The sequence below is a fragment of the Micromonospora sp. R77 genome (assembly GCF_022747945.1).
Taxonomy (GTDB): Bacteria; Actinomycetota; Actinomycetes; order Mycobacteriales; family Micromonosporaceae; genus Micromonospora.
Map to the genome: position 1 here is coordinate 4560842 of NZ_JALDST010000001.1, position 57225 is coordinate 4618066.

Below are 57225 nucleotides of genomic sequence, written 5' to 3' on the forward strand. Positions count from 1 at the left end.
CGAGTGGGCCTGGGGTTACACCAAGCGGTTCGGGATGGTCTATGTCGATTACGACAGCCAGGTCCGGATCCCCAAGTCCAGCGCGCGGTGGTACGCCGAGGTGATCCGACGCAACGGTCTGGCCGCACAATAGGCTCTGGGCCAGCCAGTAACGGACGGCCCGGCACCGACGCCTCACCAGGTGCCGGGTCCGTCCGACGTCGGAGGAGCAGCAGACGATGACAACGCAGCGCACGCGGTCGCTCGGGCGCCCGACCCTTGACGCGGTCGCGGCCCGCGCCGGCGTCGGGCGCGGCACGGTCTCCCGCGTGGTCAACGGCTCGCCCCAGGTCAGCCCGGAGGCCCGGGCCGCGGTCCAACAGGCGATCGCCGAGCTGGGGTACGTCCCGAACCGGGCGGCGCGGGCCCTGGTCACCCAGCGGACCGACTCGGTCGCGCTGGTGGTCTCCGAGTCGGGGGAGCGGGTCTTCACCGAGCCGTTCTTCGCCGGCATCGTCCGGGGCGTCAGCTCCGGGCTGCTGGAGACCCCGATGCAGCTCTGGCTGGCCATGGTGCAGTCGCCGATCGAGCGGGAACGGGTCGAGCACCACCTGACCAACCAGCACGTCGACGGGGTCCTGCTGCTCTCGCTGCACGACTCCGACCCGCTGCCCACCCTGCTGGAGGAGCGCGGCCTGCCCACCGTGCTCGGCGGCCGGCCGGCGCGGATGCTGCACCCGGACGCCCAGCCCACCTGGTTCGTCGACATGGACAACGTCGGTGGCGCCCGGCAGGCGGTGGCGCACCTGTTCTCCCGGGGGCGGCGGCGGATCGCCACCATCGCCGGCCCGCAGGACATGGGCGCCGGCCTGGCCCGGTTGTCCGGCTACAAGGAGGCCGTCCGGGCCGCGGGCGGCGAGATCAACCCCGACCTGATCGCGTACGGCGACTTCAGCGAGGGCAGCGGCACCGCCTGCATGCGCCGGCTGCTGGAGGTCTGCCCGGACCTGGACGCGGTCTTCGCCGCCTCCGACCTGATGGCCTTCGGTGCCCTGCGGACCCTGCGCGAGGCCGGCCGCCGGGTGCCCGAGGACGTGGCGGTGATCGGCTTCGACGACGCACCGATCGCCCGGCAGGCCGAGCCGCCGCTGACCACGGTCTTCCAGCCGGTGGAGGAGATGGGCCGGCAGATGGCCCGACTCCTGGTCTCCCGCATCCGCGGCGAGGACGTCCCGTCCCCCCACATCCTGCTCGACACCAAACTCATCCACCGCGCCTCGGCCTGACCTCCGGGCGGGTGCGGCGTCACTTCTCCCGGACGGCGTGCAGGCCGTGGTCGACCAGGGGGGCGACCATGTCGCCGATCCGGTCGAAGCCGCCGCCCAGGGTCTGGCCGAGGGTGTGCCGGTAGTGGATGCCCTCGCAGATCACCGCGAGCTTGAAGCAGCCGAGCGCCACGTGCCAGTGCAGCGGGCCGACGTCGACGTCGCTGCGGCCGGCGTACCGGTTGATCAGCTCGTCGCCGGTGGGGAAGCCGGCCCGGGGCCCGATGCCGTCGGCCACCGGGTTGCCCTCGGCCAGCTCGCTGTCGCCGAGCACGCTCCAGTACGTCAGCAGCAGCCCCAGGTCGGCGAGCGGATCGCCGAGGGTGGCCATCTCCCAGTCCAGCACCGCGCGCACCGCGACCGGGTCGACGGAGGCCATCAGGTTGTCCAGCCGGTAGTCGCCGTGCACGATCCGGCCGGCGTTGGCGCCCTCGGGGACGGTGTCGGCGAGCGCGTCGCGCAGCTCGTCGATGCCGGGCAGGTCGCGGCTGCGGGACCGGTCGAGCTGGCCGGCCCAGCGGCGGACCTGCCGGCCCAGGTAGCCCTCGGGGCGGCCGAAGTCGGCCAGCCCGGCCGTGGTCGGCTCGACCATGTGCAGCGCGGCGAGGGTGTCCATCATCGCCATGGCCAGGTCGTGCCGCTGCCCGTCGGTGAGCGGGTCGGTCTGCTGCCGGGTCCGGTAGACCTCGCCGTCGACCTTCTCCATCAGATAGAACGGCGCGCCGATCACCGCCTCGTCGGCGCAGAACAGCACCGCCGCCGGGACCGGTACGTCGGTCGGTGCCAGCGCGGAGATCACCCGGTGCTCGCGGGCCATGTCGTGCGCGGTGGCCAGCACGTGCCCGAGCGGCGGCCGGCGCAGCACCAGCTCCCGGTCACCGGCGCCGAGCAGATAGGTCAGGTTGGACTTGCCGCCGGCGATCAGCCGGGCGTGCAGCGGACCGGCCAGCTCGGGCCGGTGCTCGGCGAGGTACGCGGCGAGCCGGTCGAGGTCCACGCCCTTCGGCGGTCGGCCGGCGTCCGGTCCGGTCGTGGTCTGGGTGTGGTCGACGGCCGGCTCGGTCATCCGAACAGTTGATGGCAGGTCAGCCTCATTGTCAAGGTCGGATTTTCCGCCCGGGACATGCCTCGGCAACAGGGGCGAAACGGTCGGCCCGCAGGCTGGTCCCAGCCTGCCGACCGTGACGGCCGGCCCGCCGAGCGGAGGGACCAGACATGTTGCTGAGAGTTCGGGTGACGCTGCCGGACCGACCCGGCACGCTCGGGCAGGTGGCCCGGACCCTGGGCGTGGCCGGGGCCGACATCGTCCAGGTGGTGGTGCTGGAGCGGCTCGGCGGGCGGGCCGTCGACGACTTCACCGTGGTGTGGCCGGGCGCGGCCCGGGTGGAGCGGCTGCTCGCCGGGCTGGCCGCCATCCCCGGGGTCCGGGTGGACGGGGTGTGGCGGGCGATCGGCACCCCGACCACCACCGGGCAGGACGCCGAACTCCTGGCGCAGATCGCCGCCAACCCGGCCGACGGGGTCGCCACCCTGGTCGACGCGGTGCCGGGGCTGCTCGCGGCGGACTGGGCGGTGGCTGCGGTCGTACCCCTGGACTGGGCCGCGCGCAGCGGCGGGCCGAGCGCGGCGACGGTCGGGCAGGCGAGCTGGCGGGCACCGGTCCCGCCGCGGCTGCCGGAGGTGACCCCGCTGCGCGCCCGGTCGATGACCGCTCCCGACGGCACCCACTACGCGGTCGCGCCGTTCGGTCGGGCCGGCCTGGTGCTGGTGGTGGCCCGGGAGCACACCGGGCCGCTGACCGCCGCCGCGTTCCACGCCACCGAGGTGGACCGGCTGGCGCAGCTCGTCCGCGCCGGCGCGGTGATCCTCGGCGACCGGCTCGACCTGGTCGGCGGGCCGGCGGGCGTCACCGGCAGCTGAGCACGCGGAACGGTTGCCGGGCCGTCACCGCCGGGCAACGGCCCGGCAACAGCCGGCCGGCAGGGTGAGGTTCGGGGGAAGGGAGCCAACCATGGCGCTGTGGCGGATCAGAGCCACCGTGGACGACCGGCCGGGTTACCTGTCGGTGCTCACGGCGAGCCTCGCGTTGCGCGGGGTCAACATCCTCTCCGTGCAGGTGCACACCACCGAGGCGGGGGCGGTCGACGACTTCCTCGTCGACGCGCCGGACGACCTCGACGAGGCCGGCCTGCTGGCCGCCGTCGAGCGGGGCCGGGGGCGGGACTGCTGGGTGGCGCGCAGCGAGGCGCGTGGCCTGGTCGACCAGCCGACCCGGGTCCTCGGCCTGGCCGCCTGGCTGGTCCGGGACCCGAGGCGACCGGACGGAGGCGCTGCGCGCCCTTGCTCGGCGCCGACGTGGTCAGCTGGCGGCCGGCGGCGGGCCGGTCGGGGATCGGCGCGCACACCATGCTGCTGGCCGACCCGGCCGGCGGCCGTACGAGCTGCGCCGGGCCGCGCCCGGTTTCACCCCCGCCGAGTACGCCCGGGCGCAGGCGCTGGTCGAGCTGGCGGCGACCGTGGTCCGCCGGTCGGCCGACCGGGTCACCCTGCTGCTGCCCGACGGGGCGGAGCTGGTGGTCCGGCCGGCGACGGCGGACGACCTGCCGGGCGTGCTGGAGCTGCACGAGGCGTGTTCGGCGCGCAGCCGGCAGCGGCCACCTCAGCGGGGCGGCCGGCCCGTCGCCGTCCCGGCTGCGGCGGCTGCTGGAGCCGGCCCGGGGCTGACCCTGGTCGCGACGGCCACCGGCGCGGACGGACGGCGGAACCGGTGGTGGCGATGGCGAACCTGCTCGGCGAGGGGGACGAGGCGGAGGCGGCGCTGCTGGTACGGGACGACTGGCAGCGGCGGGGTCTGGGCACCGCCCTGCTGCGTCGGCTGGTCGGGCACGCCGAGCGGGCCGGGTACGCCGCCCTGCTGCTGCACGTCCAGGCGCAGAACACGCCGATGCTGCGGACCGTGGCCCGGCTGGGCCGGCCGATGCCGTCCGAGCGGGACGGTTGCCTGCTCACGGTCACCGTGCCGCTGGGCGTCGTGCGACCTCGGCGGCCCGGTGCCGGGGCGCGGCCGGCCACGCTCGCCGGCCCCGCGACCGTCGCCGCCGACCGGCCGCACTGAGCTGACGGTCGCGGGTCGCGACGCCCCCGGTGCCGCACCGGTGCCGTCCGAGCCGTGACCCTGCCGGCGCCGGGATTCCCGGTGCCATTGGGCCGACCTCCGGTGCGGGGGGCGGTACGACGAACAGGGCCTCCGGTGCGGGGGCCCTGTTCGTCGTGGACGGCTCAGGTGGCCGGGTAGCTGCTGTAGTCCGGGAAGTTGCCGTAGAGCCGGCCGTCGCCACCCACGGTGACCGCCTGCACCAGCAGGTCGCCGCCGACGAAGGCACCCTTCCAGGAGGCACCCCGGCCGCCGAACGGCTCGTCCCGGTCACCGCGCGAGCGCGGCTTGTTGATGCCCACCTTGAACGCCTGGAGGTCGACCGCGAGCTTCGCCGCCTCGTCGGTGTCGTCGCAGGCGAGCGAGGCCACCAGGGCCCCGTTGGAGGCGTTCATGGCGGCCAGCAGCTCGTCGGTGGTGTCCACCACGACGATGGTGTCGACCGGTCCGAACGGCTCGGCGTGCATCAGCCGGGACCGGCCGGGCGGGGCGAGCAGCACGGCCGGCGCCACGTACGCGGAGGTGTCCTGGCCGTCGAGGAAGGGCGCGCCGTCGAGCTTGCCCCGGTGCAGCGGGACCGCGCCGCCGCGTACCGCCTCGTCGACCTTGCGGCGCAGCTCGTCGGCCTTGGCGCCGCTGATCAGCGGGCCGAAGTCGAGTTCGGGCAGCGGGTCGCCGGCCTGCCAGCTCTCGTCCACGGCGAGCGGGTGACCGAAGCGCACCGAGCGGACGACCGGCAGGTACATGTCGAGGAACTCGTCGACCAGGTCGCGCTGGACCACGAACCGCGGGTACGCGGTGCAGCGCTGCTTGCCGTACTCGAATCCCTTCTTCAGGTGCGCGGCGAGCAGGTCCCACTGGGAGAAGTTCCAGATGCCCCAGGCGTTGAGCCCTTCCTGCTCGATGAAGTGCCGCTTGTCGGAGTCGAGCAGCGCGGCGGCGACCTTGCCGCCGTTGGAGCGCCCGCCGACGAAGGCGACCGCACCGATCTCGGGGGCGCGGACGAGCACCTCGGAGAGCTCCTCGCCGCTGCCCGAGAGCAGCGTGGCGGGCAGGCCGGCCCGGCGCATCAGCGCGTGCGCGACGGTGAGGCAGACGGCGCCGCCCTGCGAGGGGGTCTTGGCGATCACCGCGTTGCCGGCGAGGAGCTGCACCAGTTCCGCGTGGACCAGCACGCTCATCGGATAGTTCCAGGAGGCGATGTTGCTGACCGGGCCGGGCAGCGGCTCCCGGCCGTCGGCGAGCATCCGGTCGATCTCCTGGACGTACCACCGGACGCCGTCGAGCGCCCGGTCCACATCGGCGCAGGCCAGCCGCCACGGCTTGCCGATCTCCCAGACCAGCAGCATGGCGAGCAGGTCGCGGTGGGCGGTGAGGGCGTCCAGGGCGTCGGTGACCCGGGCCTTGCGGTCGGCGAGCGGGGTCTGCGCCCAGTCGCGGTGCGCGGCGGCGGCGTGCGCGACGGCGGCGCGGGCCGAGTCGGCGTCGAGGCGGGCCAGGTCGACCAGGACGGTGTTGTCGACCGGGGTGCGGACCGGCGTGGGTGCGCCGACCGCCCGCCAGTCGCCTTCGATCAGGTTGTGCAGCCGGGTCCGGCCGTCGGCGGAGGACCCGAAGGCCTCCGGGGTGGCGGCCACCGCCCGGGCGAGGGTGTCGGACCAGGCGGTGCCGTCGGCGAGTCTGAGAGCCATCGCATTCTCCTCAGGGTTGACCGGGGGAGCGGCGGCGTCGATGGCACCGCTGGTGTGGCGTACTGTCCCGCGCCGTCGAGCGCGGCGGCAACCGTACGCTCGTATGCCAGGACACCAGGCTCGCCGCCGGGCACCGACCGCGCGTGCGTGCGGCCACCGCCCACCGGCCTTGAACTGGGGGTACGCCTCAAAGCGATAGACAAACGTCGATCATGTGATCCATCTCCGGCCGCCGTCGACCGGGTTACCCGTCAGTACGCACCAGGTGGTCCACCGGTTCAGCCGTACCTCCGGCGAACCTCCCGGTCCCGGATCGCCGACCGCCTCGCGGCCCTCTCCCCGCCGCGCCATCGCGCCCCGACCGCCCGGCCGCCGCACGCAGGTCGCCGAGCGGCCCACCCGGCGAGGGGCCGACACTCTGCCCGCCGCCTCCACGGTGGTCGCGGAGGCTACGAACTTGATGACAAAGATGAATCACCGCCCCGCCCGGCGGGGCAGAGCGTCGCCGGAGCCGGCCCGGAAACGCGGGACCGGCCGCCGGACGGGGTCCGACGGCCGGTCCGCGAGCGGACGCGAGGGTCAGCTGGTGAAGGTGATCTTGTCGCGCCGACGGCGCAGCGTCATCAGCACCACGCCGCCCACGATCAGGGCGAGGCCGGTCAGCGAGATGCTGGTCGCCGCCACGCCGGTCAGCGGCAGGCCGCCCTCGCTGCCACCGCCACCGCCGCCACCCGCCGAGCCCGACGGGACGGCGGACGGGGTGACGGACGGGTTCTCCGACGGGCTCTCGGAGCCACCCGGCGTCGGGGTCGGCGTCTCCTCGCCCGGCGTGGACGGCGTCGGCGTCGGTGCCGGGGACTCGGTCGTCGCCGAGGGCGTCGGCGTCGGGGAGGCCGTGGTCGGGGTGCCGGCGCACGCGTGGCTCAGGTTGAACTTGTCGGCCGTGCCGCTGATGACGGCGCTGCCGTCGACCAGGGTCCAACCCGCCGGGGTGAAGACGTAGGCGTGGATGGTCCGCGGCGCCTTGCCACCGGTGGAGTAGAAGTGGTCCGGGTAGGCGTCGGACGCGTCCGGCACCGTGACCTCGACCTGGTTGGTGCCGTCGGTGAAGGTCAGCTCCAGGCTCTGGAAGCTGCCGGACGCGTTGCCACCGGGCAGGACGAAGTGCCAACCGTCCTGGTTGTCCGCGAGGCCGGCGAACCGCTCGTCGTCGCACTGCTGCTGAGCCTGGGCCGCCGTGGTGCCCTTGTGGGCGGGGTTGAGACTGGTGGTCGACTCGGCCCAGGCGGGGGTGGCGAGCGCGAGAGTGGCCGTGGCGGCGGCTGCGGTGAGGGCAGCGCGCGCCACGTGCCGACGCTGTGGCATGAGAAATCCTCCGGGATGGGGAGAGGGGACGGCACATGATCCCACCCCGTACCGCTGGTGCGGGCATCGGACGATCAGCCTGAGCTGGGACGACGTGCCGGCGGGAAGTGCAGACCGGGCAACTTCGCACCCGGTTTCCACGCGTGTCGCCGTAACACGGAACGCCGCTCCGGCGCTCCGCACCCGCCATGTGCGGGGCGCTCGCGGGGGCGGTGTCTTCACAAACCCGTGAGATCGGCATTACATTGTCGACTATCCATGGGAGCGCTCCCGAGGCTTCCGCGGCTCACCCCACCACCACCGTTGCGCGGCAGCGCCGACCACCCCGACGTCGGTCGGTGCCGCCGTGCGACGTCACCGACAGGAGTTCGCCATGCGCCACCCGATCCGGCCGCCGGGGCGGAGCCGACCCTGGCTGCGCCGCCTGCTCGCCGCCGGCACCGCCCTCGGCGCCGGCCTGACCATGGCCGTCACCGCACCCCGCCCCGCCCCGGCGGTCGCCGCGCCCGCCTTCAACTACGCCGAGGCGCTGCAGAAGTCGCTCTTCTTCTACGAGGCACAGCAGTCCGGGAAGAAGCCGGCCTGGAACCGGGTCTCCTGGCGCGGCGACTCCGCGCTCACCGACGGCGCCGACGTCGGGCTCGACCTCACCGGCGGCTGGTACGACGCCGGCGACCACGTCAAGTTCGGCTTCCCGATGGCCTTCAGCGCCACCATGCTCGCCTGGGGCGCGGTCGACTACCGGGACGGTTACGTCGCCTCCGGGCAGCTCCCGTACCTGCTGAACAACCTGCGCTGGGTCAACGACTACTTCGTCAAGGCGCACCCCGCCCCGAACGTCCTCTACGGACAGGTCGGCAAGGGCGACGACGACCACAAGTGGTGGGGGCCGGCCGAGGTGCTGCCTATGGCGCGGCCCGCGTACAAGATCGACGCCAGCTGTGGCGGCGCGGACCTGGCGGGGGAGACGGCGGCGGCGATGGCCGCGTCGTCCATGGTGTTCCGGCCCACCGATCCGGCCTACGCCGACAAGCTGCTCGGGCACGCGAAGCAGCTCTACACCTTCGCCGACACGGTGCGGAAGAGCTACCACGAGTGCATCACCGACGCCACCAGCTTCTACCGCTCGTGGAGCGGCTACCAGGACGAGCTGGTCTGGGGCGCGACCTGGCTCTACCGGGCCACCGGCGACGCGAGCTACCTCGCCAAGGCCGAGAGCGAGTACGACAAGCTCGGCAACGAGAACCAGACCACCACGAAGTCCTACAAGTGGACCCTCGCCTGGGACAACAAGCAGTTCGGCGCGTACGTGCTGCTGGCCAACCTGACCGGCAAGCAGAAGTACGTCGACGACGCGAACCGCTGGCTCGACTGGTGGACCGTCGGCGTGAACGGCTCCCGGGTGAACTACTCGCCCGGCGGGGAGGCCGTCCTCGACTCCTGGGGCTCGCTGCGCTACGCCGCCAACACCGCCTTCGCCGCCCTGGTCTACAGCGACAAGACCACCGACGCGACCCGTAAGGCGCGCTACCACGACTTCGCCGTCAGGCAGATCAACTACGCGCTCGGCGACAACCCGCGCAACTCCAGCTACCTGATCGGCTTCGGCACCAACTCCCCGAAGAACCCGCACCACCGCACCGCGCACGGTTCCTGGTGGGACAGCCAGACCGTGCCCACCGAGACCCGGCACGTGCTCTACGGCGCGCTGGTCGGCGGCCCGTCCTCGGCCAACGACGCGTACACCGACAGCCGGTCGGACTACGTGATGAACGAGGTCGCCACCGACTACAACGCCGGCTTCACCTCCGCCCTGGCCCGGCTGTCGAAGGAGTACGGCGGCACCCCGCTCGCCAACTTCCCGGTCGCCGAGCAGCCCGACATGGACGAGCTGACCGTGGAGACCACGGTGATGCAGGCCGAGACCCGGGCCACCGGGCTGAAGGCGGTCATCTACAACAAGTCCGCCTTCCCGGCCCGGGCGCTGACCACGGCGAAGTTCCGCTACTACTTCCGCCCCGACGGCACCGGCCCGGTGCAGGTCACCCCCGGCTACACCCAGGGCTGCCCGTCGCCGTCCACCGCCAAGCAGTACAGCGCCGACATCTGGTACGTCGAGGTCGACTGCACCGGCTGGACCATTGCGCCGGCCGGGCAGTCGCAGCACCGGATGGAGGTCCAGTTCAAGATCGGCGTACCGGAGGGGGGCACCTGGGACCCGACGAACGACCCGTCGTACCAGGCCGCCGCCGGGCCGAACCGGAAGGTGCCGCTCTATTCGAACGGAGCGAAGGTCTGGGGCGACGAGCCCGGACCGGCCACCCCGGACACCACCGCGCCGACCACCCCGGGCACCCCGGTCGCCTCGGCGGTCACCTCGACCGGGCTCACCCTGACCTGGCCCGCCGCCACCGACACCGGCGGCAGCGGACTGGCCGGCTACGACATCACCCAGGCGCAGGTCGGCAGCGACGCCCTCGTGCTGCTGAAGTCGACGACGAACACCCTCGCCGTCACCGGGCTGCTGCCGGAGCGGACGTACCAGTTCAGCGTGGTCGCCCGCGACGGCGCCGGCAACCGGTCGACGGCCTCGCCGACGGTCAGCGTCACCACCCCGGCCGCACCCGCCGCGGACACCACCCCGCCGACCGCCCCCGGCACGCCCACCGCCTCGGCGGTCGGCCCGACCGGGCTCACCCTCGCCTGGGGCCCGGCCACCGACAACGTCGGCGTCACCGGCTACCGGGTGTACCGCGGCGGGACCGTCCTCGTCGGGTCGACCGCGGGGACCAGCCTCGCGGTCACCGGCCTCACCGCCGCCACCGCGTACACCTTCACCGTGGTCGCGGTGGACGCGGCCGGCAACGTCTCCGCGGCCTCCGCGCCGGTCACCGTGACCACCGCGGACCCGCCGGCGTCCGGCGGCTGCACGGTCGGGTACGTCACCAGCAGCTGGGACAGCGGCTTCACCGCGAACATCACCGTCACCAACACCGGTACGGCCACGATCACCGGCTGGACGCTCGGCTTCACCTTTCCGAGCACCGGGCAGAAGGTCGGCCAGGGCTGGTCGGCCAACTTCACCCAGACCGGCACCGCCGTGACCGCGTCGAACGTCTCCTACAACGGCACCCTCGCCCCGGGCGCGTCGACCAGCTTCGGCTTCAACGGCACCCACACCGGCACCAACCCCCGACCCACCTCCTTCACCCTCAACGGCACCCCCTGCACCGTCTCCTGAAATAGTGATCTTGGACGGTTGTCGTTCCTGGTGAACGGCAACCGTCCAAGATTCACGTGGGAGGCGTCCAACCGGCGGCGCGGAGGGCGCGGTGGAGGGTGGCGGCTGTCTCGTCGGGGTGGGCGCGGATCTGCCAGGCGGGGAAGCGGAGGATCCGGTCGCCGGTCGTCCAGATGTCGTTCTGGCGGCGCATGTCGTCGGCCCACTGCCGGGCGTCCATGTGGTGCGCACCGTCGATCTCGACGTGCAGTCGCCACTCCCGCCAGTACGCGTCCAGCCAGCGGGTCCGGCCGGCCTGGTCCGTCCGGCGCTCCTGCAGGTCGGGCGGGGGAAGCCCGTGCCGGCGGCAGAGCGCCAGGAAGTGGAGCTCCGACAGCGCCTCCGCGCCACCGGCGATGTCGGCCACCGTCCGTCGGATCAGGTGTCGTCGTCGGGCCCGGGGCAGTACGTCGACGACCGCGCCGATCTCCTCCGGCGACACCCGGCGCTGTTGGCAGGCCGCCGCCAGCACCAGCTGCGCCTCCCGCACGCCGCTCGCCCAGCCGGCCGCGTCGACCACCGCCCTGGCGGTGGTCGTCCGTGGCGGTCGGGCGAGCTGGAGATGAGCCTCGGGCAGCACCGACGTGCGGTGCACCAGGACCGCCGGCATGTCCGCCGGCAGACCGCGCATGATCCGCCCCGCCCGCCGGTCCGCCGGCACGAGAACGTGCAGCGGTGCGGATCGCAGCCCCCGGACACCGCCCTCCGTGGCGGCCGTCGTGCCGGCCAGCACCGCTGCCCGGCCGGCGGCGAGCACGGCCACCCACAGCTGCTGATCGCGGGTCAGTCGCCCGTTGCCGGTGAGCAGGACGCCGCGACAGATCGAGCGCCAGCGTCCGGAGCGCACCCGGCCCCGCACCAGGCCCGCGGTGAGCATCCGCGTCGCCTGGGCGCTGGTGAGCACCCCGGACTGCTCGAACGCCAACCAGTCCAGCGCGGACGCCTCGTCGTCGGGAAGCAGAGCCATCCGCCGAGACTGACCCGGACGCCCCGCCACCGCCGCCCCGAACCGCCTCACGCGCGTAACGCGCCGCGCCGCCCGCCCGCCGCCGCGCCGCCCCGCGCCGCGCCGCCCGCCGCGCGGCACGCGGCACGCGGCACGCGGCGAATCTTGGACGGTTGTCGTTCGTGGTGAACGGTATGTGTCCAAGATTCGGGGCACTCTGTCGTGGTGGAGCGGGCGTTGGTGACGGTGGGGCACGGGACGGCCGACCGGGAGCGGCTGGGGGAGCTGCTGGTCGGGGCGGGCGTGGCGCTGGTGGTGGACGTGCGACGGTATCCGACCAGCCGGACCAACCCGGACGTGCGGCAGGAGGCCCTCGAACAGTGGCTGCCCGAGGCGGGGGTCGCCTACCGGTGGGCGCCCGCCCTCGGCGGGCGCCGGCACCTGCGGGCCGGGGAGCCCGACCCGGACACCTGGTGGACCGTCGCGGCCTTCCGGGCCTACGCGGCCTACACCCGTACGGCGCAGTTCGACGCGGCGCTGGACGCGGTCCTCGCCGACGCCGCCCGGCGTACCACTGCGGTGCTGTGCAGCGAGAGCGTGTGGTGGCGCTGCCACCGGCGGCTGATCGCCGACGTCACGGTGCTCGGCCGGGGCGTGCCGGTCGAGCACCTGATGCCCGACGGTCGACTCAGCCCGCACCGCCCCGCCGAGGGTGCCCGCCGGCTCCCCGACGGCCACCTGATCTGGGACGGCTGACCCCGCGCGCCGACGGTGGCGCTCAGCGCGGCAGGTCGTCGGCGAGCAGGTCCATCAGCAGGCCGTCGTGCCAGCGGCCGTCCGCGCCGCGCTCGTAGCGGCGCATGATGCCCACCGGACGGAAACCCACCTTCGCGTACGCCCGGATCGCCGCGGTGTTCGCCGCCGCCGGGTCGACCGTGAACCGGTGGTGTCCGTGCTCCTCGACCAGGTGCCGGACCAGGGTCCGGATGGCGTCCCCGCCGAGGCCGGTGCCGCGTACCGCCGGGTCGAGGAAGACGTCCAGGCTGGCGTGGCGGTAGTCGGGGTCGGTCTCGGCGTACCACTGGATGGCGCCGACCACCCGGCCGTCGTGCTCGACGGCGTAGACGGTCAGCTCGTCGTCGGCCAGGTCGGCGCGGACCGCACCGGCCAGGTCGTCGTCGCCGCGCCACCAGCGCCGCACCTCCGGGGTGGCCCGGATCGCCGCGAGGGCGGGCACGTCCGCCCCGGTCACCGGCCGCAGCGTCACCGACTGCCCCCGCAGCACGGCTCAGCCCCGGCTCTCGCCGTGCGCGACACAGACCGCCGACCAGCCGACCGGCAGCACCTGCACCTTCATCCGCCGGCGGCAGTGCACGCAGTAGCGCGGCGGCTCCAGCGCCTGCGCCGCCGCGCACGCCAAGTGGCCGCCGGTGGCGGCGTCCTCGCCGCAGCGGTCGCACCAGCGCGCCGGCACGGGTGCGCCGGACACCGCGGCCTCGCCGCTGCGCTGCGCCGGCACGGGCTCGACAAGCTCGGTCACCTCAGCCTCACCGCATCACAGCGTCGCCGAGAGCGCCTTGACGGGCATCTTCAGGTCGTCCAGCAGCTCCAGGTCGGCGGTCGCCGGCCGGCCCAGCGTGGTCAGGTAGTTGCCGACGATCACCGCGTTGATGCCACCCAGCAGACCGTCCCGAGTGCCGAGGTCACCGAGGGTGATCTCGCGACCGCCCGCGTACCGGAGGATGGTGCGCGGCATGGCCAGCCGGAACGCGGCGATGGCCCGCAGCGCGTCCTTGCCCTCGACCACCGGGCGGTCACCGAGCGGGGTGCCCGGGCGGGGGTTGAGGAAGTTCAGCGGCACCTCGTGCGGGTCCAGCGCGGCGAGCTGCGCGGCGAACTCGGCCCGCTGCTCCACCGTCTCGCCGAGGCCGAGGATGCCGCCGCAGCAGACCTCCATGCCCGACTCGCGGACCATCGTCAGCGTCTCCCAGCGCTCCTCCCAGGAGTGCGTGGTGACCACGTTCGGGAAGTAGGAGCGGCAGGTCTCCAGGTTGTGGTTGTAGCGGTGCACGCCCATCTCGACCAGCTCGTCGACCTGCTCCTGGCTGAGCATGCCCAGCGAGGCGGCGACCTGGATGTCGACCTCCGCCTTGATCGCGGCGACGCCCTCGCGCATCTGCTTCATCAGCCGGGCGTCCGGGCCGCGCACGGCGGCCACGATGCAGAACTCCGTCGCCCCGGTCGCCGCGGTCTGCTTCGCCGCCTCGACCAGCGACGGAATGTCCAGCCAGACCGACCGGACCGGCGAGGTGAACAGGCCGGACTGGGAGCAGAAGTGGCAGTCCTCCGGGCAGCCGCCGGTCTTCAGCGAGACGATGCCCTCGACCTCGACCTCCGGGCCGCACCAGCGCATCCGCACCTCGTGGGCGAGCTGCAGGGCGGCGGGGACGTCTTCGTCGGGCAGGTTGAGCACGGCGAGGACACCGGCCTCGTCGAGGCCGACGCCGTTCTCCAGCACCTGGGTACGGGCCTGGTCGAGGATCTCTGGCATGGCTCGTACCCTACAAGGCCGGTCCGACGCCCCGAAACGACCGAGGCCGGCCGCCGGACCGGCCGCGCCCCGGCCACCGGCGGGGCTACCCGCGCCACGCCGGTGCCGGCCGGGCGGGTGGTAATTTCGCCCGGCGGACGCGCCCGCGGACGGGCAACGACGGCGGGAGGAGTGACGGTGGCGGACTGGCTGGCGGCCCTCGACCGCCGCGCCGACCTGCGCGCCAAGGCGGGACTGACCCGCCGGTTGCGCCCGCGCGCCGCCGACGACGCGGTCGTCGACCTGGCCGGCAACGACTACCTCGGCCTGGCCACCCACCCGGAGGTCACCGCCGCCGCGCGCGGCCCTGTCCCGGTACGGGCTGGGGGCGACCGGGTCGCGGCTGGTGCGCGGCTCCACCGACCTGCACCACGACCTGGAGGACGCGCTCGCCGACTGGCTGGGCACCGACCGGGCGCTGGTGTTCTCCTCCGGCTACCTGGCCAACCTGGCCGCCGTCCGGGGCCTGGTGCAGCCGCGGACGCTGCTCGTCTCCGACGCCCACAACCACGCCTCGCTGATCGACGGCTGCCGGATCTCCGGCGCCGAGACCGTGGTGACCCGCACGCCGACGTCGACGCGGTGGCCGCGGCGCTGGCTGCGGCACCCGGCCGGCCGGCGGTGGTGGTGACCGAGTCGGTCTTCTCCGTTGACGGCGACCTCGCGCCGCTGGCCCGGCTGCACGTGGTCGCCCGCCGGCACGGCGCGCTGCTGCTGGTGGACGACGCGCACGCGCTCGGTGTCGTCGGTCCCGCCGGCGCCGGCGGAGTGGTCGCCGCGGGCCTGGCGGGAGAGCCGGACGTGGTGGTGACCGCGACCCTGTCCAAGGCGCTCGGCGGGGCGGGCGGCGTGGTGGCCGGCCCGGCCGAGTTCGTCCGCCACCTGGTGGAGACCGGGCGGACGTTCATCTTCGACACCGCGCTGCCCCCCGCCGTGGCCGCCGGGGTCGCCGTGGCGCTGCGGCTGGCCCGCGCCGGTGACCCGCTCCGCGCCGAACTGGCCGACCGGGCCGCGCTCGCGGTGCGTCGGTTGGGTGCGGCCGGGCTGACCGTCTCCGCCCCCGACGCGGCGGTGGTCTCGGTGACCGCACCGGGCCCGGAGGCGGCGACGACCTGGGCGGCCGACTGCCGCGACCGGGGGATCGCGGTGGGCTGCTTCCGCCCGCCGTCCACCCCGGACAGCCGCTCCCGCCTCCGCCTCACCATCAGCGCCGGCGTGCCCCGCGCCGATTTCGAGCGGGCGCTCGACGTCATCGTGGAGTGTTCACCCGTGAGCGCGAGGAGTGAGCCGGTTTTGCGAGCCCCGCAGTCGCGAACCGAGGTGGCGCCGTGAGCGCGAGGAGTGAGCCGGTTTTGCGAGCCCCGCAGTCGCGAACCGAGGTGGCGCCGTGAGTGATGGTGCGTGGACCGGGCCGGTGCTGGTGACGGGGACGGACACCGAGGTCGGCAAGACCGTGGTGACCGCGGCGATCGCGGCGGCCGCGCAGGCCGCCGGCATGCGGGTGGCCGTGATCAAGCCCGGCCAGACGGGTACGGCCACCGGCGACCCCGGCGACGTCGACTCGGTGACCCGGCTGGCCGCCCCGCTGACCGGCCGCACCCTGGCCAGCTATCCGGATCCGCTCGCCCCGCTCGCCGCGGCCCGGGTCGCCGAGCTGGAGCCGCTGGAGCTGTACACCGCCGTCGACGCGATCCGCGCGGAGGTCGACAAGCACGACCTGGTGCTGGTCGAGGGGGCCGGCGGGCTGCTCGTACCGATGGGGTTGCGCCCGTCGGGAAAGCCCTGGACGGTGGCCGACCTGGCGGTGTCGCTGGGCGCCCCGGCCGTGGTGGTGGCCCGCGCCGGGCTCGGCACGCTCAACCACACCGCGCTCACCCTGGAGGCGCTGGAGCGGCGGGCCGTCCCGGCCGGAGTCGTGGTCGGCGCGTGGCCGGCGGACCCGGAGCTGGTGCACTGGTCCAACCTGACCGACCTGCTGCCCAACCTGCTGGGCGCGGTGCCGATGGGTGCCGGGGCGATGGATCCCGGGGTGTTCCGCCGGTCCGCCCCGGGCTGGCTCACCCCGGCGCTCTACGGGGTGCTGGACGACTGGCGGGCCTGGGCCGAGGAGAGCGGCTGACGGTCGTCAGCCCCGGCGGACCACGAAGGTGTCCGGCATCCGGAAGGTGAGGTTGTCCGGGCACCACGGCGGCCGGACCACGGTCACCCCGTCGAGCAGCGACGCGGCCTCGGCGACCACCACCGCCGCCTCCATCCGGGCCAGGTGGGCGCCCACGCAGCGGTGCGCGCCCGCCCCGAAGGCCAGGTGCCGGCGGGACCCGGGTTGGCCGGGCCGGAAGCCCGTCGGGTCGGTCACCACCTCCGGGTCCCGTCCGGCCCGGGCCAGCCAGGCGACGATGCTGGTGCCCGCCGGCACCGCCGTCCCGCCCAGCGTGGTGTCCACCGCGGCCACCCGGCGCCAGGTGACGATCGGCGGCTCCAGCCGCAGCCCCTCCTCGACCACGTCGGCCACCGCGACCCGCCCGGCGCGCAGCCCGGCCCGGACCTCGAGTTCACCGGCCAGCCGGTGCAGCAGCAGGGTGAGGAACTGCGAGGTGGTCTCCTGCCCGGCGACGAGCAGGAAGAACAGTGCACCGACCACCACGTCGGGGGAGTGCCCGGCAGCCCGCAGCCGGGCGGCCAGCCCACCGCCGGTGGCGGCGAAGTCCCGCAACACGGTGTGGAACCGGCCCACCTCGGCGGCGAGGGTGAGTTGCCGGGACTCGTCCAGCGGGGCCCAGAAGAGTTCCAGCGCGGCGCGGGCGAAGTCCTTCACCACGCCGACCGGGGCGGCCGGCAGCTCCACCAGGCGGGCCAGCACCAGCAGCGGCAGGTCGGCGGCGAGGTCGGCGTACAGGTCCACCGGCTCGCCCGCGTCGAGGGCGGCGGCCAGCCGGGTCACCCGCTGCCGGACCAGGGTGGTCAGCCAGGGCTGCTGGGCGGCCACCCGGGTCGGGTGCAGCGCGTCGGCGACGATGCCGCGCAGCTCCGGGTGGGTCGGGCCGGCGTTGTTGGCCAGGGTCGGCGGGAGCCGGAACCGGTGCCGGGCCAGCACCCGCAGGGCGGCCACCGGCATCGGGGTCACCGCGTCGAGGGCGTTGTCCGGCCGGAAGGTCACCGGGTCGGTGAGCAGCCGTTTGACCAGCGCGTGCCGGGTGACCACCAGGTGCCGAACACCGACGTGGTCGACCACGGTCGACACGTCGGGCCACCGCGCGTCGACGGCCTCCCCCCAGCCCCGGAACAGCACGGCGACACGCTAGCGGGCGGCTCCCGGCGGCCTCGGGTCCAGCTCCCACACGGTGGTGCGCTTCACCCGTACGCTCTCCAGCGCCTCCGGCACCGGGACGTCGTAGGCGGCCAGTTCGTGGAAGCGTTCGCGGGGCAGGAAGGCACGGCCGGGGTCGCCGACGAGCACCCGCGCGCCGGACCGGGCGGCCCGGAGCAGGAAGCGCAGCATCCGCTTCGCCATCGCCTCGCTGTAGAAGACGTCCCCGGCGACCACCACCTCGGCGCCGCCGGCGTCGGCGTCGAGGATGTCGCCGAGTTCGGCGTCGACGCGTACCCCGTTGGCCTCGGCGTTGAGCGCGACGGCCGCGACGGCCCGCTCGTCGACCTCGACGGCGCGGACGGCGGCGGCGCCGGCCCGCGCGGCGGCGATGGCGACCAGGCCGGAGCCGGCGGCCAGGTCGAGGACCCGGCGGCCGGCGACCAGCTCGGGGTGGTCGGTGACGTAGCGGGCGAGCCCCTGGCCGCCCGCCCAGGCGAAGGCCCAGAACGGTGGCGGCTGGGAGCTGCGGAACTCGCCCTCGGTCAGCTCCCACAGGCCGATCGGTTCGTCGGCCTGGTGCAGCCGCACCTCGGGGACGAACGGGACCGGCGCGAGCCGGGCGTGCAGCCGGACGAAGGCCGCGGAGAGATCGGACACCCCGCTGATTCTGCCCGGGACCCGGTGCCCGGCGTGTCGCGGGGCGACCGTGACCGGTTCACCACTGTCGGTGATTTCGTCCCCCGTCCTTCGCGGTGCGTGCGAACACGCCCGTCTACCGGCTTGCCGGGGCCGCCCATAGCGTTGCCAGGTGGACGCGACCGACGGGAGGGCGAGGCGGTGGTGCGGGTGTGGCGGTACGCGCTGCGGATCGGGGTGGTGCTGGCCTGTCTGTCCGGGGCGGGTCTGGGCGTCGCCGGGCCGGCGCGGGCGGCGGCCTTCTCCACCGAGCTGAGCGGCCTGCCGGACGAGTTCACCGCGGGCGACCGGGTGGAGACCCTGTCCGCCGTGGTGTCCCGGCAGGACGGTGGGGACTGCGTCAAGGTGCGCTGGTCGATGGTGGTCCGGGTGCGCGGGTTGCGGCTGGACCAGGTGAAGATGGACCGGGTGGAGGATTCCGGGGAGTTCCCGTTGGAGATCCGGACCGAGGGGGACGTGGCCCGGTTGACCGACCGGCAGTTGGACCCGGGCACCCTCTGCCCGGGTCGGACCGTGACGGCCCGCTACCGGGTGGCCTTCGCCGAGGAGGTCACGCAGGGGCGGGTGAGTTTCGCCGCCGAGGCGTACGACCAGAACCTGCGGCTGCTCGCCCGGCAGACGGCGACCCGGGGTGTGGTCGGACCGGACGGCGGGGCGACGCCGAGCGAGCCGACGCCGTCACCGTCGTCGAGCAGCGCCGAGCCGTCCGGGACGCCGACCGAGGAGCCCTCCGCCGAGGATCCCGCCGACGCCGTGCCGAGTGACGAGGCGGTGGCGGAGCTGCCGCCGGGGGCGGCCGGTCGACCGGCGGCGCAGTCCGCCGGCTTCGGCGTGGTGCAGGCGGCGTTCCTGCTCGGTGGTCTGCTGCTCTTCCTCGGGGCGGGTCTGCTGCTGCGGTTGCGGCAGCTGATGCGGCCGGCCGACGACGAGGTGTCGGGTCGACCGTTCGAGCGCCGCGCCCGACCGGGGCGGTGGCGACCGGCACGCCGCTGACCGGGGTGTGCGGGGCCGGGAGGGTGGTTCTCCCGGCCCCTCTTCCGCTCTCCGGCGCTTTACAAAAACACGGCTCTTGTAAAATAGAGTGACGGCTGCCACAGTCTGAGGTGTTCCGACCGCATCGGAGGCTGACGATGACCAGCGGCACCGCACCGACCCTCCCGTCCCGCACCTGGCGCGACCCCCGCAAACCGCTCTGGCCGCTCGCGCTGCTCGTCCCGGTGCTGCCCTTCCTCGGCTGGTGGGGGTGGCACGCCACCGGCGGCACCTGGGCCTGGTGGCTCACCCCGCTGGTGGTCTTCGGCGCCATTCCGGTGGTCGACCTGCTCATCGGCGACGACCGGAGCAATCCCCCGGAGGAGGCGGTGCCCCGCCTCGCGGCCGACGGCTACTACCGCTGGCTGACCTACCTCTATCTCCCTGCCCAGTACGCCGCACTCGTGCTCTGCTGCGCCGTCTGGGCCGGTGGCCGCCTCTCCTGGCTCGGCGCCGCCGGCCTGGTCGCCACGGTCGGGGTGGTCAACGGCATCGCCATCAACACCGCCCACGAACTCGGTCACAAGCGCGAGACGGCGGAACGCTGGCTCTCCAAGATCGCCCTCGCGCCCACCGCCTACGGGCACTTCCACGTCGAGCACAACCGGGGCCACCACACCCGGGTCGCCACCCCGGAGGATCCGGCCAGCTCCCGGCTCGGGGAGAGCTTCTGGGCGTTCTGGCCGCGTACCGTCTCGGGCAGCCTGCGCTCGGCCTGGCGGCTGGAGAGCAGCCGGTTCCGGCTGCGCGGCCGCAGCCCGTGGACGTGGCGCAACGACGTCCTCAACGCCTGGGCGATGACCGTGCTGCTCTTCGGGCTGCTGACGGTCGCCTTCGGGCCCGGGGTGCTGCTCTTCCTGGCGCTCCAGGCGGTGGTCGGCTTCTCCCTGCTGGAAGTGGTCAACTACCTGGAGCACTACGGGCTGGCCCGGCAGCGCACCGCCGCCGGCCGCTACGAGAAGGTCGACCCCCGGCACAGCTGGAACAGCGACCGTACGGTCACCAACGTCTTCCTCTTCCAGCTGCAGCGGCACAGCGACCACCACGCCAACCCGCTGCGCCGCTACCAGACCCTGCGCAGCTTCGACTCGTCGCCGCGGCTGCCCGCCGGCTACGCCACCATGGTGGTCGCCGCGCTGGTGCCGCCGCTCTGGCGACGGGTGATGGACGACCGGGTGCTCGCCCACTACGACGGCGACCTCGGCCGGGCCAACGTCCACCCGCCGGCCCTGCGTCGGCTGCGGGAGCGCCGGCGCCGTGGCCCGGCGGCCACCCCGCGACCGTACGCCGGCTGACCGGCCCCGCCCGCGCCTTCCGCGACGGTGCCGTGTCCCTGGAGCCGCGTCGGCCGGCCGCCGCACCCCCCGCGACGCGGCCGGCCGGCGCCGGCGATCAGTCCAGCTGGTGCGGCTCCAGGCCGAGTTCACGGGCGGCGACCAGGCGGATCCACTCGCCGATCTGCCGCCGGGTGAGCACCCGCTCGTGCACCGCGAGCTGGACGGCGAGCCCGTCCATCACGGCGTTGATCCGCCACGCCGCGCCGGCCGGGTCGGCGCAGTCGAAGGTGCCGTCGGCCACCCCCTCGGAGATCACCGTGGCCAGGTCCTGCCGCCAGCGCAGGTCGAGCCGACGGGAGACCTTCTCCAGCTCCGGCGTGCGCAGCGACTCGGACCAGCCGTCGATCCACATGGACCAGGAGGTCGACCGGCCGGCCGGGGCGTACAGCCGGAGCATCCGGCGCAGCTTGGCCAGCGGCGGGGCGGGGGAGCGCATCACCGCGTCGAGGCGGGCCAGGTCCTGCTCGGCGGCGTACGCGAAGGCCTGCGCGAGCAGGCGGTCCTTGGTAGCGAAGTGGTAGAAGACCAGCGCCTGGCTGACCCCGGCCGCCTCCGCCACGTCGGCCGTCCGGGTGTTGGCCAGGCCCCGTTCCACGATCACGTCACAGGCCGTGCGCAGCAGGGCATCCAGGCGGATCTCGGCGGCACGTCTCGTCACTTCGCTACCGTAACCCATCGACGCGAGCACAGATAGTTACCGAGACGGCCCGTCGACGATCAGACAAGTCGGAACACGGACACCAATCTTCGCGCGTGTCCCATCGACCGGGGTCGGTCCACCAGCCCCGCTGACCTGCTCACCAGTCTCCTAGGAAGCTCTGGGCGAGGGTGGCGTCCGGCACCTCCGGCGACGCGCCGACCGGACCCCGAGTTGGCAACCCTTCCCGGGCTCGGCTAAAGTTCTCATCCGTCACCGGGAAACACCGGAGACGTGCGGACGTAGCGCAGCTGGTAGCGCATCACCTTGCCAAGGTGAGGGTCGCGGGTTCGAATCCCGTCGTCCGCTCGGAGATGCCGCCACGCATGTCGGGGGCAACCTCGGTGGAGTGGCCGAGAGGCGAGGCAACGGCCTGCAAAGCCGTGTACACGGGTTCAAATCCCGTCTCCACCTCGCAATGACGAGGGCGATTGGCGCAGTGGGAGCGCGCTTCCTTGACACGGAAGAGGTCACTGGTTCAAACCCAGTATCGCCCACCAGCGGAACGAGCAAAACGGCCCGTCACCTAACCGGTGACGGGCCGTTCTGCTTCTCATCGCACACCCGCACGAAGGGCGCCGGCCCGCGTCGGCCGACGCCCTCTCGGCGTACGGGTGACTCCGCGACCGATCAGCTCCACCGGCCCCGGCTCACTCAGAGCGGCGGGGCGACGTCCCGACGCTCCTCGACCCGGCGGTACTCGACCGGCTCGGTGGTGGTGACGACCTGGCGGCGGCGGCCCCAGACCAGGGTGGTCATGATGAGGCCGAGCACGCCGGCCGCCATCAGGATCCAGCCCACGACGTCGAGGTTGACCCCGCCGACGCTGGCATTGAGCGCGAAGGTGAGGATCGCGCCGACCGCGATCAGGAAGATGCTGGTGCCGATTCCCACGACAGCCTCCTTCAGGGGGATGGGGTGTGCTGTCGCGAGAGTCAGTACCCCGTCGATGACCTGCACAATCACCCCTTCGTGGCGACCGTCGCACCGGTGCCTCGGGGTCGAGGTCGCCACCACACGTCGGCCGCGGGCCACCGGCGCTCCGCTACCCGGGGCCCGGCGTCGCGGCGATCTTGGCATCGGGTACAGTTCTCCCGTCGCCGACGAACAGCCGGCGGCACGCGGACGTAGCGCAGCTGGTAGCGCATCACCTTGCCAAGGTGAGGGTCGCGGGTTCGAATCCCGTCGTCCGCTCGCGATCCGGCCCCCGTCGCGGGGCCGACCACCGCCGGTGTCCGCACCGGACGGCCCACGGGCGATTGGCGCAGTGGGAGCGCGCTTCCTTGACACGGAAGAGGTCACTGGTTCAAACCCAGTATCGCCCACCAACGGAAAAGGCCCGTCACTCGGTGACGGGCCTTTTTCCTGTCCGGGGCCGAGCCGCACGGTCCGGGACCGGCTGCCGGGGCTCAGCGGCCGATGGAGCGGGCGTTGGGTGGGCTGAACAGCGGGGAGTCGAGGATGCGACGTTCGATGAAACGCACGACCTCGTGGTCCAGGACCTCGGACCGTCGCACGACGGAGTGCACGTTGCCGGCGATCTCCGACAGTGCATCGAGGTCGGCGCTCAGGCGGTCGAACTCCTCCGGCGTCACGTAGAAGACCGTCGGGTGCGGCGGTGGGAGGGGTGCGTCCCAGTCGTACGGCCAGTCGAACTGTTCCTCGGTCCCGGCGCGGGTCTCGTCGGGGGTCACCGAGTACGCAGTGCCGAGCAACTCGTAGACCCGCACCTGCTCGCTCGTCGTGAACTCGGAGATGTCCCCCGGAAGGTCGCCCAGCGACCAGGGGCGCGGGATGGTCACCGCCGGCACGAACGACACCCACACCAGCTGATTGAGGTCGAAGGAGTACATGCCCTCGTACAGTGCGGCCTGCTCGGGCTCCTCGTCCCAGCTGCGGGCCCGGACCCGGACGTAGTAGTTCGCGGGGGTCCCGATCTTCACCGGATCGCGCTCTTCATCGGCCGATCGAGTTGGCACTGTCCGGGGTCAGCAGCCCGGAGTCGAGGATGCGACGTTCGATGAACCGCACGACCTCGTGGTCCAGCACTTCCGACCGTTGTACCAAGGAGTGCAACTCACCGGCAAAGTCCGAAAGCTTCTCAAGGTCGGCGCTCAGGCGGTCGAACTCGTCAGAGGTCGCGTAGAAGACGGTGGGCCGCGGCCGGGTCGCGGGATCTGTCCAGTCGAACGGCCAGTCGAACTGCTCGGCCGTCCCCGCCCGCTCGTCGTCGGGCGTGACGGAGTAGTCGGTGAGGAGCAACTCGTGGACCCGCGCCTGCTGCGGGGTGGTGAACTCGGTGATGTCGGCCGGTAGGTGGTCCAGCGACCAGGGCCGAGGTGCGGTCACCACCGGCACGAACGACACCCGGACGAGCTGGTTGAGGTCGAAGGCGTACATGCCCGCGTACAGCGCGGCCTGCTCGGGGTCCTCGTCCCAGCTGCGGGCGCGGACCCGGACGTAGTAGTTCGCCGGATTCCCGATCTTCACCGGAGCACCTACTCGGTCATCGGCCGATCGCTCGGGCGCTGGCCGGAGCCAGCAGCGGCGAGTCCAAGATGCGGCGTTCGATGAAACGGACGACCTCGTGGTCGACGACCTCCTCACGTCGGACGAAGGAGTGCAGCTTTCCGGCGATGTCCGACAGCGCCTCGAGGTCGGCGCTCAGCCGGGCGAACTCCTCCGGCGTCACGTAGAAGACCGTCGGGTGCGGCGGTGGGAGGGGTGCGTCCCAGTCGTACGGCCAGTCGAACTGTTCCTCGGTCCCGGCGCGGGTCTCGTCGGGGGTCACCGAGTACTCCGTGCCGAGCAACTCGTAGACCCGCACCTGCTCGCTCGTCGTGAACTCGGAGATGTCCCCCGGAAGGTCGTCCAGCGACCAGGGACGCGGGGTGGTCACCGCAGGCACGAACGACACCGACACGACCTCGTTGAGATCGAAGGAGTAGATGCCCTCGTACAGCGCAGCTTGCTCGGGCTCCTCGTCCCAACTGCGAGCCCAGACCCGGACATAGTAGTTCGCGGGGTTGCCGATCTTCATGACATCACCACCTCGGTCCGCACGTTACCGGTCGCCGCCGAGGACCCGACGGACCTCCGGCTCGTACACCGGCTCGTCGCGCTTGCTGGTCACCACGCCGCCGCCCGGGGTCTGCACCTCGAACGCCTGCTCGTCGGTGACCACGCCGCGGGCCTCGTCGTCGACCTGCTGCTCGCGTCGCTCGTCGCTGGTGCGCCGCTTGCTGAGCTCGGGGGAGACGGTGCCGGGCCGCGCCGCGCGGGCGGGGCCGGTGGACCGGGTGGCGGCGCGGCTGCGCAGCCCCTGCGGGATCTCCTCCAGCCCGGACACCCGGCTACCGCCGGGCGGCAGGGTGGGCGCGTCCAGCACCGACGAGCCGGCCTCGGCGCGGGCGTCGTCGGCGCCGATCCACTCGGCGCCCGTGGGCGCCTTCCGGTCGCGGTCGCGTTCGGCGGCCCGCCGGTCGGGGCGGCCGCGGGTGGCCGGCGGCAGGGACCCGTCCGGCCGGCCGGGCCGGTTGGTACGGGCGGAGCCGTGCCGTCCCGGCGCAACAGCTCACCGGGGTCCCCGCCGGGGCGCATGCCGGGCGGCAGTTCCCCGGCGCTGCCGAGCCGGATCCGGCCACGGTCACCGGTGGGGTTCTTCAGCACCGGTGGGGTGAGGTTCCCCGACGGGCGGCCGAACGCCTCCTCGGCGTCGACCGGCGCCCCGGGGTCCGTTCGCCGAAGCCGGGGCGGTCCGCCCGCCGGCGGTCGCCGGGGCGACCCTGCTGGGGCGGGGCGGAGCGGGACGGCTCGCCCCCGCCGGGGCGCTGGACGCCGCGACCGCCGTGCTCACCGTCGCCGCCCGGGGTGGGCGGACGCCGCAGGGTCCGGCCGGGTGGCTGGCTCATGCCGGGCGGCTGACCGGCACCGCCGCCCTTGGCGAACGAGTTCTTGGTCAACTGGCCGGGGTTCGAAGGCTGCGACTGGCCGCCCGGCACGCCGGGCGCACCCTTCGGCGTGCCGGGCGGCAGGCCGGGCGCACCCTTCGGCGCGCCGCCGGGCAGGCCGGTCGGGCCCCCTTCGACAGGAACGGCGGCGGTGCGGGCAGCGGCGCGAACAGGGCCGGGTTCGGCGGCAGCACCGGGCTCGGCTGCAGGGCCGGGTTCGGGGGCAGGGCCGGGTTCGGGGGCAGGGCCGGGTTCGGGGGCAGCGCAGGCTTCGGGGGCAGCGCGGTGTTCACCTGGGGCACCGGCACCGGGGCTGCGTTCGGCCCCTTCAGGTTGTTCGGGTTGGCCGGTGGGGGCAGCGCAGGCGGCGGAGCGGGTGCGGGCGCCGGGGGTGCCGGCGGTGGCGGGGCCCCACCCGGACCACCGCCGGGCAGGCCCGGCAGGACCGGCATCGGCGGGTTGCCCGGGGTGTTGAGCACCGCGTCCATCGGCTTGTACGGCGGCCCGACCCCACCGCTGAGCATGCTCACGTACTCGTAGTGCTGGTTGCCGATCTTGTACGCCAGTTCCTGGGCCTTCTTCTGGTAGGCCTGCTGGACCTCCTGGACCTGCTGCTGGATCTGGTACTTCTCGGCGTCGCCCCACGTCGTCATCCAGTAGCGGTCGGTGTCGAACCACTCGCTGAGCTGGCCGGCCAGGTCGACGTCCTGCGCGTCCTTGAGCTTCTGCTCGTACTCCGCCACGAGGGCGTCAATGTCGCGGCGGGCGTCCTGGGCGATGGTGACCAGGTGACGCAGCGCGGTGACGTTCTTCTGCGCCGCGTCCATCCAGACGTCGAGGTAGGCCAGCGCCTCGCCCGGCCCCTTCTGCAGGAAGGCGTCCCGGGCCTTGGGTGAGTCCCAGCTCTTGTCCCGCAGGAGGTTGCTCTCCTTCAGCACGTAGCTGCGGATGTTGTCCAGCACGGTCCAGGCGTTCAGCCACTGGTCGGCGAGCGCGGAGATCAGCTCCGGATGCATGTTGTGGATCCGGGTCTTGATGATCTCGATGGTGGTGGAGTTGCCGTCGCCGGCCTTCGAGGTGAACGGCGCGGACGACAGTTGGTACTGGCCGTAGTGCAGCTGACCGCTGTACGGGCTGTACCCGTAGTTCGGGTCCGCCTTCGCGCCCCAGTAGTCGGACATCGGCTCAGCCGTTCGTCGGGGACATCGGGTCGTATTTGTTGGCGATCGGCTCCTCGTAGCCCGTCTCGCCCTTGGTCGCGCGGCCGATGACCACCCGGTCCGACACGACCTCCTTGCCGTCCCGCACCACGTACGTCGTCTCGACGCGCTCGCCGGTCTGCGGGTCGACGGTGACGACCCGGCGCCCGGTCGGCGTCTCGTGACCGTTGGTGGAGGTGGTGCTCGCGCTCTCGGAGTTGACGATCGAGCCGTCCTTGCCGTACTGCGTGGTGGTCCTGGTCGTGCTGTTTCCACTCTCGACGGTCTGGACCTGCGAGTTCGTCGCGTAGTCGTACGTCGTGGTGGTGCGGCTGGTGGTGGTGTTCACCACCTTGCCCTTGCTGTCGTAGATCGTCGTGGTGACGATGCTGACGCCGCTGCCCGGCACGTTCGTGGTGACCGTCTCCCGCACCAGGCCGTTCGGGCCCTTGGACGTCAGCGTCGTCTGGTACGGCGAGGTCGACGTCTGCTCGGGCTTCTGCCATTCGGCGCTGGTCTCCGGCGGCGGGGCGGTCTTGGCCGCGTTGGCCAGCAACGCCTCCTGGTAGGTCTGCCCGAGGTAGGGGGGCAGGCCGTCGGGGCGGGGAACGCTCTTGTCGCCGAAGGCGAACAGCACGTCGGCGAGGTCGGCGGCGCCCGTCGCGTCGCCGGAGCCGTAGATGTCGGCGATGGTCTGGGCCGCCGAGCCGATGTTGAACAGGGTCTGCCCGAGGTTGTTCAGGTAGGCGCTCAGCTCGGAGGCGTTGGCCTGCAGTTGGGAGCGGAGGTAGGCGGCCTCGCCGAGCACCTCGCCGTTGTAGGCCTCGCCCGGCATCTTGAACAGGTGGGACAGGTGGGTGGTGCGCGACATCAGGTCCCGCTGCTGGTCCGCCATGTGCTTGGCGTAGTCCCGCAGCCCGGCCAGGTCGACGTCGAGCGGCGTGCCGCCCTCGACCCAGGGTGCGTGCGTGTTCGCGGCGGTCTGCGACGAGTACGGGCCGTTGTCACCGTCGACGCCCATGATGCCTCCCCGTAGCTGGCGATGGATCGCAGTGGAGAGCGTAGTGGGCGGATGCCACAATGGTGCGCGCAGCCTGCCCCGACCGTCGATGTTTTCGGTCCAATAGGGACGGCACGGACAGCTCCGTCGGGGCCGGCATGGCACGGCTGGACCGCTGTCGCTACGGTCAGGGCGAGCCGACTCATCGGGTTCGTTCCGGCTGGGGCGGGCCGACTTCGAGAAACGGGGTGAATCACTTGTCAGGGACTCCCGGCATGGGTCAGGTCCATGCCACCCAGGAGCAGCTGAACGCGATGGCGCAGCGCTGCGAGGACACCGGCCAGGGGATCGCGCGCGGCATGGCGCAGCTCCTCGACCGGATCCAGTCGCTCGGCGGCGCCGGCATGGCCGGTGCGGCCAACAACGCCCTCCAGGACGTCTCCGTGCAGCTCAACGATGGTCTCACGAAGATCATCAACGCCCTGGACGAGCTGGCCGGCAAGATGAGCAACGCCTCCAAGCAGTACGGCGTGCACGACGAGGACGCAGCGAACGAGATCCGGGCCGCCGCCGCGTCGACCGGCGACAGCTCCGTCATCAGCATCCTGCGCGGCTGACCGCACGCAGTTCAGATCGGAGAGGCGAGACATGACCATCACGTACAACTTCGGGCAGATCAGCGACGTCGCCACCGCCATCGGCACCTTCGAGGGCCTGATGGACCGGGAGCTGAACGACCTCTACACGGCGTTCACCCAGCTCTTCGCCCAGGACTGGAGCGGCCAGGCGGGCACCGCCTGCGACGAGGCGCGGCAGAAGTGGAACCAGGGCGCCACCGAGATCAAGACGGCGCTGGCCGGCGTCGGCGTCAAGCTCGGTGCCTCGGCGGAGCGGATGCAGCAGATCGACCAGCAGATCGCGTCCGGCATGTAGTTCGGTGGCCGGCAGCCGGTGACCCGTCCGGGTCACCGCTTGCCGGTGCCGGCCGGAGGAACCAACGGGGATTGAGAGCGTGGGGATGGCGGACGTACCGGGACGGCCGGACTGGGGCGTGCTGCGTGGCATGATGGCCGACCTGCAGAAGGCGACCAGGGAGCTGCCGAAGTTGCAGCAGCGCATGCTGTCGGTGACCGGCACCGCCTGGTCGCCGGACGGCATGATCAAGGCCGTGGTCGGTCCCCGGGGTCACCTGCTCGAACTCGACATCGACCCGCGCGTGCTGCGGCAACCCAACTCGAAGGCGCTCTCGGCGAGCATCCTGCGGACCGTCCGGGCCGCGGTCGAGGAGGCGGGCCGGCAGAGCAGCGAGCTGCTCAGCGCGACGCTCCCGGGTGACCTGCGCGGGCTCGCCGCCAACGACATGGAGAACTTCGTCGGCAGCCACGACGCCGACGTCCGGATGCGGAACGAGGACGGCGATGAGTAACTACATCGAGATCACGTCGACGCCGGGCGAGATCATCAGTATCGCCAACGGCATCCGCAGCAAGGGCATGGAACTCACGGCCCAGCTCAAGGGCATCAAGTCGGCGATCGACGAGCACGAGGGCCGGGGCGACACCTTCCCGTCGGACCAGTTCACCGACCCGTTCGTGAACGACAACTACCACATGGCCGTGCCGGCCGCGAACGACACGACCGTGCCGGCCAACCAGGCGGTGAAGGAGAGCGCCCTCTACTGCGGCACCAAGCTCACCGCGATCGGTGACTTCGTCGCCACGGCGATGGTGAACTACGACGCCACCGACCAGCAGGGCGGCGCCGACATCGGCAACGCGGTCACCTGATCACGGTGGCGGGGGCGAGACCGGTGGTCCGACCGGTGACGGGGGCTCGCGGTGAGTGACGACCACGAGTTGATGACGTCCATCCTCGACTGGTTCGCCGAGGTCGAGGAGTGGATCCCGGGCGCGCGCAGCTGGGTCGGTGAACTGCTGCTCGGGCCGATCCCGCTGGCGAGCGCCAACAGCGCGTACGACCTCGCCGACCAGTGGGGCGACCTGGCCCAGGCGTTGAACGACGCGTACTCCGACGTCATGCAGATGGCCAACCCCATCCTGGAGAGCTGGTCGGGCGACGGCGCCGCACAGGTCTTCATGGAGCAGTGGTTCGCCTACCTCGAAGGGTTGCGCCAGACCGCGGAGAGCGCCGCGCAGATGCAGCGCGGCGTGCAGAACTTCGGGCTCGAGGTCGAGCTGATGAAGTTCATGGCGGCGCTGAACCTGATCATGCTCGCCGTCTCGCTCTTCATGCTCATCGCCGCCGCCATCCCGACCGGCGGCGGTTCGCTGGGCGCCGCTCCCGGGCTCTTCGCCGGCACCCGGATCGCGCTCGCCCAGGCCGCCGAGAAGACCGTCGGCAAGATCGCCTCCATCGCGATGCGGATCGTGATGCGCAGCATCACCCGTCTGTTCGGCAAGCTGCCCGCCGCGGTCGCCCGCCGGGTGCTCCCGGCCGCCGTCCGTACCGTGGTGCCGCAGATCGCCCGGATCGTCGCCGGCCGGGTGGTCGCGGCCGGGACCCGGGTGATGACCGAGACCGCGCTGGGCCGCGCGGCCCGCACGGTCGCCGCGCGCGGCATCTCGAAGGCGGTCGCCAACCGGATGGCCGCGCAGGCACTGCGCGGGCTCGCCGCCCGGGAGATCAACGGTACGCTGCGCAACCAGGCCGTCCGCGAGGTGCAGCGGCAGTTGGCCAAGGAGATCCGCCAGCAACTGCTGCGCAAGTGGGCTGGCAAGGAGGCCCGGGACGTCGGCGAGAACGCCCTCGCGAAGATCGCCGCCCGGGAGGTCGCCGAGGCCGGGCTGGGTCGTGAGTTCGCCGGGTACGTCGGCACCCGGGTGGCCTTCGGCGCGGGCTTCATGGGCGGCGGCAACCTGCTCGGCCAGTTCGGTCAGATCCTCTCCGGCAACCGCACCGAGGGCGTCGACTGGGCGCAGGTCAAGGACGGGGTCGTCCAGGGCGCGGCCTTCGGCGCCGGCATGTTCGGCGGCCCGCTGGGCCACGCCATCGGTGGTGCCGCCGCCGGTGGTGGACTCGCCCTCGGTCAGGAGTACGCCGACTACGTCGGCAGCGGCGGCCAGAACAAGATCGACTGGAAGGCCGTCGGGCACAGCGCCGTGCAGGGCGGCGCGGCCGGCGTCATCTTCGGCACCCAGACCGTGCTGGAGCAGGCCAAGTTCAGCCTCCCGCACACCCGGCTCGGCCCGATCCGGATCGGCGCGGACGTGCACGTGCTGCCCGGCCATGACGGCGGCTTCAACGTCCTGGCCACCCGCGCGAACAACCACGAAGGCCTGCTGCTGACCAGCGACGGCTACGTCGCCTTCCAGGGCCGGGACGGCGTGGCCCACGCGCCGGAGGGGCTCGCCGACCGACCCGACATCGCCCAGGCCCGGGACGAGCACTTCAGCAAGCTCGACGTCGACCCGAAGGCTCAGCAGGCCACCGCGGCGTCGATGGGCGGCACCCGGTCCGATCCGCCGGCCGGCAGCCGGGCGGAGTCGGGCAGCGGCACGTCGGCCCGCTCCGGTGACGGTGGCGGCGGGGGTGGGGGCCCTCGGCAGAACGCGTCGGGCGGCGGCACCAGCACGCGTGCCGGCGAGCCGGTCCGGTCGGCCGAGCCGACCCCCGCACCATCGAACGGGTACGCGTTCCCGGCGACGGCGCACCGACCGGCGACCGCACCGGCCCGTCGACCGCACGCACCTCCGACTCCGTGTCGATGGATCGTGCGCCCACCGATCGTGCACCGTCCGATGGCGTGCCGGCGGACCGTGGACCGGCAGATCACGTGCCTACCGATGGCGCGCCGGCCGATCGTGCGCCGACGGACCGTGCGCCCGCCGATGGTGCGCCGACCGATCGGGTGCCGACGGACCGTGCGCCCAGCGATGGTGTGCCGGCGGATCGTGCGCCGGCGGATCGCGTACCCACTGATCGTGCGGCGGCCGATCGCGTGCCGACGGACCGCGCTCCGGCTGGTGAGGCGCGGACCACGGCGGACGGTGCCCGGACCGGCGGTGAGCGGACGTCGGTGGGCGGCGACCGGGTCGGACCGCGCGACAGCCTGGCACCCGGCGGCGACCGTGCCCGGCCGGCGGCAGCCGGGTCGGCGGCGACCGCACGCCGGTGGGCGGGGACCGGGTGCCGGCGGGCAGCGAGACGCCGCGCGGCACGGAACGGTCCGTCCGGGACGGCGCCGACCCGGCACCGACGCACCCCCACGACGGCCGACCGGCCGACGCCGCTCCCCGCGCCGAGGGCGAGGGCGCGAGCCGGCGCGGTGCCGACCCCACCCGCGACGCCGGGACGGCACCGACCGACCGGGCCGCCGGACGCCCCGAACACCAGACCGGTACGCGGGACACGGTGCCGGCGGCGCGTGATGGCGGTGACGGCGGCCCACCGCCCGAGCGTCCGCCGCACGAACCGACCGGGGCGCGCCCGGAGCAGGCGCCCCCGGTGGACGAGCCGGTGATGCGGAGCGCTGGCGCCGAGGTCGGCGAGCCGCCCACGCCGGAGTCGATCCGGCAGGGCACTGTGCGGATGGAGCTGCACCCGGAGTTTCCGGAGGTGGTGCGGTTCCTGGACGAGCACGGGTTCCGGCTGGTGGAGGATCCGACTGGACCAAACGTGGTGCTGCGGCACGTCTACAGCCTTGATGGCAAGGTACTGCTTCGGGAAGAGCGAGAGATCAGATACCGCGACGGTATGCGCTTCCTCGATCTAGAGCACGAGATTGACCATGTGCGGCAGCTGATGGACCGGTTCCATGGCGACCTGGGTACGGAGGCGGTCCGGGAGCGCGCCAACGGCATGCAGGTCGAGATGAAGAACGCGCAGCGGATCTTGTCGAAGAAATACGACACGATCGTCGAGTATCACGTGCGCCTGCAGGAGACGATTCGTCTCATCGAACGGGGTGTGGACCCCTCCGTAATTCGCGAACACCTGGCGGGCACTGACTACCGCAGGACGCGGATGGATGCGAGGGTTAAGCGTGATGACGTAACGGCGCAGGCGTGGCGGCGGGAGCACTTCGGCGACATCGGGTCGCTGGAGCGCCGACTCAGGGAGTTGCGTACCGAGTTCGAGAGCGGAGCCTCGCGATCCGAGGGACCCGCCGGCCGCCCCGACCCCACCGGTGACGGACCCCGGATGGCGAAGCACGCCACGCCCGGCCACGCCGACGACCACCTCCCGGCCCGCGACGAGCCGACCCGCGACGAGTCGACCCGGCACGAGTCGGCGCGGGACGAGTCGGTGCGGGACGAGCCGGCTGCGCAGCGGGACGCGGACGATCCCGCTCCCGACGCGTCGACCGGTGCGGCGATCCGGCCGCGGGACGAGGTGCGGGCGTTCGACTGGGCGGACCGGGCGTACGACCGGTTCCGCGCCGACGACGCGGACGTCGCCGAGATCGCCGCCAACCTCGCCGACACCCCCCGCCCCGACGGCGGCGGTCCCTTCACGCCGGCCGAGATCCACCAGATCAAGCAGCACCTGATGGTCGAGGACCACCCGATCCGGGACTACGACGGCACGATCGAGATGCGGCGGTTCGACGCGTCGCCCGACATCGCCGAGGCGTGGATCCGGCTGCGGGAGGGGCACCCGCTGCCGGAGGACCTGGTCCTGCTCGGACACGAGCTGGCCGAGTCGAACTACATGCGCCAGCATCCCGAGGCGGACTACCGTACCGCTCACGAGGCCGCCAACGAGCAGCACAACTGGCAGGACATCGTGCCGGAGCGGACCGGCGAGGATCTCGACATCAAGTGGGGACGGCACAGCGACGATGGCAATTCTGGTCGACTTCCGGAAGACCCGGGAAACCGAGACACAGGTGGAGTACCGCTTCGGACATCCGGAGATGGACCGCCTCCTGGTGATCGAGAAATCCACTCTGGCGGGCACTCCCTCGGACGGGACGGTGGACCGGACGTACGCGGCGGTGTTCACGAAGATCCTGCGGCTGCGGCGGGAACGGGAGAGCTGGCCGGCGGGCGGGACGTACGCGGCGTAGAACCCGCCCGGCTGGTGCCGGTCGACGGGCCGGTGCCCGAGCGGCCGGTGGCCGCGCCCCGGGACGTGGCGGCCGTGCTCGACCGGGAGGTGACCGAACTCGTACGCGGACGGGACGCCGGCCCGGCCGACCAGCCGCACCGCGCCGACTGGGACCCGCAGGCGCGGACCCTGCGGGTGCGGTACGGCGACGGCCTCGAGGTCGACGTCGTGGTGCAGGTCAACGAGTCGGTGCCGCCGGGCCGCTCGGTGGTGGTACGCCCGCCGATGGAGGCCGTCGAGGGCGGCGGCTGGCGGCAGACCGAGCCGGCCGGTGTGGTGCTCTCGTCGCACCTGCCCGCCGATCCGGTGGCGCGTGGCCCGCACGTGGAGGAGTCGCTGCGCGAGGCGTGGCGGACCCTGCACGACGAGGTGGGCGAGCAGCTCCGGCTGCCCGACGCGTCCGACGGGGCGCCCCCGCCGCACGACGCCGGCCCGCCCGGCGACGGGCCGCCCCCGGTGGCCGAGCGCCCCACCCCGGACGCGCTGCGCGCCCTGGAGGAGCCGGTCCCGGCGAGGTCCCGGTACGCGACGCGGACGTGGTGGGCCGGCACCGGTCACCCCGGCCGACCCGCCGCCGCCCGCGCCGCTCACCCCGGACGGCGTGCGGCAGTCGCTCGCCGGCCGGGGCGGCCCCGAGCAGTTGGGCCGCTGGGCCGGCGAGCACCTGGTCGACCGGGCGGAGAACGGCCGGGTGCAGCCGAAGTCGGCCGAGGAGATCGCGGCGGTCGTGGACCGCTTCGCCGACGAGGCGGCCGACCTGGTCGCGCCGGCACCGGAGCGCACCCCGGTCGACGAGGTGCGGCACAACGCCAGCCCCATCGCGGACACCGACTTCGTGCCGTACGGCCGCCCCTGGAACCAGCCCGACGTGTCGCTGGGCGAGCTGCACCGGGCGGCGCACGGCACACTGCCGACCGACTTCGCCGACGGCCGGGTCGTCGCCGTCCACTCCGAGGGCCCGTACGTCAAGGTGACCCTCGCCGACGGCGGCGAGCGGCACTTCGTGCCCCAGGTGGCCGGCGGAATGCGGGACCTCGCCGAGACGATCGTCCGCGCCGGTACGGCGGACGACCCGCACCTGGTGTACGTCAACCACCGGGTGGCCGCGGACCAGCTCCCCCGGGTGTGGGTGCACGAGATCACCGAAACCCTGGCGATGCAGCACGCGGCGCAGACCCGTCCCGAGCCGCACGGGCTGGTCCGGCGGGCCATGACCGCGCTCGGGCGGATCTTCGGCGGCGGGGAGGCGGCCCGTCCCGAGGCCACGCCCCGGGTGGAACCGCACGTGGCGGCGCGGCTCAACGAGCGGGTGCACCTGCAGCGGCTGCACGACTGGGCCGGTGGCCGCCCCGAGGAGCAGGCCCGGCTGCGCCGGGAGATCAGCGGCGTCGACCGGGACCTGGCCGCGTTGGGTCACCGGGTCGACCCACCGGAGGTGTACCGGCGGGTCCAGGACTGGGGCCTGCCGGACACCTCCCGGCTGACCGGCGTCATCGGTGGCCGCCTCGACGCGCCGCCGACCCACGGATCTGCCGGTCACGGCACCCCGCACGACGCGGTGCCGCAACAGCGCCTGCCGCACGACCTGGCACCGCCGGGCCGTACGACGCACGACCCCGCCCCGCCGTGGGCCGCCGGGCGCGACGCCGCCCCGTCGTGGGCGGTCGGGCACGACGTCGCTGCGCCGCGGACGGCCGGGCATGACACCGCTGCGCCGTGGGCCGCCCGGCACGACCTGGCGCCGTCCCACTCCGCGCCCCACGACCCGGGTACGTCACACCCGGCGCCGCACGACCCCGGTACCTCCCACCTGGCACCGCACGACCCGGCACCGCACGACCTGGATCCGGGCTATCCGGCGCCGCGCGACGCGACCCCGGTGGAGCCCAGCCACGACGGGCACTGGACGGACAAGCCGTGGGAGCACGAGGGCCGGCGACCCTCCTTCGACGAGCTCATCCCGGTCACCGAGGCCGAGGCCGCCAAGTGGGCCGGCGAGGTCAAAGCCGAGTTCGGGCGGCAGATCGAGGGCCGCGAGTTCGGCGACGGCTTCCGGGTCCGCTTCGACGAGCACAACCACCCGATCAGCGTCTACCGCAACGAGGTGGTCCTGCGCCTCGAAGTGGTCGACGCGAACGGCGGCCACGCCGGCCGGACCGTACGGGTGTTCGCCCGGGAGCACGACGGCAGCCTGTACGTCACGCACAGCTCGATCAAGCTGTCCGACGGCGCCCAGGGGCGCGGCTTCTCCGACGGGTGGAACTCCTTCCTGGAGGGCTGGTACCGCGAGTCCGGCGTCCACCACATCGAGGTGCACGCCGTCGACCGGGGCGCGTACGCCTGGGCCCGGGCGGGCTACGAGTGGGCGCCGAACACGGAACACCGCGCCAACGCGGTACTGGGCAAGCTGCGGGCCGGCGTCCGGCAGATCGACGAGCACCTCGACCAGCTCGCCCGGTGGCAGCGGGGCGAGGCGGAACTGGACGTCGGGCCGCTGCTGGAGCGGTACGGCGTCGACCATCCGGACCAGCTGCCCGAGCGGATGCGGCACGAGCGGGACGCCGGTCAGCACATCCTCGACCGGGCCGCCCGCCACCGGTTCGGCTCCCCGGACTATCCGCAGCCGCAGGAGATCAGCCGCGCCGGCGCGGCCGGCCGCAGTGGCCGTGACCAGACGTGGGTGGGCAAAGAGGCCCTGCTCGGCAGCGACTGGAAGGGCGTCAAGCCGATCAGCGACGGCGGGGTCGTCAACCCGCACCCCCGCATCGAGTCGACCGACGGACGGCCGATCACGGCCGCCGCCGTGCCGGACGGCGAGTTCCACGGTGCCGCCCGGGAACTGCCGGAACCCGAGGTCGTCCGGGACCTGGCCCGAACCGCGCTGGCCGACGCGCCGCCCGTCCGGGTCGAACGGGTGGACCTCGACGTGGTCCCGGCCGACACCCTGCCCGACGGTGCCGTCGCGCGCTCGGTGCCGGTGGACGGCGCCGGCCACGACCTGCCCGACGGGCACCTGCCGCCGCCCGACGGCGGCTACCGCATCGAGGTCTCCGACCGGGCCGGTGACCTGGCGGTGCCCCGCGCGATCCGGCACGAGGTCGCCGAGCTGAACGCGATCGGCGAACGGGCCCGCGCCGGGCTCGACCTGGACGTGCCGAACGTGCTGCGCCCCGGTGCCGTACCCGACGGGCCATTGCCGACCCGGGGTGACCTGAGCCCGCACGACCTCGGTCGGCTCGCCGAGCGGGACTACCTGCACGAGCTGGCCCGCGACCCGGAGCACGCCGCGCACGCCCGGTCCGAACTGGACGCGCTGGACCGGCATCTCGGCCTGCACCCCGACGACCCGGGCGCGTCGGCGCGCCGGCAGCTCGTCGAGGACCACCGGACGGCCCGGGACGAGACCGGGACGGAGCCCACGGACCGGACCGCCGACGACGACGGTGGCGACCGGACCACCGGGTCCGACCACGGTGACGAGCCGCCCGCCACCGGTGAGAACGGTCGGCTCAGCTACGACGACGTCAGCGACCTGTTGCCCGCCGACGACTCCGGTTATCGGGTCACCCCGGCCGACTGCGAATGGCTGGGCATCTCCCCGGAGGCGGTCGCCGACTGGCACTCGCGTACGGCGCCGCTGGGTATGACCCCCGAGCAGTTCGGTGACTTCTGCACGTCGCTGGACGAGGCGCTGCGACTGGACGGCATCGATCCCCAAGCCGTGGACCTTCGGCTCCAGGGATCTTCCGCGCACTTCTTCTCCGGTGCCCACAAGGAGCTTCCCAAGCTGGAGGACATCCCTGACGCCGAGGCGCAGCGGAGATACCAGGAATGGCGCGGCGGCGAGTCGGAGCATCCACTGCGCCGTCCGTTCGACTCCATGCACAGGCTGGGTCTGGATACCGACCCGAGTGACTACGACGTCCAGATCTCCTCGGACGCGGTGGCGGCCAAGGCCGCCGAGGAACGGCAGTCCAGTGGCGAGGCCGACCTGTCGCTGTACCACCCGAAATATGGATTCGTACGGAAAGAATTCGTGAATCCGAGCATGCCCCACCTGTTCGAGTGGGCAAAGCAGCAGACCCAGCTCCTGGGGCGCGACGTGGTACCCGCTGTCTTCTCGGATGCCGGGCCGCCCGATCACAGCGCGTCGGGTAAGGTGTCAGCTCATTTCCGGGACAGCGACTGGCGGCTCAATCCGAGAAAGGGGAGCTGATGTTCAAGCCGGAAGTTGTCGTGCGGTTCGCCGGCGAGATGAACCAGGATCGCCTGGACGCTCTGCGGTCGGCGCTGAGTCTGCGGCGCACCGGTCGATTGGGCGACGACTGGGATGAGATCTTCGGCGATCGCAGTGACGACGTGCCGGGCGGCCGGTTGATGATCCTGCTGATCCGCGACGATTCCGATGGTACGTGGAAGTGGAAGGTGAAGGTCAGTTCGGAGGACGGTGTGGAAGTCTCCTCGTTCCAGCACCTGGAGGACGAGGTGAGGTCGGCTGTCGAATCCGTCGGTCTGCAGGTCACGGGCGTCTGGCGGCGGACCTGACGCTCCAGCACTGACGCGGGCGCTACGGGGGCGGCTTGACCAGGGTCGCCCGGCTGGCGAGGGTCGCCTCGTGTGATCGGGCAGCTCGATCCAGTCGCCACTGCTGCGCGGTGACCGGTCCGTCGGACCGGAGCCCTCTTCTGTTCATACGCGCCGTGCACCGGGACGGCTCAGGCGGGTTCCACGACTCTTTCCCGGTCGAGCGTCCTGGCCCCGGCGGGGACGAGATCAAGCCGGGACAGGGAGCTGATGTTCAAGTCGGAAGTAGTCGTGCGGTTCGCCGGCGGGATGGACCAGGATCGCCTGAACGCTCTGCGGTCGGTGCTGAGTCTGGAGCGCACCGGTCGACTGACTGACGACTGGGATCAGATCCTCGGCCGGCGAAGGAACGACGTGCCGGGCGGCCGGTTGCTGATCCTGCTCTTCCGGGAGGACACCGACGGTCCGTGGGAGGTGCAGATCGATTCGGAGGGCGATGTGGACGCCTTCTCGTTCCAGCACCTGGAGAACGAGGCGAGGTCGGCCGTCGAGTCCGTCGGCATGCAGGTCACGGGCATCTGGCGGCGGACCTGACGATCCAGCATCACGAGCCGCCTCGGATCCGGTCTGTATATTCCCCCGGCCTTCGGCCGGCATGGCCTTCCGCCGATAGTCCCGCGTCGAACGACCCGGGTACGGGCCGAGCGGTTCGACGGTTCGCGATACGGTCGCAAGGGGAGTCACCGGCGGGAGAGCGACGCCGTACGGGGGAGAGGAGTCGGCCGGCATGGCCTTCGACATGCATCCGGCGCGGGCGCGCAGGCAGATGGCGATGGACCGGGCCCAGCGCGCCTGGGAGGAACGGCACGGCATCACCAACGGGGACTGGGAGGAGGACCATCACCCGGACCGCCCCGGCCAGCCGACAGCTGAGCAACTCGAGGAGCTGGAGCGCGAGTTCCGGCTGATCAACGGCCAGGACCCGGAGACCGGGCAGTATCCCGAGCGTGATCGCCGGCACGACCCGAGCCACCTGCCCGCACGGACCCACCACGAGGCGCACCTGCACCTCGACCTCACGCCGTGCCCGTGCGGTGGCCGGGGCGGCGAGATCAGCAGCGCCGGGGTGGACCTCGGCGACGACGACGAGGTCGGTCGGCGCTACACCCAGACCTGCACCGCCTGCGGTGCCTCCCGGGCGGTCGTCTACCGGCTGCCGTCCGTCCCGTACGTGCCGGCCGGCCCCCTCGGGTTCGGCTACGGCGACCGCGAGCCGTCCCGGCTGATCGACGCCGCGCAGTGGCTCTGGGTCGCCGACCGGTACGCCGCGCTGGTGCCGCCCGGCGCGCGGGACCTGCCGCCGGCCGACCGGGACCGGGCCCGGGGGCGGCTGGTCGCGGCGACCGCGGCGCTGGACGAGGTGCTCAAGTTCGTGCCGCCGGGTGCCTCCCGGGTGCCGGAGGAGGCGGTCTGGACGCCGATGGGGCGGGCGCTGCGCGAGCGCGACGGTGCGCGGCTGGATGCCGGCCGGATCTCCGCCGTGCGCGCCGCGTACCTCGAGGTGCTGACCGACCTGGCGGGCCGGGACGAGCTGACCGGGCGCAGCCTCGGTGACGCGGCGGCGGCCCTGGCGACGTACCGCGAGATCGAGCTCGCGCTCCGGGCGGACCAGGGCCGGTGGTACCGGCTGGAGTCGGCGACGAAGCAGTGGGCCCGCCGGCACCGGATCGACGACCGGGACTGGACCGAGGACGGCTGGGCCGGCGACGACCGGCGTCGACCGTCGGCCGAGCAGGCCTGGGAGATGGTGCGCGAGGCCCGGCAGATCGCGGCCCGGCCGTGAGGGAGCGGATCGCCGGCGCGCGCTACGCCTTCCGTACCGCCCACCCCGCCGCGCCCATGCTGCGGGTGCGCTACCGGCACGGCGTACCGGTGGACCCGTGGGGTTTCCCGGACTGGACGCCCTACGCGCGCCTCATGGTGGCGCTGCCGCCGGTCATCGCCGACCTCACCGTCGACGAGGCGCGGGTGGTCGACGTGTGCGCCGCCGAGCTGGTCGCCCGCGGCACCGACGACCCGCTCTGGACCGGCAGCGTCGGCACCCCGCCCGGCTGGACCTGGGCGCACGTCGCGCAGACCCGGCACCTGGCGCTCGTCCCGGCCGAGCTGCACGCCGGCTTCCGGCATCTCGGCGGGGTCAGCGTGGGCGCCTCCCACGGCGGGGCGCGGGCTCACCGCCCGCGCCGGCGCCGCGCCGCGCATCCTGGTCACCGAGCGCCTCTCCGACGCCGCGCTGGCCCGGGCCGACGACCTGTTCGGGGTACGCCTGCCGGCCGCCTACCGCGACTTCCTCGGCCGGACCAACGGGGGAGCGCCCGCGCAGCCGGCCGTGCACCCGGGCTTCGGGTTCGTGCTGGACCAGCCGCTGTTCGGGTTCCGCGACGACCGCGCCCAGGACCTGGGGTACGTCAACGCCTGGTTCGGCGACCGGCTGACCGCCGACTGGCTGGCCATCGGCCACGTCCAGGGTGGGTTGCTCACCCTGCGGCTGCGCGGCGCGGACGCCGGCGCGGTGGGCTGGCTCGACGACGACGATCCGCGCGACCGGGACGGCTTCACCGCCGAGGAGGTCTGCGAGCGGCTGATGCGGCGGGTGGCCGACGACTTCGCCACGTTCTGGACCGGGCTGCGTCCCGTACCGTCGGATCTCGCGGAACTGGCGGCGAACGTGGCGGCCGGCGCGGAGCTCGCCGCGCCGGACGGCTGCGGGGCGCTGCTGCCCCGCTCGCACCGGAGGGACACCGCGTGAGGGACTGGCAACCGGCCAACGACGTCGAGCAGGCGATGCTGCTGGCGGCCGGGGAGGACGACCGGCAGGCGTACTTCCAGCTGGTCGCGGTGGCGGACCTGTTCCTGCCGCAGATCGCCGGCGACGACTCCGTGGCCCAGCGGTTCCTCACCGTGCACGCCTTCGACGAGGTCTTCCTGCCGGTGTTCACGTCGGTGCAGGCGCTCGCCGGCCAGTTCGGCGGGGCGGTCAACGGCTACACCGTCACCAACTACGCGGAGCTGCGGCGCAAGTGGCCGGACCCGCAGTGGCGGCTGGCGATCAACCCCGGCACGCCGGTCGACGCGTACCTGTCGATCGAGGGCGTCGAGGAGGCCGCGGTCGGCGACGTGACGGTGCCGACGCTGGCCGAGCTGGCGACCGCCGCGGAGGAGGACGAGGCGGTCGAGGCGGAGTTGCGGGCGCTGCACGCGGCCGGCGACTATCCCGACGACGATCCGGCCGCGGCGCTGCGGGCCGCCGCCCGGGCCGGCGACGTGTACGGCTATCTGGAGCGCCTGCTCGACATGCTGGTGCTGATCCCCACCACCCGGCCGGTCGAGGCGGAGGAGATCCTCGAGCCCGGTTTCCCGTGGCTGCCCGGCCCGGGTCAGGTGATCGAGGTGTTCACCACCGCCGAGGCGCTGGCCCGTAGCCACCCCGAGCCGCCGCCGACGGTCGAGGTGGCGCTGCCGTTCGCGCTGGCGGTCTGGCCCGGCGGTCACGGCCTGTCGGTCAACCCCGGTGGCGACGACGGCATCGAGGTCGGCGCCGACGAGGTGCTCTTCCTGCTCACGCTGACGCCTTCAGGTTCACCTGCCGACTCTGCGTGATCCGGTCGGCCGGCGGGGCGGTGACGGTCACCGGGGTGCCGAACTGGTCGAGCGTGAACGACGTGCGGATCTCCCACTCGTCCTGCGGGTGCTGGTACCCGTCGTCGGTGCCCCGGCCGTCGTCGACGTAGAGCACGCTCGTCTCCACGTCGAGCCGGCGCAGCCGGCCGGCGTCGTCGATCCAGACGGAGAAGAGCGGCGGGACCACCCGGTTGAACACCAGATCGAGCGAGGTCCGGAAGGGCGGCGGGCAGAAGACGTCGTGGTTCGGGGTGCAGCGGAACCGGTACTCGTGGGGTGCGCCCTTGACGTCGGGCAGCTCGTCGGTCTCGCCGTTGGCGGCGATCTGCTCGCTGACGTCGTCGAGGAACCGCTGCCAGACCATGAGGTCGCTGACCCCCAGGTCGGGGTCGGAGAACCCGCTGCCCCAGTCGGCCAGGGTGTGGGAGTCGAACCAGGGGCGGCCGTCCTCGGCCACCATGCTGGGCGACGTGAAGTAGGTGTCGTCGTCCACGTGCACGCCCTTGGCCTGCAGGGTGGGGTGACCGGTGGCCGCGATCTGCGTGTAGGTGGTCTCCCACGACGGCCGGTCGCCGAACCTGACCAGGCTGGTGCCCTGGAGCGTCACCTTCCGGCCGCCCAACTGGGGTTTCATCTCCGAGGTGAAGGTGACGCGTGCCGTCCCGGCCTCAGTCAACCGTTTCCCCGTGCCGGTGAGCCGTGCCGCGATCTGCTCGCGGCTCTCCGGCTTCCACACCGTGCTCACCGCGACGGCCGCGGCGCCGACGAGGACGAGGAGCACGACGAGCGCACCCACGACGATCCGTTTCCGCATGACATTCCTCGGGGTCGGCGAACAGCGACGGACAGGTTACCGCCCGCCACAGTCGATGGACATATCATCGTGCCGTGTTGCCCGCGCCCCGCACCCGTGACGAAGCCCACCTCTATCTGGACCTGCACGGCTGTCCACAATGCAGCGGAGTCGAGGTGGCCTGGGCGGAGTCCCTGGTCGACCGGAACGGGGTGCTCGCCCGCCGCTACCACGGCGAGTGTGCACAGTGTGGGCTGCCGCGCGAGGTCGTGTTCGCGCTGCCGGACCGGCCGACCCCGCCGGGTCCCGGCGCGACCGTCACGTTCGGGGCGGCCGACGACCCGTCGGTGCTGTTCGACGCGGGGCAGTGGGTGGAGATCGCCGACATGATGGCGCTGGCGGCCGGCCTGCCGGACGTGCCCGAGGACGAGGCCGCGCAGTGGCGTGCCACCGCCGTCGCCTGCCTCGACGAGGCGCTGAAGTTCCTCCCGGCCGGCGCCGAGGTGCTGCCGGACGCGGCGTTCTTCAGCGACGCTGGCCGCCGGCTGCGGGACCGCACCCCGGAACGCTTCCACCGGGCCGACCTGACCACCCGACGGGCCACCCTGGCCGGTCACCCGTAGGGCGGGTCCACCCGAATATCATCGGGCGGTGCTGTCGATGAGTCGCCGCCTGGCCGCCGTGCTGGCCTGTGTCCTGTCCGGCGTTCTGGTGCCGGTGCCGGCCTCGGCGGCGCCGGGCACGAACTGCGCCGAACCGGCCCGGGTGGGTGCCGTGCCCCCGTGGCCCCGGGCGATGCTCACGCCCGATGCGGTGTGGCCGTTCACCCGGGGCGGCGGCGCGGTCGTCGCGGTGCTCTCCACCGGTGTCGACGCCGACCAGCCGCAGCTGCGCGGGCACGTCCTGCCCGGCTTCGACGCCGTCTCCGGCCGGGGCCGCGCGGACACCGACTGCGCCGGCACGGGCACCCAGGTCGCCGGGGTGATCGCCGCGCAGCCGGCCGACGGCAGCCCGGCCGTCGGCCTGGCCCCGGGCGCGCAGATCCAACCGGTCCGGGTGGTGCCGGACGACGTCGCGGGCACGCCGGTCGCGGACCCGGCGTGGCTGGCCCGGGGCATCTCCTGGGCGGTCGCGCGGAAGGTCCAGGTGATCGTCGTCGCCACCCCCGTCGACCGGGACACCAGGGCGCTGCGGGACGCCGTGGCCGACGCGGTGAGTCGGGGGATCGTGCTGGTGGCGGCCACCGGTACGGGCGACGGCGCCGACGGCGACCGTGCCCGTAAGCCGTACCCGGCCGCGTACGACGGGGTCCTCGGGGTCGGCGCGGTCGACGCCGACGGCCGGATCTGGGCGGACTCGCCGGCCGGGGACTTCGTCGACCTGGTCGCGCCGGGTGTCGGCGTACCGACCCTGCAACGGGGGCGCGGGATCGTGCTGGTCGACGGCACGGGGGTGGCCGCCGGCTTCGTGGGCGCCTCGGCCGCGCTGGTCGGCGCCAAGCGCGGGGACCTGGTCGGGCCGGACATCGTCCGGGCGCTGGTCGCCACGGCCAGCCCCGCCCCGCTGGACGAGACCTACGGCGCCGGTGTGGTCAACCCGTACGCCGCCCTCACCAACCGGGTGGTGACGCCGAGCGCCCGGCCGCTGCCCAGGGTCGCCGGTGGTTCCCTGGCGGAGAGCGGAACGGAACGCCGCCGGCGTGACCTCGCGTTCGGCGGTTCGCTGCTCGCGGTGCTCGCCGTCGTCGGCGTGCTGGTGATGACCGCGGCGGCCCGCCGCCGGCGCTGGCGGCCGGGTCTTCCCCCGGTGCTGCCCGTCGTCGACGAGCCGGTCGAGCCGGGCCCGCCGGTGCTGCTCCTGGCCGACGAACCGGCCGGGTCCCGCCCGAACTGAGCCGGCCGGCCGCCGTCACCCCGTCCGGGACAGTCCGGTGACCGGGTTCGCCGCGGCGGCCGGATCGAGCGTCACCCCGGCGGGCACCAGGCTGACCAGCGCGGTGGGCACGTCGACGGCCGAGGCGGCCGGGTAACCCAGCATGCCGAGCGCGTCCGCGGTCGGTACCGCGTAGCGGATGCCCAGGTCGGTCACGACGACGTAGCCGCCGGAGCCGGGCACCCGGACGAGCGCGAACCGCCCGGCCGGGACCAGCACCGCGTCCGCGAGCGCCCGCCCGTTCCGGTCGGTCGCCGAGGTGGGGACCGCGCCGGCCAGACCGGCCGCCGCGGCGCCGACCGACACGCTCGGCGGTTCCGCCGCGTTCCGGGTCACCGCGCAGACCGTCTCACCGGGATTCGTGCCGGCCAGCGCGGGCGGTACGGCCGGCGGCTGGGTCGCCGGGTCGTCCCCGCCCGCCCGGCTGCTGACCGGCAGTTGGGTGGCCGCGTTGACCGTGACCGGGATCGGCGTGCCGGGGAAGCGGGCGTTGAGCACGGTCTGCTGCAGCTTGGTGATCGGCCGGAGACCGTCGTCGAGGACCAGGTAGTACTGGTCGCCGCTGCCCGTCGCGGCGATCAGCACGTCACCGTTGCGGCGGCCGGGCACCTTGTCGGACGGCTTGTCCCGGTCGGTGACCGCAACGGCGGTGATGTCCACCCCGGACGGCATCGCGTTCAGCCAGGCGGTGCCCACCGGCAGGCTCCGGACCACCCCGAACAGCGCCGGCACCGTGGTGCGGGAATCCTGCACGAGGTGCTTGCGGCCGTGCCAGACCAGATAGTTCATGCCCAGCGCGGCGTCCTTGGCGAGCAGCCCTCGGTCACCGAGGTCGGTGCCGGCCGGGCCGGCGGACGCGACCAGCAGCACCGATCTCGGCTGGTCACCGGGGACCGCGCAGACCGTCCACGGCAGACCGGCCCGCCGGCCTGAGTCGGGCAGCGACGTCGGAGCGCCCGGGATGCCGATGGTGACGCCGCGCGGCACCTCCGCCAGGGACTTCGCCGCGACCTGGAAGACCTGCGGGTTCGGCCGGCCGGCGGCGAGCTTCGCCGAGGCGAAGTTGAGCGTCGGGTTGAGCTGGCCGCCCCGGTAGACGAAGCTGGCGCCCGTCTCCCGCTCCACCACCACGGCACCCTCGGTCTTCCACCGGTCGGTGCCGACCCGGGTGAGGATGCCGTAGATGCCGAAGCCGGCGCAGATCAGCACCGCCACCATCAGGCCGCCGAAGAGCGCGCCCACACCGCGCCGCAGCGGCGACTGGGCCGGGTCGGTCTCGCGCATGACGAACGCGGAGATGACCCGCTGGTTCATGAACTGGTAGGAGTGCAGCTGATCGCGACGGGAAGCCATGCCCGGTCACCCACCGATCGAGGCGAACAGCCCCTGGACGGTCCGGAAGATGCCGATCACCGCGCAGGCGAGCGGGATCAGCGACATGATCGCCAGGACGTCGAGGATGTCCGCGGCCCGACCGAGGTAGGGCGACGGCGACCGGCGGCTGAACACGATCGCGGCGGGCAGCGCCACCCCGGCGACGCCCACCGCGCCGGCCAGCAGCAGCAGGCCCGGGGTGGGGCCACCGGCGGCGTACGCGCTGCCGAGCGCCAGCACGGCCAGGCCGGTGAAGCCCGCCACCAGCAGCGGCACCCGCTGCTGCGGCGTCGGCAGCAGCCGGGCCCGCAGCAGCAGCGCCACCACGGCGGCCACCACCAGCAGGACACCGGCGAGGCTCACCCGGCGCACCGTGAGATAGCCGATCGCCAGCACACTGCACACCGCTGCGGCGAGCAGCAGGCCGGTCAACACCTCGTTGGCGCGTACCACCGCGGCGAACACGTCGTTGCGACGCGGCATCGGCTTGTCTTTGAGCAGTTCCTCGGCCCGGTTCGGCAGGTCCGGGAAGGGCAGCCGGCCGATCCAGCTCGCCACCACCGGATAGGCGGGCAGCAGGCCGATGGCGGCGGTCAGGGCCACCGCCGCGGCGCCGGTGGCGGAGATGCCGGCCAGGCAGAGCAGCGCGCTGAGCAGACCGGTCAGGGCGGCGGCGACACCCGCGACGAAGAGCCGGGGCAGGCCCGCCACGCCGACGTGCCCGAGGACACTGAACAGCAGCAGAGTGGCGCTGCCCAGCAGCAGGCCGGACGCGCCGAAGCCGAGGACACCCCCGTCGGCGGGGGCCAGCAGCCAGGCGCCGCCCAGGAACGCGTACGGCAGGCCGGCGGCGGCGACCACCCCACCGGCGTTCGCGTCGCTGAACGCGCGGGACAGCAGGACGCCGCCGAAGGCCAGCGCGAGCGCGACCCCGAGGGCGATCACCGCGGGGGTCGACCAGGTCGGCCCCGAGACGGCGAGACCGGCCAACCCGGCGAGCAGCGCCACGGCCGTGACGGCCAGCCCGCACCGTCGGGTCGCCGCCGCGCCCCAGGACTGCCCGGCCCGGCGCGCACCGCTCGCGATCACCTCGACGACATCGTCGTACGCCAGCTCCGGCCAGTCCTCCCGGGCCGGGTTGAGGTGCAGCAGCTCGCCGTCGCGGACCCCCTGCGCGGCCAGGTTGCGGTGCGGTTCCAGGGCGGCGCCGGTGGCCCGGCGCAGCACCCAGCCGCCGTTGCGCTCGCTGGTCTCGCCCAGTGCTCCGTCGGCATGCCGCAGCAGGTGCGGCAGCAGCTCGGCCACCAGCATGTTGTCGGGAAGGGCGATGTCCATCCGACGCTGCGGCGCATCGACGGTCACCCGGGCCAGGCTTGGGCCAACCGGTGAGGTCACGCGGTCACCTCTTTGTAGGACGCCGATGTTCGCCCGACAACCTAGCAGGCCCGGTCCGCGCCGGTGGGGGCCGCATTCGGCGTACCGGAACGGGATCCGGCCGGTCGGACGTGCGGCAGATCGCGTCGGCCGTCGATGGCTAGGATGAGCACCGATCCGTCGCTTATGGGGAGAGCAACAGCGTGACAGTCACGATCGTCAAGCGCCCTCCTCGCCGTCCGGCGCCGACCATGCCGTCCGGCGAGCTGCTGCTCGACCCGCCGCCCGAGGTGCCGCCGGCCGGTGGCAAGGGCTGGACCCGGATGCTCATGGTGCTGCCGATGGGCGCGGGCGCCGCGGCCATGGGCCTGATGATGGGTGTCCAGCGGGGTGGTCCGCTGACCTACGTGGCCGGCGGCATGTACGGCGTCTCCATCCTCGGCATGATCGCCATGATGGTCACCAACACCACCGGTCCGGGCAAGCGCGAGATGATCGAGTCCCGCCGGCAGTACCTGCGTCACCTCTCCCAGTTGCGCGCCCAGGTCCGCAACACGATCCGGCAGCAGCGCGAGGCGATGTACTACCGCAACCCGGACCCGGAGACGCTCTGGACCCTGGTGGACAGCGGTCGGCTGTGGGAACGCCGCCGCGGTGACGCCGACTTCACCGTCGTCCGGGTCGCCGTCGGGGCGCAGGAGGTCGCCACCCGCCTGGTGCCGCCGCAGACCCGGCCGGTCGACGAGCTCGAACCGCTCTGCGCGATGGCGCTGCGCAAGTTCGTCAACACGTACTCCGTGGTGCCGGACCTGCCGGTCGCAGTGGCCCTGCGCGACTTCTCGCGGATCTACCTGCGCGGCGGCGACGAAGCGGCGCGCGACCTGGCCCGGGCGCTGGTCGCCCAGATCGCCGTCTTCCACGCCCCCGACGACCTGCTCATCGGCGTCTGCGTGCCGGACCAGCACCGCTCCCGCTGGGAGTGGGCCAAGTGGCTGCCGCACGTGCAGCACCCCGACAAGACCGACGCGGTGGGACCGGTCCGGCTGGTCGCGCCCGGGGTGGCCGCGCTGGAGGCGATGCTCGACGACGTGCTGGTCAACCGGCCCCGCTTCGACCCGGGCGGCCCGGCGCCGGCCGGCCCGCACGTCCTGGTGATCATCGACGGCGGTTCGGTCGCCGGGTCCGACCACCTGATGACCGAGGGCGGGGTGGCCGGCGTGACCATCCTCGATCTGTCCGGGCCGCCGCCCCGGCTGCTCGACGACAGCTCCGTCGTGCTCGACGTCGCCGCCGACGGCACCGTCACCGGCACCACCATGGACGGCAGCACCACCGTCGGCCGGGCCGACGGGCTGGACCTGGCCTGCGCCGAGGTGCTCGCCCGCGAGCTGGCCCCGCTGCGGATGTCCGCCGTGTCGCACGGCGAGCAGAACGCGGTGCTGCACGACCTCGGCCTCACCGAGCTGCTCGAACAGGACGACCCCTACCAGCTCGACCTGGACGAGCTGTGGGCCAGCCGGCCCAACCGGGACCGGCTGCGGGTGCCGATCGGCGTCGGGCTCGACGGCCGCCCGATCGAGCTGGACCTCAAGGAGTCCGCCCAGGACGGCATGGGACCGCACGGTCTGCTCGTCGGCGCGACCGGCTCCGGCAAGTCGGAGCTGCTGCGCACGCTGGTGCTGGCGCTGGCGGTGACGCACAGCCCCGAGATCCTCAACTTCGTGCTGGTCGACTTCAAGGGCGGGGCGACCTTCGCCTCGCTGGACCGGCTGCCGCACACCAGCGCGATGATCACCAACCTGGAGGACGAACTCGCCCTGGTCGACCGGATGCTCGGCGCGATCCAGGGTGAGCTGACCCGCCGGCAGGAGCTGCTGCGCAAGGCCGGCAACTACGCCTCGCAGCGCGACTACGAGCGGGCCCGCTCGGCGGGGGTGCCGCTGGCGCCGCTGCCCAGCCTGCTGTTCATCGTCGACGAGTTCTCCGAACTGCTCAGCCACCGGCCCGACTTCATCGACATGTTCGTCCAGATCGGACGGGTCGGCCGGTCGCTCGGCATCCACCTGCTGCTCGCCTCGCAGAAGCTGGAGGAGGGGCGGCTGCGCGGGCTCGAGTCGCACCTGTCGTACCGGATCGGCCTGCGGACCTTCTCGTCGATGGAGAGCCGGGCGGTGCTCGGCGCCCCCGACGCGTACGAGCTGCCCCGGTCGCCGGGGCACGGCTACCTGCGTACCGGCACCGAGGGGCTGGTCCGGTTGAAGGCCGCGTACGTCTCCGGCGCGGTGCGCCAGGACCGGGCGCTGGCCGCCGCCGGGGTGCGGCTCGGTGACCCGATCCGCGACTTCACCACCTACTACGTGGCCCCGCTGCGCGACGAGCAGCCCGCCGAGGACCCGGACGCCGAGCGGGCCGCCGAGGACACCAAGGTGGTGGGGGACACCCTGCTGGAGGTGCTGGTCCGGCAGATGGAGGGCCGGGGCCCGGCCGCGCACGAGGTGTGGCTGCCGCCGCTGGAGCAGGCGCCCACCCTCGGCCAGATGCTGCCGCCGCTGGTCACCCTGCCCGACCGGGGCGTCACCGTCGACGCGGCGGAGCGGTACGGCACGCTGCACGCCCTCTGCGGCGTCGTGGACAAGCCGTTCGAGCAGCGGCACGACCCGATGTGGCTGGACCTGTCCGGCGCGGCCGGCAACGTGGTCGTGGTGGGCGCCGCCCAGTCCGGCAAGTCCAACCTGCTGCGCACCCTGATCACCAGCCTGGCGCTCACCCACACGCCGCGCGAGGTGCAGTTCTACTGCCTCGACTTCGGTGGCGGACCGCTGAGCGCGCTCGCCGACCTGCCGCACGTGGGCGGGGTGGCGAGCCGGCGGGACGTGGACCGGGTCCGGCGTACCGTCGCCGAGCTGCACGGGCTGCTGCGGTCCCGGGAGGAGCTGTTCGCCCGGCAGAACATCGAGGGCGCGGCCGCGTACCGGCGGGCCCGCGCGCAGGGCCGGTTCGCCGAGGAGCCGTTCGGCGACGTGTTCCTGATGATCGACGGCTGGTCCACCATGCGGACCGAGTTCGAGGACCTCGAACCGACCATCAACGAGCTGGCCAACCGGGGTCTGGGCTTCGGGATCCACGTCGTCGCCGCGGCGAACCGCTGGATGGACATCCGGGCGCAGATCCGCGACGTGTTCGGCACCCGGATCGAGCTGCGCCTGGGCGAGCCGGCCGACTCGGTGATCAACCGCCGGGAGGCGGTCAACGTGCCGGAGCAGGCCCCCGGGCGCGGCCTCACCCCCGACGGCCACCACTTCCTCGCCGCCCTGCCCCGGATCGACCGGGAGCAGCGCGTCGACGACCTCTCCGACGCCGTCGCCGAGTACGTCAAGCTCGCCAACGAGCACTGGACCGGGCCGCCCGCGCCCCGGGTGCGGCTGCTCCCCGCCGAACTGCCGTACGAGGCGCTGCCACCCGCGCACGGCGGCCTGGTGCCGATCGGCATCGCCGAGGCCGACCTGCAGCCGGTCTGGCTGGACTTCGACGCCGAGCCGCACGCACTGCTCTTCGGCGACATGGAGAGCGGCAAGAGTTCCTTCCTGCGCAGCCTGGCGCGGTCGATCGCAGCCAGCCACACGCCCGCCGAGGCGCGGCTGCTCCTGATCGACCTGCGCCGCAGCCTGCTGGGCTGCGTCGACCCGGCGCACACCATCGGGTACGGCACCTCGCACCAGGTGACCGCCGACCTGGTCAGCCAGGTGGCCGCGGCGATGCGGGAGCGGCTGCCCGGCCCGGACGTCACGCCCGAGATGCTGAACGCCCGCAGCTGGTGGAAGGGCCCGCAGCTCTACATCCTGGTCGACGACTACGACCTGGTCGCCGGTGCGGCCACCAACCCGATGCTGCCGCTGCTGGAGTTCCTGCCGCAGGCCCGCGACATCGGTCTGCACGTGATCCTCACGCGGCGGATCGGTGGCGCCTCGCGGGCGATGTTCGACCCGGTGATCGGCCGGATCCGGGAGCTGGCCTCGCCGGGCATCATGATGTCCGGCCCGCGCGAGGAGGGTCCGCTCTTCGGCACCCTCAAGCCCCAGGTCCTGCCGCCCGGCCGGGCCTGGATGGTCACCCGCAAACACGGCAACCGCCTGGTCCAACTCGCCTGGACCCCACCCACCCGCTGACCCACGCCCGGATCGCCCCGCGCCCGGCCGGCTCGCCCCGCACCGGGGCGGACCGGGCGTCAGCGGCGGGGGGCGCCGACCTGCTGCTGCTCGACGGCGGTCTCGGCGAGGAAGACGTACCGGTCCGTGCCCTCCTCGACCAGGGCGATCATGTCGTCCGCCATGAACTGCAGGAACTGGCTGCTGTGCGGACGCAGCCGCAGCGCGGACGCGGCCAGCGCCGCCTCGGCGCTGCCCAGCCGTTGCAGCAGGGTGAACTGGGCGTCCTGCAGCGCCGCCACCCCCGCCCGGTCCAGCTGGCGCAACATGGTGAGCTGGGTACGCCACGGACCGAGCGGCGGCGCGGTGGCCGGGCCGGTCGTGCCGAAGTCGTAGAGGGTCAGCATCGGCCGCTGCGCCGTGCCCCCACCGGTCAGGCCCTGATCACTGCTGAGCACGGTGAGCCGGTTGTACTGCCCGGTGGCCCGCTCGCCGAGGCCGGCCCACGCGCGGGGCTCGTTGGTGACCACGGTGACCCGGGCACCCAGCGAGAACGCCCGGAAGACGAGCAGCTGCGCCACCCACACGCCGCCGACCAGGGTGGCCCGTACCGGCTCGGGCGCGAACAGCCGCAGCGGTACCGCCGCGTGCTGCCGGTCGCGTCCGATGATCAGGCCCGCGCCGGCGGCCGGGGCGACCGCGACCCGGCTCAACGCCGCCCGGGAGATGGAGTGCCAGCCGATGTGCAGGCGCGACATCCGGCCCGACGGGCCGGTCCGGCTCCGCGAGCGCGGCGCTGTTCGCGGGCGGGCCGCCGTCCTGCGGCCCGTCGGCCCGGGACCCGGCGGCGGCCAGGCTGCCGGCGCGGCCAACGGGGCGGCCGTCACGGCGGGAGCCGCCAGCCGGCGGGCCGCCGTACCGGCGCTCGTCTCGCCGTCCGCGCTCGCCGTGTCGGCCGGCACGGCGGTCCGGCCGAGACCGGTGCCTCGGCCGCGGGACGTCGGGCCAGCATCGGCGGTGGCGGCAGCGGCGCCGGTGCCTGCTGCGGCACGCCCTGCGGCCCGGCGACCGCCTGCGGTGCGACGCCGGCCTGGTACCACCGGGCGGCGGCGCCGCGTCGGCCTGGTACCCGCCGGGCGGTGGCGCGGCGGCCGCCTGGTACACGCCGGCCTGCGGTGCGACGCCGGCCTGGTATCCGCCGGCCGGCGGCGCGACGGCGGCCGGGTAGCCCCACCGGGCGGTGGGGACATCGGGCCCGCCGGCTGGCCGGACGGTCCGCCCGGCGCTGCTGCGCGCGGTACACCTGCCCGGGCTGCGGTCGTCCGTACTGCTGCCCGGGGTACTGCTGCCCCGGGGCGGTCGGCTGCTGCGGCGGGGCCGGAGGCTGGGGACTCGTCCTCGGCCGTCGGGCGGACGGTGGCCGCCAGGCCCCGTCGCGGTCCGGATACGTCATCCCGCTCCACCTCCCGTCGGCGCCGTCGCGTAGGCGGCCGGCCCCTGTTCACCGTCGAGCGGCTGCAGGTCCCCACCGAGCCGCCGGACGCCCTCGGTCAGGGCCCGCTCCAGGGCGGCGATGTCGTCGTCGGGCCGGGCGGCCAGCCGGATCAGGGCACGTACCGCCACGTCGTCACCGCCGGCCGGGTCCAGCACGAGGGCCATGCTGGTCTGCGCGGCCGGTGTCGCCGCCACCCGGTCGAAGAGCGCACCGATCGCCCCGGTCGAGGCCGGCCAGGTGCGCAGCCAGAAGGTGCGGTGCACCAGCTGCGCCGAGTGCCACCGGGTCCACTCCTCGCGGACCGGTGAGCCGTCACCGCCGGGCTCGACGTCGCAGGACCGGGCCAGCGCGGCGACCAAATCCCGGGTGTCCAGCACCCGGCAGGCGATACCGAGCCGGCGCAGGCTGGTCGCGACCCGGCGACCCAGGCTGGCGACGAGAGCCGCCGCGGCCTCGGCGTCGGCGGTGTGGTCGAGCAGGGCCTCGGCGAGACTCCGGGCGTCGATCCGGACGCTCACCGACGACTCCCGGTGCGCCGGTACGGCGATCGGGCTGAGGGCGTTGCTGAGCTGCTGGTAGGACGCGCCCGCCGGGGACGCCGAGGGCACGTCGAGGCTCGGTGCCGGCACGGTCTGGTTGACCAGCTGGAGCACCACGCCCGGCTGTTCGGTGGCGGCCAGCACGCCCACCAGCGCGTCCAGCGGCACCGGTGCGCCGTCGGCGTGCACCGGCGCGGTCGGGGTGAGCGCGACGACGCTGAACCAGCCGGCGTCGTCCCGGGCCACGCCGACGCGGGCCCCGTCGGGCGCGGAGACCTGCGGACGGTCAGGCCGGGCGCCACCGTACGCAACGCGGCGAGCACCGGCTCGGCCGCGCCGTCGACGGCCGCCGCCTCGCCGGCGTCGGTACCGCCACGCGATCACCCGGTCCTCCAGCCACCACCGGTTGCGGCGGCGGGCGAAGGCGAGCGTGACCAGCAGCAGCGCCACAGCGGCCGGCCAGGCACCGGGCCACGCGTCGCGGCGGCGACCGCGATCAGGAGCGCGGCCTCGGCGACCAGGATCTGGCCGGTGCTCAGCGAGCCGAGGTGCCCCGGCCGGCGTACGGCCCGCACCCCCGCGTCGTCCGTGGTGGACTGCGCCGGACCGCCGGGCGCCCCGGCGGTGGGCGGCGGTGCGCCGACCGGGGGGACCAGCGCCGGTACGCCACCGGACGCGGGCGACGGATGCATCGGGGCGGCGGTCGGATAACCGCTGCTCACCGGGGTGGCGCGGCCGGACGCGTGCCCGGGGTAGCCGTCGCCTTCGTTCACCAGTCGCCTCCCCGTGGGACCTTGAGCGGGATCATTCTATGGACGCCGACAAGAGCCCTCACCTTACGGTGAAGGAGAAGGCGTCCCGATCCGGATGGGTACGGAAAACGTTCAGCGCGCGCGGGTCCTGGTCGAGTCGCCAGTCGCCGGAGCCCCGCGCGTTGAAGTAGACGAAGCCGATGATGTTCGGGTCCTTCGCCACCACGCTGAACAGCTGGGTCACCGCCCGCGCCCGCATGGATCCCGACTCGCTGCCCGTCTCCACGATGAGCACCGGTTTGCTGGCGAACCTGCGCACCTCGGTCAGGGTGGGCCGGAACAGGTCCTCGAACGTCTGGTCGCCCTTGTGCGTGAAGTAGCCGTCGATGCCGACCCAGTCCACATAGTCCGCACCGGGCCAGTACGGCTTCAGCGGCGTCTTGCGCAGGTAGTTGATGACGTTCGGGGTCCAGGTCCAGATCACGTTGGACGCGCCGGCCCGGGCGAACAGCTCGTGGATGTGCCGCCAGGCGGCGACGAAGTCCCGGGGACCGGTCTGCTGGGTGCCCCACGGATACCAGTGGCCGTTCATCTCGTGCGCGATGGTCAGCGCGATCGGGACGTTCAGGGTCCGCACGTCGGTGGCGAACTCGGAGATGTACTCGTCGAAACGTCCGGCGGCGATGTCGGCCATGCCCTGCTTGAACGGCTCCCAGCGGACGATCGGCAGGGCGCCGTACCGGTAGATGGCCCGGACCTCGGAGGCGGCGAAGTCGTCGTCGAAGCTCTCGTAGATGGTGATCATGTTGGGCTTGCCGTCGATCCGGCCGGCGAACGCGTCGACCCGGCTCATGTCCTGCGGCGCGCCGGAGATCGCCACGCCCAGATAGTTCCCGGCCGGCCGGACCAGGTGGGCCACGTCGTAGACGGTCGGCGCGGCGGACGGCGAGACGCCCTGCGTGGCGGCCACCCCCGGCACGCCGGGCCGCGCCTTCGGCGCCGCCGGTTGCTCGGGGGCGAGGGCCGCGTACCCGAAGACGCCCACCACGAAGAGCGACATCGCGACGAGGAGGTGCGGGGTCCGCATCACTTCTCCTCTCCCGGTACGTCGCGTACCGGATCGACCAGCAGCGCCTGCAGGACGGTGGCCAGGAAGACCGTGCCGGCCAGGAACGCCGGCGTGAAGGTGGCGATGTCCACCGTCCGCATCCGCAGCGCCGCGAGCAGGGTCCAGGTCAGGGCGGCACCGAGGCTCCACACGGCGATGCCGACCCGCAGCCGCCGGGTGCGGGACTTCTTCGCGGTGGAGCCGGTGGGCTGCCAGCCCATCGTCTGCCCGCGCAGCAGGTCCCAGATCGCGAAGGCGTGCGCCCAGCCGTAGACCAGCTTCACCGTCCACGTCTCGAACCGGTACGTGGTGCGGTGCCACAGCGGGAACACCGCGAAGTTGTAGAGCACGCTGGGCACGATGAGCAGGTAGTGCTCCAGGCGGACGTACTGCGGGAAGAACCAGAGCATCACGATCGGCACGAGCGGACCGGCGAAGGTGAACAGCGCGGTGTGCGCGTAGTAGCAGAAGCCGGAGAAGTACGACAGCCGCTGCCGCAGGCGCATCTCCAGGTTCCAGAACTTCGTCGAACCGAGCAGGCTCATCGAGCCGGCGCACCACCGGTACTGCTGGGTGAAGAAGGAGTTCAGGTCGGCCGGGCAGAGCCCGACGGCCAGCGGCACCGGGACGTACCGTAACCGCCAGCCCTGGCGGCGCATGTCGAAGCCGGTGTGCACGTCCTCCGAGTGCTCGATCAGCGTCGAACCCCCGATGGCGTCCAGCGCGGTACGCCGGTAGATCGCGCAACTGCCGACGCAGATGGCCGCCTCGTGGTGCTGCCGGGACACCTGCACCGACCGGTAGAACAGCTCCTGCACGGCCGCCGCGCCCCGCTCCAGCCAACCCTGCCGGCGTTCCACCCGGAAGTACTGCGGGGACTGGACGATGCCCAGGTCGGGTTCGTCGTCGAAGTACGGCAGCAGCTGGTCCAGCAGGTCCGCGCGGGGCGTGAAGTCGGCGTCCAGCACCAGGATGTGGTCGCCCAGCGTGCGCTGGTACGCGTACCGCATGTTGCCGGCCTTCTTGTACCAGCCCCGGTTGGGCCGCCGCTGGTACACGTAGCCGTAGGAGAGCGCCATCTCCTCGCGCTCGCTCGACACCGAGTCGTCCAGCACGTAGACGCACACCCGGCCGGGGTAGTGGGTGGCCATCCGGTGCACGTGCCGCCACGTGTTGTCCAGCACGTCGAGCGCCTCACCGCAGACCGGCAGGAAGACGTCCACCGACGGGTAGCGGGTCGGTCGCCACGCCGCCACGAGCCGGCGGTGCCGGGCCAGGTCGAAGCCGGGCGTGCCGACGTTCACCGCCAGCGAGATCAGGTAGTAGACCACGGTGAACGCCATCGCCGGGACGAACAACCACAGCCACGGGGACATCCGCAGGAAGAGCACCTGGCTGACCATCAGCGAGCCGAAGCTGACCAGTGACGCGCCGAGCAGGACCGGCAGCCGACGGTTCCGGTAGCTCGACATCTCCTCGTCGCTCGGCGGCGGCAGCAGCGGCTCCGGGTCGCCGCCGGGCGCCGCGTCGACCACCGGCCGGGAGGGCAGCGGACCGGAGTCCGCGTCGAGGTCCGCGCCGCGCAGGTCCGCGATCCAGTCGTACGTGTCGTCGTGGCGGTCGCTCCGGTCGGTGCTCCGGGGACGCTCGGGCCGCCTCGGCGTGGCCTGCTCCCCGGGGGACGACCGGCGCTGTCGGGGCGCCACGTCCGCGCGGCTGTGCGGGCGCCGGTCCCGTACCGTGGGCAGTTCCGTCGCGGGGTCACCGGCGGCGAGCAGGCCGCGCACCTCGCGCGCGTCCAGCACCGCGGTCTCGTCCGTGCCGGACGGGTCACGTGCCGGCCGCCGGGGCGGGCCCGCCGGGGCGCCCCCGACCGTTGGCTCGTGGC

General features: G+C 73.5%; 50 protein-coding genes, 5 tRNA genes and 2 pseudogenes (1 of these 57 running past the window's edge). 31 read left to right on the forward strand and 26 right to left on the reverse strand.

All coding sequences use genetic code 11. From position 1 onward, the window contains the following. Positions 1-133 carry the 3' end of a GH1 family beta-glucosidase gene (locus tag MRQ36_RS21525; protein ID WP_242798094.1) on the forward strand. It extends 1301 nt beyond the left edge of the window, so only the last 133 of its 1434 coding nucleotides appear in the window; its start codon lies off the left edge, out of view; it ends in the stop codon at positions 131-133. An 85-nt stretch (positions 134-218) separates the two neighbouring features. Beyond that, complete coding sequence (locus MRQ36_RS21530) at positions 219-1265, forward strand: LacI family DNA-binding transcriptional regulator (RefSeq protein ID WP_242798096.1); 1047 nt, start codon at positions 219-221, stop codon at positions 1263-1265. A 19-nt stretch (positions 1266-1284) separates the two neighbouring features. Here the strand turns inward: MRQ36_RS21530 and MRQ36_RS21535 are convergent, their stop codons facing one another. Then, complete coding sequence (locus MRQ36_RS21535; RefSeq protein WP_242798098.1) at positions 1285-2370, reverse strand: phosphotransferase family protein; 1086 nt, start codon at positions 2368-2370, stop codon at positions 1285-1287. Between the two features lie 149 nt (positions 2371-2519). Between MRQ36_RS21535 and MRQ36_RS21540 the strand changes: the two genes are divergently transcribed. Together MRQ36_RS21540 and MRQ36_RS21545 are read left to right on the forward strand one after the other, a co-directional pair. Then, the gene (locus MRQ36_RS21540) at positions 2520-3224 is read left to right on the forward strand and encodes an amino acid-binding protein (protein WP_242798100.1); all 705 of its coding nucleotides are present in this window, start codon (positions 2520-2522) and stop codon (positions 3222-3224) included. A 91-nt stretch (positions 3225-3315) separates the two neighbouring features. Beyond that, positions 3316-4419, forward strand: coding sequence for a GNAT family N-acetyltransferase (locus MRQ36_RS21545; protein WP_374250537.1), 1104 nt, complete (start codon positions 3316-3318; stop codon positions 4417-4419). 164 nt (positions 4420-4583) lie between these two features. On the opposite strand, the gene MRQ36_RS21550 is transcribed toward MRQ36_RS21545, so the two are convergent. Together MRQ36_RS21550 and MRQ36_RS21555 are read right to left on the reverse strand one after the other, a co-directional pair. Then, positions 4584-6149, reverse strand: a complete 1566-nt coding sequence (locus MRQ36_RS21550) for an aldehyde dehydrogenase family protein (protein ID WP_242798102.1) — start codon at positions 6147-6149, stop codon at positions 4584-4586. Positions 6150-6728: 579 nt separating this feature from the next. Beyond that, complete coding sequence (locus MRQ36_RS21555) at positions 6729-7514, reverse strand: LPXTG cell wall anchor domain-containing protein (protein WP_242798104.1); 786 nt, start codon at positions 7512-7514, stop codon at positions 6729-6731. A gap of 373 nt (positions 7515-7887) precedes the next feature. On the opposite strand from MRQ36_RS21555, the gene MRQ36_RS21560 reads away from it, so the two are divergent. After that, positions 7888-10755 carry a glycoside hydrolase family 9 protein gene (locus MRQ36_RS21560; protein ID WP_242798106.1) on the forward strand — a complete coding sequence of 956 codons (2868 nt, stop codon included), beginning with the start codon at positions 7888-7890 and terminating at the stop codon, positions 10753-10755. A 52-nt stretch (positions 10756-10807) separates the two neighbouring features. On the opposite strand, the gene MRQ36_RS21565 is transcribed toward MRQ36_RS21560, so the two are convergent. Continuing rightward, positions 10808-11761 carry a DUF559 domain-containing protein gene (locus MRQ36_RS21565; protein WP_242798108.1) on the reverse strand — a complete coding sequence of 318 codons (954 nt, stop codon included), beginning with the start codon at positions 11759-11761 and terminating at the stop codon, positions 10808-10810. Positions 11762-11965: 204 nt separating this feature from the next. On the opposite strand from MRQ36_RS21565, the gene MRQ36_RS21570 reads away from it, so the two are divergent. Continuing rightward, on the forward strand, positions 11966-12496 hold the full coding sequence (locus tag MRQ36_RS21570; RefSeq protein ID WP_242798110.1) for a DUF488 family protein: 531 nt from the start codon (positions 11966-11968) through the stop codon (positions 12494-12496). A gap of 22 nt (positions 12497-12518) precedes the next feature. Here the strand turns inward: MRQ36_RS21570 and MRQ36_RS21575 are convergent, their stop codons facing one another. From MRQ36_RS21575 to bioB, 3 genes are read right to left on the reverse strand one after another with little or no spacing between them, the layout of a single operon-like run. Beyond that, on the reverse strand, positions 12519-13025 hold the full coding sequence (locus tag MRQ36_RS21575; protein ID WP_242798112.1) for a GNAT family N-acetyltransferase: 507 nt from the start codon (positions 13023-13025) through the stop codon (positions 12519-12521). Positions 13026-13028: 3 nt separating this feature from the next. After that, positions 13029-13259: a hypothetical protein gene (locus MRQ36_RS21580; RefSeq protein WP_242801278.1), complete on the reverse strand. Its 231-nt coding sequence runs from the start codon at positions 13257-13259 to the stop codon at positions 13029-13031. 36 nt (positions 13260-13295) lie between these two features. Continuing rightward, the gene (gene bioB / locus MRQ36_RS21585) at positions 13296-14291 is read right to left on the reverse strand and encodes a biotin synthase BioB (RefSeq protein ID WP_242798114.1); all 996 of its coding nucleotides are present in this window, start codon (positions 14289-14291) and stop codon (positions 13296-13298) included. A 177-nt stretch (positions 14292-14468) separates the two neighbouring features. Here bioB and MRQ36_RS21590 point away from each other — a divergent pair. Both MRQ36_RS21590 and bioD read left to right on the forward strand, forming a co-directional pair. Further along, a pseudogene (locus MRQ36_RS21590) lies at positions 14469-15662 on the forward strand (8-amino-7-oxononanoate synthase). Between the two features lie 82 nt (positions 15663-15744). Further along, positions 15745-16449: a dethiobiotin synthase gene (gene bioD, locus MRQ36_RS21595; protein ID WP_242801281.1), complete on the forward strand. Its 705-nt coding sequence runs from the start codon at positions 15745-15747 to the stop codon at positions 16447-16449. A gap of 6 nt (positions 16450-16455) precedes the next feature. On the opposite strand, the gene MRQ36_RS21600 is transcribed toward bioD, so the two are convergent. Further along, complete coding sequence (locus tag MRQ36_RS21600; RefSeq protein WP_242798115.1) at positions 16456-17619, reverse strand: cytochrome P450; 1164 nt, start codon at positions 17617-17619, stop codon at positions 16456-16458. 9 nt (positions 17620-17628) lie between these two features. Beyond that, positions 17629-18297, reverse strand: a complete 669-nt coding sequence (locus tag MRQ36_RS21605; RefSeq protein WP_242798116.1) for a methyltransferase — start codon at positions 18295-18297, stop codon at positions 17629-17631. Positions 18298-18477: 180 nt separating this feature from the next. Between MRQ36_RS21605 and MRQ36_RS21610 the strand changes: the two genes are divergently transcribed. Both MRQ36_RS21610 and MRQ36_RS21615 read left to right on the forward strand, forming a co-directional pair. Further along, the gene (locus tag MRQ36_RS21610; protein WP_242798117.1) at positions 18478-19329 is read left to right on the forward strand and encodes a hypothetical protein; all 852 of its coding nucleotides are present in this window, start codon (positions 18478-18480) and stop codon (positions 19327-19329) included. 137 nt (positions 19330-19466) lie between these two features. Next, the gene (locus tag MRQ36_RS21615) at positions 19467-20663 is read left to right on the forward strand and encodes an alkane 1-monooxygenase (RefSeq protein WP_242798118.1); all 1197 of its coding nucleotides are present in this window, start codon (positions 19467-19469) and stop codon (positions 20661-20663) included. A gap of 97 nt (positions 20664-20760) precedes the next feature. Here the strand turns inward: MRQ36_RS21615 and MRQ36_RS21620 are convergent, their stop codons facing one another. Next, on the reverse strand, positions 20761-21363 hold the full coding sequence (locus MRQ36_RS21620) for a TetR/AcrR family transcriptional regulator (RefSeq protein WP_242798119.1): 603 nt from the start codon (positions 21361-21363) through the stop codon (positions 20761-20763). A gap of 275 nt (positions 21364-21638) precedes the next feature. On the opposite strand from MRQ36_RS21620, the gene MRQ36_RS21625 reads away from it, so the two are divergent. The 3 genes from MRQ36_RS21625 to MRQ36_RS21635 all read left to right on the forward strand — a co-directional run bounded on the left by MRQ36_RS21625 (position 21639) and on the right by MRQ36_RS21635 (position 21902). After that, a tRNA-Gly gene (locus MRQ36_RS21625) sits at positions 21639-21711 on the forward strand. A 34-nt stretch (positions 21712-21745) separates the two neighbouring features. Then, positions 21746-21816 (forward strand) — tRNA-Cys (locus MRQ36_RS21630). Between the two features lie 11 nt (positions 21817-21827). Beyond that, positions 21828-21902, forward strand: a tRNA-Val gene (locus MRQ36_RS21635). A 154-nt stretch (positions 21903-22056) separates the two neighbouring features. Here MRQ36_RS21635 and MRQ36_RS34020 read toward each other — a convergent pair. Then, on the reverse strand, positions 22057-22296 hold the full coding sequence (locus MRQ36_RS34020; protein ID WP_242798120.1) for a DUF6458 family protein: 240 nt from the start codon (positions 22294-22296) through the stop codon (positions 22057-22059). A 227-nt stretch (positions 22297-22523) separates the two neighbouring features. Here MRQ36_RS34020 and MRQ36_RS21645 point away from each other — a divergent pair. Continuing rightward, positions 22524-22596, forward strand: a tRNA-Gly gene (locus tag MRQ36_RS21645). Between the two features lie 59 nt (positions 22597-22655). Next, positions 22656-22730, forward strand: a tRNA-Val gene (locus MRQ36_RS21650). An 81-nt stretch (positions 22731-22811) separates the two neighbouring features. On the opposite strand, the gene MRQ36_RS21655 is transcribed toward MRQ36_RS21650, so the two are convergent. The 6 genes from MRQ36_RS21655 to MRQ36_RS21680 form a co-directional block, all read right to left on the reverse strand. Beyond that, positions 22812-23345, reverse strand: a complete 534-nt coding sequence (locus MRQ36_RS21655; protein WP_242798121.1) for a hypothetical protein — start codon at positions 23343-23345, stop codon at positions 22812-22814. A gap of 13 nt (positions 23346-23358) precedes the next feature. After that, positions 23359-23892 (reverse strand): hypothetical protein, encoded by a 534-nt coding sequence (locus MRQ36_RS21660; protein WP_242798122.1) that lies wholly within the window; start codon positions 23890-23892, stop codon positions 23359-23361. Between the two features lie 16 nt (positions 23893-23908). Further along, positions 23909-24442 (reverse strand): hypothetical protein, encoded by a 534-nt coding sequence (locus tag MRQ36_RS21665; protein WP_242798124.1) that lies wholly within the window; start codon positions 24440-24442, stop codon positions 23909-23911. A 24-nt stretch (positions 24443-24466) separates the two neighbouring features. Continuing rightward, a complete protein-coding gene (locus MRQ36_RS21670; protein WP_242798126.1) occupies positions 24467-24790 on the reverse strand; it encodes a hypothetical protein in 324 nt (107 codons plus the stop codon). Between the two features lie 570 nt (positions 24791-25360). Beyond that, positions 25361-26533 (reverse strand): hypothetical protein, encoded by a 1173-nt coding sequence (locus MRQ36_RS21675; protein WP_242798128.1) that lies wholly within the window; start codon positions 26531-26533, stop codon positions 25361-25363. Between the two features lie 4 nt (positions 26534-26537). Next, positions 26538-27572 carry a hypothetical protein gene (locus MRQ36_RS21680; protein ID WP_242798130.1) on the reverse strand — a complete coding sequence of 345 codons (1035 nt, stop codon included), beginning with the start codon at positions 27570-27572 and terminating at the stop codon, positions 26538-26540. A gap of 254 nt (positions 27573-27826) precedes the next feature. Here MRQ36_RS21680 and MRQ36_RS21685 point away from each other — a divergent pair, with 254 nt between their 5' ends. The 5 genes from MRQ36_RS21685 (at position 27827) to MRQ36_RS21705 (ending at position 31939) form a co-directional block, all read left to right on the forward strand. Continuing rightward, complete coding sequence (locus MRQ36_RS21685; RefSeq protein WP_242798132.1) at positions 27827-28168, forward strand: WXG100 family type VII secretion target; 342 nt, start codon at positions 27827-27829, stop codon at positions 28166-28168. Positions 28169-28199: 31 nt separating this feature from the next. Then, on the forward strand, positions 28200-28484 hold the full coding sequence (locus MRQ36_RS21690; RefSeq protein ID WP_242798134.1) for a WXG100 family type VII secretion target: 285 nt from the start codon (positions 28200-28202) through the stop codon (positions 28482-28484). Between the two features lie 85 nt (positions 28485-28569). After that, positions 28570-28977: a YbaB/EbfC family nucleoid-associated protein gene (locus MRQ36_RS21695; RefSeq protein WP_242798136.1), complete on the forward strand. Its 408-nt coding sequence runs from the start codon at positions 28570-28572 to the stop codon at positions 28975-28977. Further along, a complete protein-coding gene (locus MRQ36_RS21700) occupies positions 28970-29338 on the forward strand; it encodes a hypothetical protein (RefSeq protein WP_242798138.1) in 369 nt (122 codons plus the stop codon). The genes MRQ36_RS21695 and MRQ36_RS21700 overlap by 8 nt, the downstream gene beginning before the upstream one ends. 51 nt (positions 29339-29389) lie before the next feature. After that, the gene (locus tag MRQ36_RS21705; RefSeq protein ID WP_242798140.1) at positions 29390-31939 is read left to right on the forward strand and encodes a hypothetical protein; all 2550 of its coding nucleotides are present in this window, start codon (positions 29390-29392) and stop codon (positions 31937-31939) included. 340 nt (positions 31940-32279) lie between these two features. Here the strand turns inward: MRQ36_RS21705 and MRQ36_RS21710 are convergent, their stop codons facing one another. Further along, positions 32280-33344 (reverse strand): hypothetical protein, encoded by a 1065-nt coding sequence (locus MRQ36_RS21710; protein WP_242798142.1) that lies wholly within the window; start codon positions 33342-33344, stop codon positions 32280-32282. 7 nt (positions 33345-33351) lie between these two features. On the opposite strand from MRQ36_RS21710, the gene MRQ36_RS21715 reads away from it, so the two are divergent. From MRQ36_RS21715 to MRQ36_RS21745, 8 genes and pseudogenes are all read left to right on the forward strand, one after another. Continuing rightward, positions 33352-33579, forward strand: coding sequence for a hypothetical protein (locus MRQ36_RS21715; protein ID WP_242798144.1), 228 nt, complete (start codon positions 33352-33354; stop codon positions 33577-33579). 642 nt (positions 33580-34221) lie between these two features. Beyond that, positions 34222-37836 carry a hypothetical protein gene (locus MRQ36_RS21720; protein ID WP_242798147.1) on the forward strand — a complete coding sequence of 1205 codons (3615 nt, stop codon included), beginning with the start codon at positions 34222-34224 and terminating at the stop codon, positions 37834-37836. Next, entirely contained in the window at positions 37836-38165 is a 330-nt protein-coding gene (locus MRQ36_RS21725; protein ID WP_242798149.1) for a hypothetical protein, read from the forward strand. The genes MRQ36_RS21720 and MRQ36_RS21725 overlap by 1 nt, the downstream gene beginning before the upstream one ends. A gap of 249 nt (positions 38166-38414) precedes the next feature. Next, positions 38415-38738, forward strand: coding sequence for a hypothetical protein (locus MRQ36_RS21730; RefSeq protein ID WP_242798151.1), 324 nt, complete (start codon positions 38415-38417; stop codon positions 38736-38738). Positions 38739-38931: 193 nt separating this feature from the next. Beyond that, positions 38932-39987: a hypothetical protein gene (locus MRQ36_RS21735; protein ID WP_242798153.1), complete on the forward strand. Its 1056-nt coding sequence runs from the start codon at positions 38932-38934 to the stop codon at positions 39985-39987. 134 nt (positions 39988-40121) lie between these two features. Then, a pseudogene (locus tag MRQ36_RS34515) lies at positions 40122-40304 on the forward strand (HNH endonuclease); the annotation flags it as partial. Between the two features lie 166 nt (positions 40305-40470). Further along, positions 40471-40953 carry an SMI1/KNR4 family protein gene (locus tag MRQ36_RS21740; RefSeq protein ID WP_242801284.1) on the forward strand — a complete coding sequence of 161 codons (483 nt, stop codon included), beginning with the start codon at positions 40471-40473 and terminating at the stop codon, positions 40951-40953. Continuing rightward, complete coding sequence (locus tag MRQ36_RS21745; RefSeq protein ID WP_242798155.1) at positions 40950-41804, forward strand: SseB family protein; 855 nt, start codon at positions 40950-40952, stop codon at positions 41802-41804. Before MRQ36_RS21740 ends, MRQ36_RS21745 begins: the two co-directional genes overlap by 4 nt. Here MRQ36_RS21745 and MRQ36_RS21750 read toward each other — a convergent pair. Beyond that, a complete protein-coding gene (locus MRQ36_RS21750) occupies positions 41764-42639 on the reverse strand; it encodes a hypothetical protein (RefSeq protein ID WP_242798157.1) in 876 nt (291 codons plus the stop codon). The genes MRQ36_RS21745 and MRQ36_RS21750 overlap by 41 nt on opposite strands. A 74-nt stretch (positions 42640-42713) precedes the next feature. Between MRQ36_RS21750 and MRQ36_RS21755 the strand changes: the two genes are divergently transcribed. Continuing rightward, complete coding sequence (locus MRQ36_RS21755; RefSeq protein ID WP_242798159.1) at positions 42714-43241, forward strand: hypothetical protein; 528 nt, start codon at positions 42714-42716, stop codon at positions 43239-43241. A 37-nt stretch (positions 43242-43278) separates the two neighbouring features. Then, the gene (locus MRQ36_RS21760) at positions 43279-44511 is read left to right on the forward strand and encodes a S8 family serine peptidase (RefSeq protein WP_242801286.1); all 1233 of its coding nucleotides are present in this window, start codon (positions 43279-43281) and stop codon (positions 44509-44511) included. Positions 44512-44526: 15 nt separating this feature from the next. Here MRQ36_RS21760 and eccB read toward each other — a convergent pair whose 3' ends face one another. Then, positions 44527-45903 carry a type VII secretion protein EccB gene (gene eccB, locus MRQ36_RS21765; protein WP_242798161.1) on the reverse strand — a complete coding sequence of 459 codons (1377 nt, stop codon included), beginning with the start codon at positions 45901-45903 and terminating at the stop codon, positions 44527-44529. A 6-nt stretch (positions 45904-45909) separates the two neighbouring features. Beyond that, the gene (gene eccD / locus MRQ36_RS21770; RefSeq protein WP_242798163.1) at positions 45910-47286 is read right to left on the reverse strand and encodes a type VII secretion integral membrane protein EccD; all 1377 of its coding nucleotides are present in this window, start codon (positions 47284-47286) and stop codon (positions 45910-45912) included. Positions 47287-47501: 215 nt separating this feature from the next. Here eccD and eccCa point away from each other — a divergent pair, with 215 nt between their 5' ends. Further along, positions 47502-51464, forward strand: a complete 3963-nt coding sequence (gene eccCa / locus MRQ36_RS21775) for a type VII secretion protein EccCa (RefSeq protein WP_242798165.1) — start codon at positions 47502-47504, stop codon at positions 51462-51464. A gap of 59 nt (positions 51465-51523) precedes the next feature. Here the strand turns inward: eccCa and MRQ36_RS21780 are convergent, their stop codons facing one another. From MRQ36_RS21780 to MRQ36_RS21800, 5 genes are all read right to left on the reverse strand, one after another. Next, positions 51524-52201 carry a hypothetical protein gene (locus MRQ36_RS21780; protein WP_242798167.1) on the reverse strand — a complete coding sequence of 226 codons (678 nt, stop codon included), beginning with the start codon at positions 52199-52201 and terminating at the stop codon, positions 51524-51526. Between the two features lie 691 nt (positions 52202-52892). After that, positions 52893-53927, reverse strand: a complete 1035-nt coding sequence (locus tag MRQ36_RS21785; RefSeq protein WP_242798169.1) for a type VII secretion protein EccE — start codon at positions 53925-53927, stop codon at positions 52893-52895. Further along, positions 53858-54250: a hypothetical protein gene (locus MRQ36_RS21790; RefSeq protein WP_242798171.1), complete on the reverse strand. Its 393-nt coding sequence runs from the start codon at positions 54248-54250 to the stop codon at positions 53858-53860. Before MRQ36_RS21790 ends, MRQ36_RS21785 begins: the two co-directional genes overlap by 70 nt. Before the next feature lie 58 nt (positions 54251-54308). Next, a complete protein-coding gene (locus tag MRQ36_RS21795) occupies positions 54309-55316 on the reverse strand; it encodes a glycoside hydrolase family 26 protein (RefSeq protein WP_242798173.1) in 1008 nt (335 codons plus the stop codon). Beyond that, the gene (locus tag MRQ36_RS21800; RefSeq protein WP_242798175.1) at positions 55316-57142 is read right to left on the reverse strand and encodes a glycosyltransferase family 2 protein; all 1827 of its coding nucleotides are present in this window, start codon (positions 57140-57142) and stop codon (positions 55316-55318) included. The genes MRQ36_RS21795 and MRQ36_RS21800 overlap by 1 nt, the downstream gene beginning before the upstream one ends. Between the last annotated feature and the right edge of the window lie 83 nt (positions 57143-57225).

Coding starts and splice junctions, on each gene's coding strand:
- MRQ36_RS21530 (WP_242798096.1), top strand. CDS start 219: ATGACAACGCAGCGCACGCGGTCGCTCGGGCGCCCGACCCTTGACGCG.
- MRQ36_RS21535 (WP_242798098.1), bottom strand. CDS start 2,370: ATGACCGAGCCGGCCGTCGACCACACCCAGACCACGACCGGACCGGAC.
- MRQ36_RS21540 (WP_242798100.1), top strand. CDS start 2,520: ATGTTGCTGAGAGTTCGGGTGACGCTGCCGGACCGACCCGGCACGCTC.
- MRQ36_RS21545 (WP_374250537.1), top strand. CDS start 3,316: ATGGCGCTGTGGCGGATCAGAGCCACCGTGGACGACCGGCCGGGTTAC.
- MRQ36_RS21550 (WP_242798102.1), bottom strand. CDS start 6,149: ATGGCTCTCAGACTCGCCGACGGCACCGCCTGGTCCGACACCCTCGCC.
- MRQ36_RS21555 (WP_242798104.1), bottom strand. CDS start 7,514: ATGCCACAGCGTCGGCACGTGGCGCGCGCTGCCCTCACCGCAGCCGCC.
- MRQ36_RS21560 (WP_242798106.1), top strand. CDS start 7,888: ATGCGCCACCCGATCCGGCCGCCGGGGCGGAGCCGACCCTGGCTGCGC.
- MRQ36_RS21565 (WP_242798108.1), bottom strand. CDS start 11,761: ATGGCTCTGCTTCCCGACGACGAGGCGTCCGCGCTGGACTGGTTGGCG.
- bioB (WP_242798114.1), bottom strand. CDS start 14,291: ATGCCAGAGATCCTCGACCAGGCCCGTACCCAGGTGCTGGAGAACGGC.
- MRQ36_RS21615 (WP_242798118.1), top strand. CDS start 19,467: ATGACCAGCGGCACCGCACCGACCCTCCCGTCCCGCACCTGGCGCGAC.
- MRQ36_RS21665 (WP_242798124.1), bottom strand. CDS start 24,442: ATGAAGATCGGCAACCCCGCGAACTACTATGTCCGGGTCTGGGCTCGC.
- MRQ36_RS21675 (WP_242798128.1), bottom strand. CDS start 26,533: ATGTCCGACTACTGGGGCGCGAAGGCGGACCCGAACTACGGGTACAGC.
- MRQ36_RS21680 (WP_242798130.1), bottom strand. CDS start 27,572: ATGGGCGTCGACGGTGACAACGGCCCGTACTCGTCGCAGACCGCCGCG.
- MRQ36_RS21685 (WP_242798132.1), top strand. CDS start 27,827: ATGGGTCAGGTCCATGCCACCCAGGAGCAGCTGAACGCGATGGCGCAG.
- MRQ36_RS21690 (WP_242798134.1), top strand. CDS start 28,200: ATGACCATCACGTACAACTTCGGGCAGATCAGCGACGTCGCCACCGCC.
- MRQ36_RS21695 (WP_242798136.1), top strand. CDS start 28,570: ATGGCGGACGTACCGGGACGGCCGGACTGGGGCGTGCTGCGTGGCATG.
- MRQ36_RS21700 (WP_242798138.1), top strand. CDS start 28,970: ATGAGTAACTACATCGAGATCACGTCGACGCCGGGCGAGATCATCAGT.
- MRQ36_RS21715 (WP_242798144.1), top strand. CDS start 33,352: ATGGCAATTCTGGTCGACTTCCGGAAGACCCGGGAAACCGAGACACAG.
- MRQ36_RS21725 (WP_242798149.1), top strand. CDS start 37,836: ATGTTCAAGCCGGAAGTTGTCGTGCGGTTCGCCGGCGAGATGAACCAG.
- MRQ36_RS21730 (WP_242798151.1), top strand. CDS start 38,415: ATGTTCAAGTCGGAAGTAGTCGTGCGGTTCGCCGGCGGGATGGACCAG.
- MRQ36_RS21735 (WP_242798153.1), top strand. CDS start 38,932: ATGGCCTTCGACATGCATCCGGCGCGGGCGCGCAGGCAGATGGCGATG.
- MRQ36_RS21750 (WP_242798157.1), bottom strand. CDS start 42,639: ATGCGGAAACGGATCGTCGTGGGTGCGCTCGTCGTGCTCCTCGTCCTC.
- MRQ36_RS21760 (WP_242801286.1), top strand. CDS start 43,279: ATGAGTCGCCGCCTGGCCGCCGTGCTGGCCTGTGTCCTGTCCGGCGTT.
- eccB (WP_242798161.1), bottom strand. CDS start 45,903: ATGGCTTCCCGTCGCGATCAGCTGCACTCCTACCAGTTCATGAACCAG.
- MRQ36_RS21780 (WP_242798167.1), bottom strand. CDS start 52,201: ATGTCGCGCCTGCACATCGGCTGGCACTCCATCTCCCGGGCGGCGTTG.
- MRQ36_RS21795 (WP_242798173.1), bottom strand. CDS start 55,316: ATGCGGACCCCGCACCTCCTCGTCGCGATGTCGCTCTTCGTGGTGGGC.